Origin of the sequence: Aeromonas taiwanensis, from assembly GCF_000820165.1 — a bacterium.
Taxonomy (GTDB): domain Bacteria; phylum Pseudomonadota; class Gammaproteobacteria; order Enterobacterales; family Aeromonadaceae; genus Aeromonas; species Aeromonas taiwanensis.
The window spans coordinates 1-56,856 of record NZ_CDDD01000013.1; the positions used below are offsets into that span (position 1 = coordinate 1).

Below are 56,856 nucleotides of genomic sequence, written 5' to 3' on the forward strand. Positions count from 1 at the left end.
TCATCCGAGCGGGCTTTTTTATTGCCTGAAATTGACCAGGACGGCGAATTTCCACCTTCAGATATTCCCGCCGTTTTGTCATTAACCACCCTAGCTTCACCAATCCCTTTGATTCTCTGTTCGATATTTATCCATTGATAGCGTGTGTTGGATATAAAAAACACAGAATGTGATGCCTCTACCTTTCTTGTTATGCCCGCTCTGCTTTAATTCGTCAGCCCACGTTCGATGGGCCAAGGAATCACAATAATCTGAGGAATGGATACATGTTCAAAAGAACAGTAACGATGATGCTGGCGGCGGGAACCCTGGTATTAGGCGGTTGCGCATCCAATAGCGGTGCAGAGCAGGCGGCAGACAACAGCGACTTCGGCGGCAAGTCCATCTACCTGCGAGGGGAGATGAACGACTGGATGGCGACCGATGAGAGCAAGGTGGTCAAGGTCGCCGACAAGCTTTACATGGCCAAGGGCACGCTCAAGAAGGAGTGGGCTCCCTACAAATTCAAGTTCGCTGACTCCGGCTGGAGCTGCGGTACCAACTTCGGCTACAAGAGCCCGAGCGATGGCGTGGCCGTACTGGGCGGGGAGCCCGTACCGGTCAACCCTTGCTCCAAGTATGAGGACATGAAGTTCTCGCCGGATGCGGATGGCGTCTATGAGTTCTATCTGAATATGGCGGGTGAGACACCGAGCGTTTACGTCAAGAAACCCTGAGATCCCGCTTCGCATTAAATCTCTCGGGAATTGAACCGCTTAAATGCCCTGGCCCAGAAATCTGCTGGCCGGGGCATTTTTTTAGGATAGAATCTGCGCCCTCGTTATGACTGGTTTACTATATATAGTGTTGTCCACCTTAAATTTCACTATTAGTTGTGCTTTTAGTGTTGTCAGGGTGTAGATGCATTCACATGAGGTTGATTGAACATGGCTAAATCCACCCCGGTGCTGGAGAGCGACACCGTCGCCCGCCAGATCCCCCTGCAGGAGACGTCCCTCGAGATCTGGGACAGTAAATATCGTCTCAAGAGCAAGGATGGCGCCCCGATCGATGGTTCCATCGACGAGACCTACCAGCGGGTGGCCCGCGCGCTGGCTGCGCAGGAACGCGAACCCGAGGCCTGGTATGCGCCCTTCCTGTGGGCCCTGCGCAATGGTGCCATTCCGGCGGGCCGTATCACCTCCAACGCCGGGGCGTTCGAGCACAAACCCGCTACGTCCACCATCAACTGCACCGTCTCCGGCACCATCGAAGATTCGATGGACGATATCCTCGACAAGGTGCATGAGGCTGGGTTGACCCTGAAGGCCGGCTGCGGCATCGGCTATGACTTCTCGACCCTGCGCCCGCGCGGGGCCTTCGTCTCCGGTGCCGGCGCCTATACTTCGGGCCCGCTCTCCTTCATGGACATCTACGACAAGATGTGTTTCACCGTGTCTTCAGCTGGCGGCCGTCGTGGCGCCCAGATGGGCACCATGGACATCCGCCACCCCGACGTGATCGAGTTCATCCAGGCCAAGCGGGAAGATGGCCGCCTTCGCCAGTTCAACCTCTCCCTGCTCATCACCGAAGAGTTTGTGAAGGCGGTGAAGGTGGATGCCCCCTGGCAACTGATCTTCCCCTACACCGCCAAGGAGGTGGAACAGGATGGCATCGCGCTGGACGACCCGCTGCAGGTGATCTGGGCGGACTGGCCCAACAAGGAAGGGGTGGTGATAAACGAGCTGGGGCAGGTAGCCTGCAAGGTCTACAAGACCTTACCCGCCCGCAAGCTCTGGAACGTCATCATGACCTCCACTTACGACTATGCGGAGCCCGGTTTCATCCTGATCGACAAGGTCAACGAGATGAACAACAACTGGTTCTGCGAGGAGATCCGCGCCACCAACCCCTGCGGCGAGCAGCCCCTGCCGCCCTATGGCGCCTGTCTGCTGGGCTCGGTCAACCTAACCGCCTTCGTGCGCGACCCCTTCACCGAGCAGGCTGCATTCGACTGGTCCGCGTTTCGCAAGGTAGTGGCCATCTTCACCCGCATGCTCGACAACGTGGTGGAGATCAACCAGCTGCCCTTGGCCAGACAGCGCGAGGAGATTACCGCCAAGCGCCGCCACGGCATGGGCTTCCTCGGCCTGGGCTCGACCCTGACCATGCTGCGCATCAAGTACGGCTGTGCGGCGTCCGTCGCCTTTACCGAGCAGGTCTCCCAGGAGCTGGCGATGACCGGCTGGCAGGAGTCCCTGCGGTTGGCGAAGGAGAAGGGGCCGGCTCCCGTCATGGAGCAGGAGTTCGAGGTCACCGGCAAGATGCTGCGCCTGCGCCCCGAGATGGCGGCAGATGGCATCAAGATCGGCGACAAGGTGAAGGGCAAGGTGCTGCACGCCCGCTACAGCCGCTACATGCAACAGGTGGCCGAGGTGGATCCCGCCCTGGTGGCCGAGCTGGCCGAGGTGGGTGGCCGTTTCACCCACCACAGCAGCATTGCGCCGACCGGTACTATCTCCCTGTCGCTCGCCAACAACGCCAGCAACGGCATCGAGCCAAGCTTTGCCCACCACTACAGCCGCAACGTCATCAAGCCGGGCAAGAAGAGCAAGGAGAGCGTGGATGTCTACTCCTTCGAGTTGCTCGCCTACCGCGAGCTGGTGAACCCGGCTGCCATGCCCTATGGGGCAGATGAGGCCAGTCGCCTGCCGGATTATTTCATCACCGCAGACGACATCAGCCCGACCGGGCACGTGGACATCCAGGCGGCGGCCCAGCGCTGGATTGACTCCTCCATCTCCAAGACCGCCAACGTGCCGACCGATTTCCCGTTCGAGCAGTTCAAGGATATCTACCTCTACGCCTCGGATTCCGGGCTCAAGGGGTGCACCACCTTCCGCTTCAATCCGGAGGCCTTCCAGGGCGTGCTGGTGAAAGAGAAGGATCTGGAGAACACTCAGTACGAGTTCACTCTGGAGGATGGCTCCGTCATCACGGTGAAAGGGAACGAAGAGATCGAATACGATGGCGAGCTGCACACTGCCGCTAACCTCTACGACGCCTTGAAAGAAGGCTATTACGGCAAATTCTGAGAACGACACATGGTCAAGAAGATCGACAGAAAAATCGTCGCCTACAAGGTGAAAACCCGGGATGAACCGCAAGAGGCACCGGATCCCCAGGATGACGTGGTGCACATGCACGAGACGGTGCTGCGCCCGGAACGGCTGATGGGCACCACCTACAAGCTGAAGACGCCGGAGCACGTCTCCGAGCATTCGCTGTTCATCACCATCAACGACATCATTCTCAACGAGGGCACGGTCCACGAGACGCGCCGTCCGTTCGAGATCTTCATCAATTCCAAGAGCCTGGAACACTATCAGTGGATAGTGGCCCTGACCCGCATCATCTCGGCGGTATTCCGCAAGGGGGGGGATGTCACCTTCCTGGTGGAGGAGCTGCGCTCCGTGTTCGATCCCAAGGGCGGCTACTGGAACAAGGGCAAGTATGTGCCCTCGCTCATCGCCGAAATTGGCAACGTGATAGAGACCCATCTCACCGAGATCGGCATGCTTAAGGTGCCCGGGCTGGACGAGCACCAGCAGGCGTTTCTGGCCGAGAAGCAGGCGGAACTGCAGGCACAGCAACAGGCAGAAGAACCGCAGGCGGGCAGCGGTTTCCCCCCCAATGCGGCGCTCTGCTACAAGTGCCACACCAAGGCGCTGGTGCAGAAAGATGGCTGCATGACCTGCCTCAATTGCGGTGATTCCAAGTGCGGCTAACGGGGCCGCTTGGGGGATAATCACGCTTAAAAGACCGGCCAGAGGGCCGGTCTTTTTTATTGATTGCTTTATATACAGTCAGTTGGGGCGGGCAAGGGAAATGTTGCACGCCGGTAAATTCGGGCGTAGCGTTGGGGGTAATAAAACTGTCACGGTCGTGTGGTTTCAATGACATCTGAGATTCACACACGTGGCACCTTCAGTGCCAAGGAGGATGCTTATGGACAACACGGACCGAAAGCTGTTTATCCTGGATACCAACGTTCTGCTTCACGAACCCCTCGCCATCTACTCCTTCAAAGAGCACGACGTGCTCATCCCCATGACGGTGCTCGAAGAGCTCGACAACATCAAGGATCGCCAGAAAGACGTCAGCCGTGATGCCCGCATCGCCATTCGCGCACTGGAAGACGTATTCCGCGACGCGACCCCGGAACAGATAGTGCAAGGTGTGGCGCTCGCCGGCGAGGCGAGCGGTCGCATCTCCATCTTCAGCGATCACCATCTGCCTCAGGATGCCGAGGTGTTCACCGACAAGGAGGCAGACAACCGCATCATCAATGCCGCTCTCTATCTGCAAAAGCATGAGATGAAACGCCAGGTGGTGCTGGTGACCAAGGACATCAACATGCGCCTCAAGGCCAAGGGTGCTGGCCTTGCCCATGTCGAGGACTACCGCAGCGACCAGCTGATCGACGACATCCGTCTGCTGGCCAAAGGCTTCCAGGTGGTGCCCGGCAGCTTCTGGGAACGGGTCGGTGAGTGTGACAGCGAGACCCATGGCCGAGATACGGTGCACGTCATCGACTCGGCCCTGCTGGAGGGGGTGCACGTCAATCAGTACCTGCTGGACGAGGAGAACTTCTTTGCCGCTAGGGTACTCGCCCACGACGGCCAGAAGATCCGCCTCAAGGATCTGGGCCGCGAGCGGCTGATGTCGCGCAAGGCCTGGGGCGTGCATCCCAAGAACATCTATCAGGGCATGGCCCTCGACGCCCTGCTCGATCCCCATATCGACCTGGTGATCCTGACCGGACCTGCCGGTTGCGGCAAGACCCTGCTCGCCATGGCGGCGGCCCTGGAGCTGGTGATCGAGAAGGGGATCTACGAGAAGGTGATCGTCACCCGCAACACCCCGGAAATCGCCGAGAGCATCGGTTTCCTGCCCGGCACGGAAGAAGAGAAGATGATGCCCTGGCTGGCGGCGGTGACCGACACCCTGGAGGTGCTGCACAAGCAGGACGAGAACATGAGCGGGTCGCTGAGCTACATCATGGAGAAGGCCAACATCCAGTTCAAATCGGTCAACTTCATGCGCGGGCGCAGCATCCAGAACACCTTCGTGCTGCTGGACGAGTGCCAGAACCTGACGGCATCCCAGATCAAGACCATCATCACCCGTTGCGGCGAGGGGACCAAGATCGTCTGCTCCGGCAACCTGGCCCAGATCGACTCCAACTACCTGAGCCCGGTGACCTCGGGGTTGACCTACATCGTCGAGCGCTTCAAGGATTTCGACGGCAGTGCCAACATCTTCCTGAATGGAGTTGTGCGCAGTCGACTCGCCTCCTTCGCCGAGGAAAACCTCTGATCCCGGCCGACAAACCATGCATGAAAAAGGGAAGCCAGCTGGCTTCCCTTTTTTTATCCCGTCTACCTAGGCCCCCTGGGGACGACCGAGGTAGCGCAGCAACCCGGGGTGAGCGCTGCTTTGCAGGGGCTCTGGCTTGCCCTGCAAGGCGATGCATCCCTCGTCGATAAAGAGTACCTGGGCTGCGATGAGCTGGGCATCCTCCGGCATGATAGGGGGATACCATCAGCTTGTTAGCCATTCACTGTGGCGCCAGAGCGCGGCCAAGGTAGCGCAGCAACCCGGGATGATCGCTGCTTTGCAGGATCTCGGGCTTGCCCTGCAAGGCGATGCATCCCTCGTCGATGAAGAGTACCTGGTCGGCGATAAGCTGGGCGTCTTCCGGGTTATGGGACACCATCAGCACTGTAATGCCCTGTTCACAGGCGAGGCGGGCGACTTCTGCCAGCATTTCCCTGCGCAGGGCCGGATCCAGGGCCGAGAAGGGCTCGTCCAGCAACAACAGCGGCTTGCCCCGCACCAGGGCGCGGGCCAGGCCCACCCGCTGTTGCTGGCCACCGGAGAGCTGATCCGGCAGGCGCATCAGCATGGCACCGAGGCCCACCCGCTCGGCCGCCTCGTTGACCTGATTCCGCTGGGCGGCGTTGAGGCGCAGCCCGGGGTGCAGGCCGATGGCGATGTTGTCGAACACCGACAAGTGCAGGAAGAGGTTGTGATCCTGGAACAGGGTGGTGACCGGCCGCTCGGCCGGGCCCAGCGGCATCAGATCCTGACCGTCGAAGGTGAGGGTGCCGGACTCCACCGGCACGAAGCCGGCGATCATGCCGAGCAGGGTCGACTTGCCGGCGCCGCTCGGACCGATCAGGGCGGTGATCTCCCCCCTGGCCAGGGTGGCGGTGAAGTCGACACGCCAGTCGGGGTAGCTGGTGACCAGTCTGTCGATGTTCAACATCTTTTGTTCTCCGGGGAGCTGTGTGAGCGGCCAGCAGGGCTGTGTCGGGACCCTAGCAAGGTGCCGCGGATTTCAAGGTTCGGCATGCTTCCCTCCAAGCCCCCGCTCGACCAGCCAGAACAGGGAGAAACAGAGCGTGAGCAGCAGCAGGGCAGTGGCGGCCGCCTCGGTCAGGCGGTAGCTGCCGAGCTGCTGATAGAGCAGCCAGGGCAGGGTGGTGAGGGTCTGGCTGCCGAACATGGCGATGGCGCCGAGATCACCCAGCGACAGGATCATGGAGAGGGCCATCGCCAGGGCCAGCGGGCGGCGCAGCAGGGGCCACTCTACCAGCCGCAGGCGATGCAGGCCGCGTACCCCCAGACTGTCCGCCAGCCGATCATACTGACGCACCACCAGCTGCATGGGGGCGTTGAGGGTGCGCAGCACATAGGGCAGTGCCATCAGGGCGTTGACCAGTACCACCAGCCAGGGGCCCAGGGAGAAGACATCGGTGAAGGGCATGAACATGATGAAAAGCCCGGTGGAGAGCACCACCGCCGGTATCATCAGGATCATGGAGCCGCTGGCTTCCCACAGGGCGGCGGCGCGCCGCTTGCGATCCCGCACCCTGAGGTGGCGGCTGGTGAGCAGCAGGGCGGCGCCGAGCAGGGTGGCCAGGGAGCCAGCCGCCAGCGCAATGGCCAGCGACTGGCCTCCCGCCAGCCACAGCCGGTTCGACGTCAGTGCCGGCAGCAGGCCGGGGTTGAACCCTGCGACGACGATGGCCAGCAGCGGCGGCAGGAAGATGGCGAGCCCCAGGGCCAGGGCCAGCCCATCCACCAGGGCCGTGCCCCTCTGGTGACGATCAGGGCGCAGGCAGGGGCGACGGCTCTCGATCCGGCTTGCCGGCGTGGTCTGCAACTTGTGCTGCAACAGGAGCAGGGCCAGGGTCAGCAGCAGCTGGACCAGGGCGAGCCCGCCGGCGGTGGCGAGATCGAAGTCAAAGCGCAGCGCCTGATAGACCGCTACCTCCAGAGTGGTGGACTTGGGGCCACCGCCGAGCGCCAGCACTGTGGTGAAGCTGGTGAAGCAAAGCATGAAGATGAGGCTGGCGAGCCCCGGCAGCATGCCCCGGATGATGGGCCACTCCAGCAGCCGGAAGATGTGGGAGGATCGCATGCCGAGCTGGCTGGCGAGGCGCCAGGAGGACTCGGGAATGCTCTCTATGCTCTGCAGGATGAGGCGTGCGGCGAGCGGCATGTTGAAGAAGACGTGGGCCAGCAGGATGCCGAACAGGCCGTAGAGGTAGTTGCCGGGATCCACGCCCAGACCGCGCAGCAGTTGTGGCAGCCAGCCCTGACGGCCGTGCACTGCCACCATGCCGAAGATGGCGATGATGACGGGCAGCACCAGGGAGAGGCCGAACAGCTTGAGCAGCAGGCGGCGGCCGGTGAAACGGCGCCGAGCCAGGGCCCTGGCCACCGGAATGGCTAACCCTAAGCTCAGCAGGGTGGAGAGCAGGGCCTGCCAGAGGCTGAAGCCCAGCACGTGGCGCAGATAGGGATCGGCCATCAGGGTGCGGGGGGACAGGGTACCGGCCTGCCACAGCAGGGCCGCCAGCGGCCCCAGGGACAACAGCAGGATGATCAGGGTGGCTGCGCTGCCCGGCAGCCACCAGAGGGGTCGAGACTGTGGTTTCACGAAGTGATGGCTCACTGGGTGACGGCTTGCAGCCACTCCCGGATCCAGCCCTTGCGGTTGGCGGCCACCTCGTCAGAGGTGAAGCTGAGCGGCTTGGTGACGGTGATCATCTGCTCGAAGCCCTTGGGCAGCGGGGTGTCCGTCACCGGATACATCCAGTTGCCGGCGGGGATCTCCTGCTGGAAGGCGGGGCTCAGCATGAATTGCAGGAACTGGTCAGCCAGCTTGCCCTGCTTGGCGCTCTTGAGCTTGGCGGCCACCTCCACCTGGCGGTAGTGACCCTCCTCGAATGCGGCCGCCCGATACTGGGGCTTGTTCTCGGCGATCAGGTGATAGGCCGGGGAGGTGGTATAGGAGAGCACCATGTCCGCCTCGCCGTCGAGGAACATGCCGTAGGCTTCTGACCAGCCCTTGGTGACGGTGACCGTCTTCTTGGCAAGCTGTGCCCAGGCGGTGGGGGCCTGGTCACCGTAGACGGATTTCATCCACAGCATCAGCCCCTGTCCCGGGGTGGAGGTGCGGGGATCCTGATAGATCACCTTGAGATCGGTGCGTTCGACCAGCTCTTTCAGGCTCTTGGGGGGCTGCTTGAGCTTGCCGCTGTCGTAGACGAAGGCGAAGTAGCCGTAGTCATAGGGCACGAAGGTGTCATCCTGCCAGCCACCCGGCACCTTGAGGGCGTCGAGCCCGGTCTGATGGGGGGCGAACAGCCCGCTCTGCTTGGCCTCGCTGACCAGGGCGTCATCCAGCCCCAGCACCAGGTCAGCCTTGCTGTGCTGGCCTTCCAGCCGCAGCCGGTTGAGGATGGCCACGCCGTCTTCCAGCGCCACCAGATCCAGGGTGCAGCCGCACTCCTTCTCGAAGGCCTGCTTGATCTTGGGGCCCGGGCCCCATTCCGCGGCGAAGGAGCCGTAGGTGTAGACGGTGAGGGTATCGGCGGCAAATGCCTGGGCCGAGAGCAGGCCGGTGGCGAGCAGCAGCAGGGTCTTCATCAATGGCACTCCTGTGGGTCCTGAGGTGCCATGGGCAGCGGGCTGCTCATCAATGGCACGTCTCGTGTGGTGAGGGCCAGCGGATGAGGGCGCAAAAACGCGCGTCATGCCTCAAATTCCTCCGCCAGCATTATCTGGATCAGGTTCACGGGTATAATCTCAGCGGTAAACCGCACCCCGTTTGAGCAACGCATCGCATTGTATTGGCGTTCCCAGGGGGAGGCCAGCACTATGTTTCACGGGCCGCATCGTGCGAGCCACCACCGAGGAGGATGCCCCAAGTGATCACCAGCACCAAGGAAAGACGAGCCTTCCAGCGCATGGTCATCAATGCCCCCGTCACCCTGTTCCAGCATGATCTGGTGCTGGAGGGGATCTGTCGGGATCTCAGCGCCAACGGCATGGGCGTCGAGGTGAACGAACATGGTTTCGATCCGGATCAACCCGTCCGGGTGAGCCTGGCCACCAGCAGCAACCTCCTGCCTCCCTTCGAGGCCCAGGCTCGCATCGTGCGGGTGCTGGAGGAAGAGCACGGGCTTTTGCTTGCGCTGGAGTTCCAGTCTCTGGCCTGACGGGTACCCTCACCCCTTCTCACCCTCTTATCTTATCGGTCGGCCTAAGCTGGCCGCTCTGTTCGCCTGCCCGGTTCTTCACTGGTTGGCCAGTACCGGCTGCACGCTGAGCTGGCCGCTGTCGACCAGCACCCGGCTGGCGGGCGCGAGCTGCCCCAGGGGGAGCTGGGCAGGGCCGGTCGGTTCCATCAGGAGATAGGTTTCCCCATCCCGGCTCAGGGTCGCCGCCCCCGGTGTGGCCGGCAGGGCCACCCCCAGCAAGGCATGGCCAGGCACGAATACCATGGTCTGCCTGAGTTCGGGGAAGAGCTGGGCCAGCAGGGCGGCCATCAGGGTCACCTTGCTGTCGCAATCCCCCCCGTTCTGTTCCAGCACCTGGCGGGGGCTCAGAAAGCCCTTGCCCGAGCGTCCCGACTGGCTGTCTAGCAGCCGATAGGGGATGGCCTGGACGAAGTCGAGGATGTACTCCACCGTCTTCTGGCGCGCCTCGGTTTCTGTGGTGCCCTGTCGCTTGAGCTGATCGGCGAGCGGTGCCAGTTCGGTCCGGCTCTCCAGGGCGATGCGGACATGATCCTGCTTGATGGCGGAGGCGCCGTCGGGAGCGGTGAAGGGCTGGAAGTAGTGCTGCGTGAGCCACTCGGATTCCAGCTTGCCGCGCTCCCGGGTGAGCCAGCTCATGGCCTGGTTGACCTGCTCTGGCTGGCGGCTCTTGAGCTGGAGCTCCATCCCGGGGCGGGAGAGGGAGAACTGTACGCCGGGGAACTCGGCCCCCCCCCGTTGCAGCAGGCGCTGCAGCACCTCTTCCTGCATGCGGGACGACCGGTAGGCGATGAGCGGCGGCAGTTTGCCTGCCTCCAGCCGGTAGGTGAGCTGCTGCACCTCGCCCTCCCTGTCTTGCCAGCCGACGTTGAGCTGGCCGCCGCTGCTGTGGAAATAGGTCTGCCCGGCGCTGGCCGGGAGGGCGAGCAGCAGGATCAGCAGCAAGAGGGGGCGGGTACTTGTCATCATCCTTTCCTGTGGGTGAGCCCGTAGCGGGCGGGAAATAAAACAGGGAGCCTGGGCTCCCTGTGGATTCTACTCGCTTTATCGCGTCTGGGCCTTGCCATATACGGCTCGGCAGCCTGGTCTCGAAGGCGCCTGGGCGGCTCTTGTGCTTGTCAGATCCAGCTCGGCTGCTTTGCCTCGAAGGCGCTGATGGCGGGCTCGTGCTGCAGGGTCAGGCCGATGGCATCCAGCCCGTTGAGCAGGCAGTAGCGACGGAACTCATCGATCTCGAAACCGAAGCAAAGTTCACCGGCCCGCACCTGGTTGGCCTCCAGATCCACTTCGATCTCGATGCCCGGCTGGGCGGCAACCTGCTGGAACAGGGCATCGACCTCCTCCTCCTTCAGGCGCACCGGTACCATACCGTTGTTGATGGCGTTGCCGTAGAAGATGTCGGCGAAGCTCGGGGCGATCATGGTCTTGAAGCCATAATCCGCCAGCGCCCAGGGGGCGTGCTCGCGGCTCGAGCCGCAGCCGAAGTTTTCGCGGGCCAGGAGGATGCTGGCACCGGCGAACTGCGGCTGGTTCAGCACGAACTCGGGGTTGGGCTGCTGGCCTGCATCGTCCAGGAAACGCCAGTCGTGGAACAGGTGCTTGCCAAAGCCGGTGCGGTTCACCTTCTGCAAGAACTGCTTCGGAATGATGGCGTCGGTGTCGACGTTGGCGCTGTCGAGGGGAACGACGATCCCTTTATGTTGTTTGAATCCTGTCATCTCTCTTCCCTCTTACAGTGCGCGAATGTCGGCGAAGCGGCCGGTGACGGCGGCGGCGGCGGCCATGGCCGGGCTCACCAGATGGGTGCGGCCGGCACGGCCCTGGCGCCCTTCGAAGTTGCGGTTGCTGGTGGAGGCGCAGCGCTCCCCCGGTTGCAGCCGGTCGTTGTTCATGGCCAGGCACATGGAGCAGCCTGGCAGGCGCCACTCAAAGCCCGCTTCGATGAAGATCTTGTCCAGCCCCTCGGCCTCGGCCTGGGCCTTCACCTGTTCGGAGCCCGGCACCACCAGAGCCTGCACGCCGGCGGCGACCTTGCGGCCACGGGCGATGGCGGCGGCGGCGCGCAGATCCTCGATGCGGCTGTTGGTGCAGGAGCCGATGAACACCTTGTCGATGGCGACGTCGGAGAGCTTCTGGCCGGGTTGCAGATCCATGTAGGCGAGGGCCTTGCGGGCGGACTGTTGCTCCACCGGATCGGCGAAGGATTCCGGTGCCGGGATGGGCTCATTGACGGCAATGACCTGACCCGGGTTCGTGCCCCAGGTCACCTGGGGGGCGATGTCGGCGGCGTCGAGCACCACTTCGGCATCAAATCTGGCATCGGCATCGCTCTTGAGGCTCTGCCAGTAGGCGATGGCCTGCTCCAGGACCTCGCCCTTGGGGGCGAACTCCTTGCCACGGATGTAGTCGATGGTGGTCTGGTCGGGGGCAATCATGCCCGCCTTGGCGCCGAGCTCGATGGCCATGTTGCACACCGTCATGCGCCCTTCCATGGTGAGCCCCTCGATGGCCTCACCGGCGAACTCCACCACATAGCCGGTGCCGCCGGCATGGCCGACCTTGCCGATGATGGCGAGTACCACGTCCTTGGCGCTGATACCTTCGGCCAGTTTACCGTTGACCGAAATACGCATGGTCTTGGCGCGGCCCTGTTTCAGGGTCTGGGTCGCCATCACGTGTTCCACTTCCGAGGTGCCGATGCCGAACGCGAGCGAGCCGAAGGCGCCGTGGGTGGCTGTGTGGGAGTCACCGCAGACGATGGTGGTGCCGGGCAGGGTGATGCCAAGCTCCGGTCCCATCACGTGGACGATACCCTGGTATTTGTGGTTGAGATCGTAGAGACGAACACCGAACTCCTTGCAGTTGGCGGCCAGCGTCTCCATCTGGATGCGGGCCATCTCGCCGGAGGCGGCGATGTCCTTGGTGGTGGTGGAGACGTTGTGATCCATGGTGGCCCAGGTCAGATCCGGGCGACGCAGCTGGCGGTTCATGGCGCGCAGGCCGTCGAACGCCTGGGGGCTGGTCACTTCATGCACCAGGTGACGGTCGATGTAGATGAGGGGCGTTTCGCCTTCCACTTCCCGCACCACGTGGGCGTCGAACACTTTCTGATAGAGGGTCTTGGACATTGCTCTCTTCCTTGTTATTTGGTGGCGTCAGATGCGCGCGGCGATCTGGCTGCCCATGTCGGCGGTGCTTTGTACCGGGTGCTTGGCGTTGGCCTGATGCAGATCGGCGGTGAAGTAGCCTTCGGCCAGGGTCTGGGCCACGGCCTGCTCGATGGCCTGGGCGGCGGCTTCCTGACCGAGGCTGTAGCGCAGCATCAGGGCGGCGGAGAGGATCTGGGCGATGGGGTTCGCAATCCCCTTGCCGGCGATGTCGGGGGCCGAGCCGCCGGCCGGTTCGAACAGACCGAAACCGGATTCGTTCAGGCTGGCGGAGGGGAGCAGGCCCATGGAGCCGGTGATCATGGCGCACTCGTCGGAGAGGATGTCGCCGAACAGGTTGGAGCAGAGCAGCACGTCGAACTGGGACGGATCCTTGATGAGCTGCATGGTGGCGTTGTCGATATACATGTGGTTCAGCGCCACGTCCGGATAGGATTTGGCGACCTGGGTCACCACCTCGCGCCACAGGATGGAGGAGGCGAGCACGTTGGCCTTGTCGATGGAGGTGACCCTGGCCTTGCGCACCCGGGCCGATTCGAAGGCTATCTTGGCGATGCGCTCGATCTCGAAGCGGTGGTACACCTCGGTGTCGAACGCCTTCTCGGTGGCGCCTACACCCTCGCGTCCCTTGGGCTGGCCGAAGTAGATGCCGCCGGTCAGCTCGCGCACGCAGGCGATGTCGAAGCCGCGATCGGAGATGTCGGCACGCAGGGGCGAGAATTGCTCCAGGCCGGTGTAGATACGGGCCGGACGCAGGTTGCAGAACAGCTTGAAGTGGGCACGCAGGGGCAGCAGGGCGCCGCGCTCCGGCTGATCGTTCGGTGGCAGATGCTCCCACTTGGGGCCACCCACCGAGCCGAACAGCACCGCATCGGCCGCTTCACAGCCGGCAATGGTGCTCTGGGGCAGCGGGGTGCCGTGGTTGTCGATGGCGATGCCGCCCACGTCGTGGCGGTCATAGTCGAGGGAGAAGCCGAATTTGGTCTGCACCTTTTCCAGTACCTTGATGGCTTCTGCCATCACTTCCGGGCCAATGCCGTCACCCGGCAATACTGCGATCCGATAACTGCTCATACTCTCTCCGTCTTGATAGTGTTATTCCATTTCATCTGCGAGGCCCGGATGCTGCCCGGGCGGCTGTCGCCTTGATGTTGTGCTGTCATCTTGTCCGACGGGCTCAGACGGTTTCCGACTTGATGGTGTTGTTGCGTTCCATCTGCTCGGCAACCTGGTCTGCACGCCAGATGCTGTTGATCACGTGGACCAGGGCCTGGGCCGACGACTCGATGATGTCGGTGGCCAGCCCCATGCCGTGGAACTTGCGCCCTTTATATTCGGCGACGATGTCCACCTGGCCGAGGGCGTTTTTGCCCTCGCCCTTGCCCTTGAGTTCGTACTTGTCGATGCGGATCTCGTAGCCGGTGATGCGGTTGATGCACTGGTAGACCGCGTCCACCGGGCCGTTGCCGGTGGCCGCCTCGCACACCAGATCCTGGCCTACCTTCAGTTTCACCGAGGCGGTGGCGAGCACCGAGCTGCCGCTCTGCACGCCCAGGTACTCCAACTTGAAGTGCTCGGGCTCTTCGTGGATCTGGCTGAAGAAGGCGAGGGCCTCCAGGTCGTAGTCGAATACCTGCCCCTTTTTGTCCGCCAGGGTGAGGAACTTGCCGTAGAGATCGTCGAGGTCATAGCTGCTCTCGGCGTAGCCCATGGACTCCATCCGGTGTTTGATCACGTGGCGGCCGGAGCGGGAGGTCATGTTGAGGTTGTTCTGGGTGAGGCCGATGCTCTCGGGGGTGATGATTTCGTAGGTGTTCTTCGCCTTGAGCACGCCATCTTGGTGGATGCCGGAGCTATGGGAGAAGGCGTTGGCCCCGACGATGGCCTTGTTCGGCTGCACCGGCATGTTGCAAATTTGACTGACGAGCGTGCTGGTGCGGTGGATCTCGTTGTGGCGGATGTTGGTGTGCACCCCGAGCAGGTCGGCGCGGGTCTTCAGGATCATCGCCACCTCTTCCAGGGAGCAGTTGCCCGCCCGCTCGCCGATGCCATTGATGGTGCACTCGATCTGGCGGGCCCCCATCTGCACGGCACCGATGGAGTTCGCCACCGAGAGGCCCAGATCGTCGTGGCAGTGCACCGAGATGATGGCCTTGTCGATGTTGGGCACCCGGTTGAACAGGGTCTGGATGATGCCGGAGAATTCGGTCGGCACCGTGTAGCCGACGGTGTCCGGAATGTTGATGGTGCGGGCGCCGGCCTTGATGGCGGCCTCCACCATGCGGCACAAATTGTCTATCGGGGTGCGGCCCGCATCTTCACAGGAGAACTCCACGTCGTCGGTGTAGCGCAGGGCGTGCCTGATGGCGCCGACCCCCATCTCCAGCACGTCCTCGAAGCTCTTCTTGAGCTTGCTCTCGACGTGGATGGAGGAGGTGGAGATGAAGGTGTGAATGCGAAACGCCTCGGCGACTTTCAGCGCCTCACCGGCGGCATCGATGTCTTTTTGCAGGGCGCGGGCGAGGGCGCAGACCCGGCTGTTCTTGATATGGCGGGCGATGGTCTGCACCGATTGAAAATCGCCGGGGGAGGAGACGGGGAAACCCACTTCCATGATGTCGACCCCGAGCCGTTCCAGCGCCTGGGCGATCTGCAGCTTCTCCTTGACCGTCAAGCTGGCCGACAACGCCTGCTCGCCATCACGCAAGGTGGTATCGAATATGATGACCCGATCTGACATGTGACTTCCCTCTTCCTAAGTTCGCTTCGTGCATCCTGCGTGGCATAAAAAAACCCGTGCGGGGTGCACGGGTTTCTGTAAATTCCGGCTATGCCTTAGCCCGGCTACAAGGATCCCGCGCGAGGAGTCGCGATTAGGGAGATAAGTAGTAGCGGGGCGGCAATACGCATGATGACTCAATCCTTCCAGTCGATAACGCTACTACCAATATCGAGATTTTTATGCTGTGTCAACCTGAACGGACAGGTTCAATTCACTGGGTTATTTAATCGAATTGTAAAGGAGTGCAAATTCTCTTGTCCCATATTCGGTTCATGCCTGATTATCTGGTTATTCCTGCTGTACTCGATCACCCTCACAATCAGATCGACTTGTCAGCCCTTGCTGAATTATCTGAGGTATTCCATGGAAAAACGCAGACCTGGCCGTCCGGTCGGACGTTCCGACATCCGTGACAAGCTGCTTGCCGCGGCGCGCGAACGTTTTCTCAACACCCCCTACAGCAAGGTGACGACCCGGGAGATCGCCGAGCTGGCCGGCTCCAATCTGGCGATGATCCACTACTACTTCGGCAGTAAGGAGGGTCTCTACAAGGCCGTGCTGGGGGACGTGGCCGAGCCGCTGGATCAGGCCTGGCACGACGAGAGCAGCAACCGCAGCCTGACCGATCTGCTCAACACCTACTATCAGGTGATGGCGCCGAACAGCGAGCTGACCTCCGCCATCTCCAGCGCGTTATCTACCGAGAAGAGTCCGGGGCGAGATTTTGTGCTGAATCGTCTGCTGGAACGCCAGCTTCCCCAGTTCGATGCCCTGCTCGCCACCATGCGATCCAACGGCCAGCTGGCGGACAACCTGGATCCCGAGATGCTGAAGATCTCCTTCCTCAGCATGATGTGGCAGCCGTTCGTGATGAAGGATCTCTACGAGCAGGTGTTTGGCCTGACGGTGGACGAGAGCTTCATGAGCCGGCTGGCGGCCCACAACTGCCAGCTGATGGAGAACGGCCTGCGCGGTTCCCTGAACTGAGCGTTGCCGACAACCTGCTGAAAAGGGGCCTTAGGGCCCCTTTTTTCATCAATCTGTTATTTGTGCGTCAACGAAGTGTCACGACCGCGCCCTAGTCTGTAGCCAAGACTCAAGGGAAGGGGGCGTGATGAACAAGATCCAGCAATGGGACCTGCGGGTGTGTCGTGTCTGCCTGCTTCACCCCTACAACCGGCCACAGGCCAGGATCAGCCTGCTCGTCTCCCGCACCGGTGACGGCCCCCTCTATGCCGTGCTGGCTGGCCTGCTCTGGTGGCAGGGAGAGGCGGGGCGGGCCGTGGTGCAGGCGGCCTTGTGGGCGTTTGCCCTCGAGCTGCCGCTCTATCTGCTGCTCAAGAACGCCCTCAGACGCCAGCGCCCGGCGGGCCTGCCGGTCTTCATCACCCCGTCCGATCGTTACAGCCTGCCCTCCGGCCACACGGCCGCCGCTTTCCTGATGGCGACCGTGCTGGCCGCCGGCTTCCCCTCCTGGGCTCCCCTGTTGTTTGCCTGGGCGGCGCTGGTGGGGGCGTCCCGCCTGCTGCTCGGCGTGCATTACCTCAGCGATCTGGTGGCCGGTGCCCTGCTCGGCGGTGGCTGTGCCCTGTGGGCGCTCGGCTGGAGCCAGGGATGAGAATACTGTTTGGAGTGCAGGGGACCGGCAACGGTCACATCAGCCGTAGCCGGACCCTGGCGCGTGCCCTGAAGAGCAGGGGAATGGCGGTGGACTACCTGTTTAGCGGCCGCGCCGCCGACGGCTATTTCGAGATGGGGGAGTTCGGGGAGTATCGCACCTTTCCCGGCATCACCTTCGCCAGTCATCAGGGGCGCATCTCGGGCTGGCGCACCCTCAAGGGGCTCTCGCCCCTGCGTTTCTGGCAGGATCTGCGAGCCCTCGACTGCCGGGACTACGATCTCGTCATCAGCGACTTCGAGCCGCTCAGTGCTCATGCCGCCCGTCGCTGGGGCAAGCCCAGCCTCACCATCAGCCATCAGGCCAGCTTTGACTGGCCCATCCCGCGTTGGGGGGAGAGCGGCTTCAACCGCCAGCTGATGCGCCATTTTGCCCCGGTACGCCAGTCCCTCGGGCTGCATTGGTTCCATTTCGGTCAGCCTCTGCTGCCTCCCATCATAGATCCGCTGGCACCCACCCCCGATAACCAGCAGATCCTGGTCTATCTGCCGTTCGAGCAGACCGAGGCGATAGCGGCCCTGCTGTCCCGCTTCGGCCAGCAGCACTTCGTCTGCTTCCACCCCGAGGTGCGCAAGCGCAGCGAGTGGCGCAACATCCGCTTCGAGCCCCAGGCAAGGGACGGGTTCAAGCAGGTGCTGGCCGGTTGCCGGGGGGTCATCAGCAACGCGGGGTTCGAGCTGGCATCCGAGGCCCTGTCGCTCGGCAAGAAGCTGCTGGTCAAGCCCCTCGGCGGCCAGTTCGAGCAACTGACCAACGGCAGAACGCTGGAGCTGATGGGGCTGGCCCAGCTGATGGAGACCCTGGACACCAATGCGGTCCGCGCCTGGCTGGACACGCCGGCGCCGGGACGGGTGCGCTACCCCGATGTGGCGGGAGAGTTGGCCGACTGGCTGCTGGCGGGGGCGGAGGAAGAGCTTGGCTCCCTTTCCCGCCGCCTGTGGGGGCGCACCCTCTTCCCGGAGGAGGTGTGCGATCGCCTCAGCGAGCTGGCGGGTGGCACCACCCTGGAGCGCCCCTGGTTATCCCAACTCAGCGCCTTTGACTAAACTGAGTCGATCCCACCACGGAGAGGACGGACATCATGCGCTTTACCAATGAAAAAGGGGACACCATGACCCTGGCGGACAATCTGACACTCCACGAGCTGATCGACATGGGGGTCAGCATCTCCGTCTGCGAAGAGACGGATCCGGACCAGCAGATCTGGCTGGCGGAGCCCGAAGACGAGCAGTAGAACCGCCTCGTTTATGACGGCCCACCCCCTGGGGGTGGGCTGTTTATTTTGTCCTTTCCGCTACCTGGTAGCATGATCTGCTGGCATCCTCCCCCCAGGTCCCCCTTTGTTGCACGTCAGGTGACCAAGTCACTGAATGTTAATAGCTGTTTGAAATTTCTGACTGTTCTGGCCAGACAAAGCCGTGGACAAGCGTTCACGGGCGGGTTAAGTTGGTTTTTCACCCGCTTTTCGGGTGAATGATGGAAAACCCCTACTTTTCTACTATCGACGGCTCCGAACTCGCCTGATCTGCCTGCAGACAACAACAAGACTCGGATCGGCGCTGCCGGGAAGCAGCGGACTGTCGATAGCTTTCGCTTAACGGAGCAAAGCCTGGAGGGCTTTATCATGGAGATGTTATCAGGCGCCCAGATGGTGGTTAGAGCGCTGGAAGATCAGGGAGTTGAGCACGTTTTCGGCTACCCTGGTGGCTCAGTGCTCGACATCTATGACGCTCTCTTCGAAAACGGCAAGATGGAGCACGTCCTGGTGCGGCACGAGCAGGCCGCAGTGCACATGGCGGACGGTTACGCCCGCTCCACCGGCAAGGTGGGCACGGTGCTGGTGACCTCGGGTCCCGGCGCCACCAACTGCATCACCGGGATCGCCACCGCCTACATGGATTCCATTCCCCTGGTGATCCTGTCCGGCCAAGTGCCGACCAGCATGATCGGGGAGGATGCGTTCCAGGAGACCGACATGATCGGCATCTCCCGCCCGGTGGTGAAGCACAGCTTCCTGTGCAAGAAGGCGAGCGACATTCCCGAGGCCATCAAGAAGGCCTACTACATTGCCGCCAGTGGCCGCCCGGGGCCCGTGGTGGTGGATCTGCCCAAAGACGTGCAGAATCCGAAAGAGAAATTCCCCTACGAGTACCCCGAGACGGTCTATCTGCGCTCCTACAATCCGACCAAGGCCGGACACAAGGGCCAGATCAAGCGGGCCGCCAAGCTGCTGACCGAGGCGAGCCGCCCGGTCATGTACGTGGGTGGCGGTGCCATCAACGCCAATGCGGATCACCTGGTGACCAAGCTGGCGGAGTTGCTGAACCTGCCGGTGACCACCACCCTGATGGGGTTGGGGGCCTTCTCCGGTACTCACCCGCAGTTCATCGGCATGCTCGGCATGCACGGCACCTTCGAAGCGAACAAGACCATGCACAACGCGGATCTCATCTTCGCCGTGGGTGCCCGCTTCGATGACCGCGTCACCAACAACGTGGCCAAGTTCTGCCCCAATGCCACCGTGGTGCACATCGACATCGACCCCACCTCCATCTCCAAGACGGTGCAGGCCCATGTGCCCATCGTCGGCTCGGTGGAAACCGTGCTGGAACAGATGCTGGAAGTGATCCGCGAGTGCGGCTTCGACAACGACAAGCAGGTGCTGGAGGACTGGTGGGAGCAGATCAACCAGTGGCGCTCCCGCAACTGCCTGGCCTACGAGACCTCTCCCACCCTGATCAAGCCGCAGCAGGTGATCGAGACCCTCTACAAGGTGACCAAGGGGGAGGCCTTCGTCGCCTCCGACGTGGGTCAGCACCAGATGTTTGCCGCCCTCTACTACCCGTTTGCCAAGCCGCGCCAGTGGATCAACTCCGGTGGTCTCGGCACCATGGGCTTCGGCATTCCGGCCGCCATGGGGGCACAGTTCGCCAACCCGGAAGCCGTGGTCTGCTGCGTCACCGGCGATGGCTCGGTGCAGATGAACATCCAGGAGCTCTCCACCTGCATGCAGTACGGGGTGCCCATCAAGATCATCTCCATCAACAACCGTGCGCTGGGCATGGTCAAGCAGTGGCAGAAGATGTTCTACGGCGGCCGTCACAGCCACTCCTACATGGAATCCCTGCCTGACTTCGTCAAGCTGGCGGAAGCCTATGGCCACGTCGGTATCGCGGTGAGCGATCCGGCCGAGCTGGAGAGCGCCATGGAGAAGGCCTTCGCCATGAAGGACAGGCTGGTGTTCATGGACATCTCGGTCGATCCGGACGAGCACGTCTATCCGATGCAAATCAAATTTGGCGCCATGGACGAGATGTGGCTGAGCAAGACGGAGAGAACCTGATGAGACACATCATTTCAGTACTGCTGGAGAATGAATCCGGCGCCCTGAGCCGTGTGGTGGGCCTCTTCTCCCAGCGCGGCTACAACATCGAGACCCTGACGGTGGCCCCCACCGAGGATCCCACCCTGTCGCGCATGACCATCGTCACCATGGGTGACGAGCGGGTGCTGGAGCAGATCCAGAAGCAGCTGCACAAGCTGGTGGACGTGCTCAAGGTGTGCGATCTGAGCGAAGGGGAGCACATCGAGCGGGAGATCGCCCTGGTCAAGGCGCGCGCCGCCGGTGGGGCTCGTGACGAGCTGAAACGGCTGGCGGACATCTTCCGCGGCCAGATCGTGGACGTGACCCCCGAGCTCTACACGGTGCAGCTGGTGGGCACCAGCGATAAGCTGGACGCCTTTATCAAGACCGCGGCCCAGACCAACGAGATCGTCGAAGTGGTGCGCTCCGGCGTCTGCGGCATCTCCCGGGCGGACAAGTCACTGCGTCCCTGATCCGCTTCGGTTGTCACCTCTGTTCATCAAGGGCTCTTCGGAGCCCTTTTTCATGGTGGAAGGGAGGGAGAGGCGCTGCCCGAGACTGTCATTTTCTTTCAAATGATCGACAAACTATCCACAAAAGCTGTGGAAAACTCTGTAGATTAGCGGTGTGTCTGACTTTAGTGTCATGATCTTAAAGGGATATTTCCATGTGATCCTGGCTGGATCGCATTTGTGCAATCCCCTGGCACGGGTGTGAGCGTTTGCTTATCCCCCGGGCCTTGCCGAGGGGGGCTCGCGGATCGGCAAGCGGATCCGGCAGGGATCCGGTTTTGATCTCGCCGATCAACATACTGGCGAGCAGCCATAAAAAAACCCGCCTCTCGGCGGGTTTTTCACTGGGTCAGACGACAGGCCGATTACTCGGCCTGGGCTGCCTGGATACCGGTCAGGGCGATGGTGTAGACGATGTCGTCCACCAGGGCGCCGCGGGAGAGGTCGTTGACCGGCTTGCGCATGCCTTGCAGCATGGGGCCGATGGAGACCAGCTCGGCGGAGCGCTGTACCGCCTTGTAGGTGGTGTTGCCGGTGTTCAGATCCGGGAACACGAACACGGTGGCCTTGCCGGCAACCGGAGAGTTTGGTGCCTTGGACTTGGCCACGTTCTCCATGATGGCCGCGTCGTACTGCAGCGGACCGTCGATGATGAGGTCGGGGCGCTTGGCCTTGGCCAGCTCGGTCGCTTCACGCACTTTCTCTACGTCGGCGCCGGCGCCGGAGGTGCCGGTGGAGTAGGAGATCATGGCCACACGCGGCTCGATGCCGAAGGCGGCAGCGGAGTCGGCGGACTGGATGGCGATCTCGGCCAGCTGCTCGGCGGTGGGGTCCGGGTTGATCGCGCAGTCACCGTAGACCAGCACCTGATCCGGCAGCAGCATGAAGAAGATGGAGGAGATCAGGGAAGAACCCGGAGCGGTCTTGATGATCTGCATCGGCGGACGGATGGTGTTGGCGGTGGTGTGCACCGCGCCGGATACCAGACCGTCGACTTCGTTGCGCTCCAGCATCATGGTACCCAGTACCACGTTGTCTTCCAGCTGCTCGCGGGCCACCACTTCGGTCATGCCCTTGTTCTTGCGCAGCTCGACCAGACGGGCCACGTAGCGCTCGCGCACGGCCACCGGATCGATGATCTCGACGCGGTCGGTCAGGATCACGCCTTGCTGCTCTGCGACGCGGCGGATCTCGTCCGGGTTGCCCAGCAGCACCGGACGGGCGATGCCACGCTCGGCACAGATGGCGGCGGCCTTGATGGTGCGCGGCTCTTCCCCTTCCGGCAGCACGACGCGCTTGTTGGCCTGACGGGCCAGCTCGGTCAGCTGATAACGGAAGGCCGGCGGGCTCAGGCGACGGGAGCGGGTGGACTTGGCGGAGAGAGACTCGATCCAGTGCTTGTCGATGTGGCCAGCCACATAGTCCTGCACCAGCTCGATACGCTCGCGGTCATCTTCCGGGATGTCGACGTTGAAGTTCTGCAGGCTGACGGCGGTCTGCCAGGTGTTGGTGCCGGTGATCATGATCGGCAGGCCGGTGGCCATGGCCTGTTGGCACAGGGCCATCACCTGGGGTTCCGGGTGATAGTTGCCGGTCAGCAGCAGGGCACCCAGCTTGACGCCGTTCATGGCGGACAGGCAAGCGGAGACGATGACGTCGGAACGGTCGCCGGAGGTGACCAGCAGGCTGCCCGGACGGAAGTGCTCGATCATGTTGTGGATGGAGCGGGCGCAGAAGGTCACGGTCTGCAGGCGGCGGCTCTCCAGCTCACCCTTGTTGATGATCTTGGCGGCCAGGTGCTTGGCGAGATCCTTGGCGCGGGGGGCGATCAGCTGGGTGTTCCAGGGGATGCAGCCCAGGATGCGCAGCGGGCTCTTGCCGAAGACCTGCAGCACTTCCAGGTTGTGGCCGGTGTCGGCGCCGTGGTGGTGCGCTTCGAACATCTCGGTCAGGTCGGGACGGGTCACGCCGTGCTCGTCAACCGGAGCGCCCACCTTGTTGATGACGCAGCCCACGATGCGCGGGTTGCTGACGCCACCGAAGTTGGAGCAGGCCAGCTCGATGCGCTCCTTGAGCTTCTGGCTGGAGTCGTTGCCCGGATGGGTCACGAACACCATGTCGGCGTCCAGCGCCTTGGCGACGTCGTAGTTCAGCTTGTTGGCAAAGGGTTGCTTGTCGGTCGGCACCAGGCCCTCGATCACCACCACTTCGGCACCGCTGCTCTTCACGTGCTCTTCGAAGCGGGCCACGATCTCTTCCAGCAGGATGTCGGTGTTGCTAGAGGTGATCATGTTCTCGGCGTAGGAGAGGGCGAACGGCTCGGGCGGGTTGATGTTGGCGGCGGCGCGGATCACGGCGGTGGAGCGCTCGGTACCGGTTTCACCTGGACGCGGCTGAGCGACCGGTTTGAAGAAGCTGACATTGACACCGTGACGTTCCATGGCGCGAACGACGCCAAGACTCACGGACGTTACGCCGACACCAGTGCCGACCGGGATGAGCATAATAGTGCGTGCCACTTATTACCCCTTGTTCATTTTTTGGGATCAGGAAAAGGCCGCCCTGGGGCGGCCTTGCTCTACAGCTAATTTATGCGCCGACCAGTTCCAGCGCGTCGTGGGCGATGACCCACTCTTCGTTGGTCGGGATAACCAGGGCCTTGGTGGAGCCAGCCTTGGTGATCTCGCCGCCCTTGCCGAAGCGTGCCTTCAGGTTGGCGTCGTGGTCGACGTCAAAGCCCAGCAGGCCCAGCTTGTTCAGGGTGATCTCACGGATCGGGGCGGAGTTCTCGCCGATGCCACCGGTGAAGACCACGGCATCCAGACGACCGTCCATGGCGGCGGCGTAGGCACCGATGTACTTGGCCAGACGGTAGCAGTACACGTCCATGGCGCGCTTGGCTTCTTCCTTGCTGTCGTAGTTGTCTTCAACGAAACGGCAGTCGGAGGTGACTTCGGTCAGACCCTGCAGGCCGGATTCCTTGGTCAGCATGGTGTTGATCTCGGCAACACTCATGCCCAGTTTGTCGTGCAGGAAGAAGATGATGGCCGGATCGATGTCACCGGAACGGGTACCCATCACCAGACCTTCCAGCGGGGTCAGGCCCATGGAGGTGTCGACGGACTGGCCGTTCTTGATGGCGCAGACGGAGCCGCCGTTGCCCAGGTGGCAGTTGATGATGTTGAGCTCTTCCACCGGCTTGTTCAGCTGCTTGGCGGCTTCCAGGCTGATGTAGTAGTGGCTGGTGCCGTGGGCGCCGTAGCGACGGATGCCGTTCTCTTTGTAGAGCTTGTACGGCAGGGCGTACAGGAAGGCTTCTTCCGGCATGGTCTGGTGGAAGGCGGTGTCGAACACGGCGACGTTCTTCTCGGCCAGTTCCGGGAAGACCTTCAGGGCGGCACGGATACCGATCAGGTGAGCCGGGTTGTGCAGCGGCGCGTAGGGGATGGCGGCTTCGATGCCGGCGATCACGTCGTCACAGATGCGCACGGAGGAGGTGAAGCGCTCGCCGCCGTGTACCACGCGGTGGCCGATGGCGATCAGGTTCTTGGACAGTTCGGGGTTGAGCGGCAGGATCTTGTGAACGATGAAGTCCAGCGCTTCCTGGTGAGCGGCACCGGCACCCAGATCGGCGTTGCCTTTCTCGCCGTTCAGCTTCCACTTGATGCGGGCATCGTCGAGGTTGAAGCATTCGGCCAGGCCGGACAGCAGGTCATCACCGGTGGTTGCGTCAATGACAGCAAACTTCAGGGACGAGCTGCCACAGTTAAGAACAAGAACCAGCTTACTCATGAATAAATCCTATCGCAGATTGGGTTGGGTTGGAGGATGCGCCGGACGCGGTGCGTCCAAAAACAATCAACTTATCCTTATGAGGGTTGGCAATCTGTTGCTTGCCCCTTGTATAGTGATACAAGACCCGAAACTCAGACGTCCCTGACTGGCCAGCGACCGTGCGCCAGCGTAAAAATGGGCGTACAAAGGATAACCTGATTGTTGAAAAATAACAAAGTCATCCTCAACCTTTGTTATTGCCTCTCAAATATTGTCGAGGTTTTGCCGTTAATGCGTTCGAAAAGAGCTCGGAGGTAGCATGAGCATGAACATTTTTGGAACTAAATTACAGCAAGGCCGTCATTATATGACTCTTTGGCCGCGCCGTCCCGAGCTTAATTCCATGTTCCCGGAGAATCGGGTGATCAGAGCCACCGAGTTCGCTCTCAAGGTGATCCCGGCGCTGGCGGTGCTCAGCGTGATGTTGCAGTTCCAGTTTGGCGAACAGCACTACTGGCCTTCCGTCATGACCTCCGTACTCTTCCTGCTCAGCCTGCCGTTGCAGGGCTACTACTGGCTGGGGCAGCGCGCCGACACCCGGCTGCCGCCTTCGCTGGCCAACTGGTACCGGGAGATCAACGGCAAGATGAACGAGCAGGGCGGCCAGCGCCAGCTGGTGGCCCATCCCCGCTATGAGGAACTGGCTGACACCCTCAACGCCGCCTTCAAGCAGCTGGACAAATCCTTCCTCTACGAGTGAGGCCCGTGGGCCTGCCAACCGGACAAAGGCGCCTCGCGGCGCCTTTTTGATGCCTGTCGTATCAGGCGGCCAGTATCTTGCCGATCTCCTGGATGGAGAGTTTGTACTGGCGGGGGCACTGACGCCAGACCGCCAGCATGCGCTGGTATTTGTCCCGCATGGCGATATCGCTGGAGAGCTCGTCGCAGGGGCAGGGCAGTTCGGGGAAGCGCTTGTCCACCTCCAGCAGGAAGCAGACATAATCCGCCAGCTCCCGCTCCTGGCTGCGGCTGTAGCCGTTGAAGGCCAGGCGGCTCTCGTTGACCTCGGCCCGGGCACCTGCATCGAGATTGCCCCAGGAGATGGCCAGCGCGTGGTGCATCTCCATGGTGTCCAGCACCTCCCGGCAGGTGGCGAGATCCAGGTGGCCGAAGCTCTTCTCCAGCTCGAGGATCTGCAGGCAGTAGCCGCGCTCGACTATGGTGCTGGCCCGCTGGTAAAACGCCGCCTTCTCCGGATTGAGTTTGGCCAGGATCTCGTACTGATTGCTCAGGATCAGGCGTTCGGTGTGGCTCATGTTCATGGGCTGTCTCACTGGAAAATGAATCTGGGGTCACGTTAACCCATATCCAGGATGAATTTTTTGATCTGGCAGGGGAGGTTGGCGAGAAAAACGGGGAAGAGGGGCCGCGCTGGCCTGCAAGCTCTGGTTAATTAAATACCGCCGACACAGCTTGCATTTTGTGCCGGGTCGGCAAGAATGGAGGCGTCATTCGGCTCATGCCAGATGACCCACCACCAAGGCACCCAACAGGGTGCAAGCAATCCTGATAAGTATCTCGCCGCAGCCCTTGGCTCGCAGGCGGGGCAGGCAGCTGCTTGCCCACCTTCCTATAAGAGTGGCCTCAGGCCATCGAAGCGTGACAACAAAGAGGGCCTGCAACAGCAGGCCCTCTTTGTTGTCAGAAGTGGCAGGAATCAGGCGCCCGCAGACTGGTTTTTCACCAGTTCGAGCACCACCTGGTGGTGATCACTGGTCTTGAACTTGTCGAAGCGATGGCTGATCTTGCCCTCCGGGTCTATGAGGAAGCTCAGGCGGTGGATGCCGTCATACTCCTTGCCCATGAATTTCTTCGGGCCCCAGACGCCGAAGGCATCGGCCACGGCGTGATCCTCGTCGGCCAGCAGGCGGAAGTTGAGGTTGTCGCGTTCCTCGAATTTCTTCAGGCGCTTGGCGCTGTCCGGGCTGATGCCGAGCACCACTACACCGAGGGCCGCCAGCTCGCTGTTGACGTCGCGCAGGCCGCAGGCCTGGGTGGTGCAGCCCGGGGTCATCGCCTTGGGATAGAAATAGACGAGCACCTTCTTGCCGCGCAGATCGGCAAGCCGTACCAGGTTGCCATCCTGATCGGAGAGGGAGAAGTCGGGGGCCTGGGTACCAGCTTCTAGTGGTGACATGGGGTCTCCAAACGCCGTCAGGCGTACTTGTGGTTGATGATGAATTCGAATGACTCGGCGCCCAGTTCGCGGCAGAAACCGGCGAAGGCGGCCTTGGAGCCGCTCTCGTCTCCCTGCTTGGCCAGGTTCAACTGGAAGTTGGCCTTGAGCAGGTTGAACGGCTGTTGTTCGAGAGTCATGGTCTGCATGGCCTGGATGTCCCAGCCGTGATCGCTGAAGAACTGGGTACACTGGCTTACGATGCCGGGCTGATCCCGGATCAGCACCTCGGCGCTGGCGCTGATGTCGTATTGCAGCGACTGGTGGCGCTCGGTGCGCTTCATCATGGTGATGAGATCCCACTCCTGACTGCGCAGGGGGAGGCTGATTTCGAGCTGCATCAGACTGTTCCAGTCACCGGACAGCAGCATGATGAAGGTGAATTCGTTGCCGAAGATGCCAAGACGGCTGTCGACAATGTTGCAACCGCAGCCACTGACGTGGCGGGTCACCTCATTGACGATGCCAGGCCTGTCCGTGCCGATGGCCGTTACGACCAGGTAGTGAGTCATAAATCGTCTCTCGTCCATTTATTGCGAATGCGGAGACAGCGAGCGTTGCTGGCGGGCATGACACCCTGCTCCGGGCCCTGTCCTGCCCTCGTGCATCCATACGTTTTGTGGCGGATGGTAACACGGCTTGTCCCTTGCCTCCCTTGTTTTTCAAAAGGGGCAGCTTTACCATTACGCCCCTGAAAATCGGGAGAATTATCCATGTTACGCGGTAGTATTGTTGCGCTCGTTACCCCCATGCTGGCCTCGGGTGACATCGATTGGAGCAGTCTGGCTGCACTGGTTGAATATCATGTCGATGCCGGCACCAGTGCCATCGTTGCGGTGGGCACGACGGGAGAGTCGGTCACCCTGAGCGAACAGGAACACATCGCCGTCGTCGAAAAGACGGTGGAGTATGCCGCAGGACGCATTCCGGTTATCGCAGGATGCGGTTCCAACAACACGGCCCACGCCATCGCCCTCTCCAGGCGTTTCGCCAGCACCGGCGTGGTGGCGGGTCTCTCGGTCACCCCCTATTACAACAAACCCACCCAGGAAGGCCTCTATCGTCACTATTGTGCGATCGCCGAGGCTAGTGGTCTGCCCCAAATTCTCTATAATGTGCCCGGTCGCACCTGCTGTGACCTCAAACCTGAGACGGTGGCCCGTCTGGCCAGGGTGCCCGGCATCATCGGTTTGAAAGAGGCGACCGGCGATCTGAGTCGCACCCCGCTGCTGCGCGAGCTGTGCGGGCCGGATTTTGCGCTTTATAGTGGCGATGATGCCAGCGGATGTGATTTTATGCTGCAGGGGGGCGACGGAGTGATTTCGGTCACCACCAATATTGCGGCGCCCCAGATGGCCGACATGTGTCGTGCTGCCCTGGCCGGTGATGCCGGGCAGGCTCATGACATCAACAATCGATTGATGCCGTTGCATCAGACTCTGTTCTGCGAACCGAGTCCCATCCCGGTGAAATGGGCCTGTGCCCGGCTGGGATTGATGGCGACGGCGACCTTGCGCCTGCCCCTGACCGACCTCACCCCAGAGGGAGAAGAGGCGATGGCGCGAGCACTGACGACTGCGGAGTTGATGGCGAGTGTTTAAAGCAAATGGAAAGGGAAATGCAGCGCGCCTGGTGCTGAGTGTCGCGACGGTGGCCGTGCTGGCCGCCTGTAGCTCGCCTCAGGATCGCAAGATGGCCAACCGTGGCTTCGAGTATGAAGAGAGCCGCCTCGAAGGCCGCGCCTTCCTTGTGCCCGCCGGGTTGAGTACCCCCGCCTTTAACAGCAATTTCGACATTCCCGCCCTGCCGGAGAGCAGCCGCGAGGGGGCCCTCGGCGCCAAGGTGGACGTGCGTCCGCCTGCCCAGCTGCTGACCGTGGTACCGGGTAGCCAGGTGGTGGCCAATGCCAGCGAACCCACAGTGGCCTTCTATGCCCTGAGCACCAGCCAGAGCGTCGAGCGCGACACCTGGGCCTTCCTGATGAACTTCCTGGCCGAACACAAGGTCACCACCGAGAGGCTGGATCAGCAGGCTGGAGTCTTGCAGACCGGCTGGTTCGACAACTCCGCCGTGCTTGATGGCTGGGCGGAAGAGGACGATGACTTCCAGATCCGCCAGCGCTACCAGTTCACCCTGCGCAACGACGAGCAGCGCCACGCCACCATGATGTCGGTACGGGTGCTGGATCACGAAGAGACCATCGATGGCGAGACCAGCACCGAGCTGACGCCGGCCGATGCCCAGCGCTACGCGACCCGCGCCCTGAACCAGTTTTCCCTCTATTACGACAAGCAGCTCAAGGCCCGGGAACAGCACAAGTCCAGCGATGGCATGGGGCTGCAGCTGGGGCTGGACAACAACGAGCTGAGCGCCTGGATTGCCGAGGGGTCGTTTGACCAGGTCTGGCGCCGCCTCAACCAGGTGCTGCCGGCCTACGGCTTCACCATCAAGGATACCCAGCAGTCCCTGGGCTGGATCGACGTCGAGTATGACGATCCGGGCAGCGAATTCTGGCAGGCCAAGGGTGCCGAACCGTTCAAGCTGGAGGAAGACAAGTACCGCTTCCAGCTCGGGGAGATGGCGGGGGGCAAGACCTCCATCACCCTGTTCGACAAGGACAAGAAGCCTGTCTCGTCTGGCGTCATCTCCCAGATGTACATCAGCCTGTCCGAGGCCTTTGCCAAGGGCTTGGCCGATCAGGGAACAAAATAAGCATGAAAACAGGGGCCTCGCGCCCCTGTTTTGTTATGCCCGACTCACCGCAGGGCCTGCATGTCGGGCCGACGGCAAGGAGCCTTCGGGCTTGATGATGAGAATCCCCCACAGACAGGGGCCTGTGCGCCTGTCTTACTAGTCCCACAACAGGAAGTGTTATTAGCCATGAGTCTTGCAGATCAAGTATTGGCGGTGAACGACGATTTGCCGATCCGTACCGATAAACCTGTCCATTCCGGCAAAGTGCGCAGCGTCTACTGGTTGACCCCCGCAGACAGTGCCCGACTCATCAAAGAGAAAGGCTATGATGTTCCGGCCGATACGCCGCTGGCCCTCATGGTGATCAGCGACCGTATCTCGGCCTTCGACTGCATCTGGCAAGGGGTGGACGGCCTGAACGGCGTCCCGGGCAAGGGCGCGGCGCTCAACGCCATCTCCAGCCACTGGTTCAAGCTGTTCAAGGAGAAGGGACTGGCGGACAGCCACATCCTGGACATCCCGCATCCCTTCGTCTGGATAGTGCAAAAGGCCCGTCCCGTGATGATCGAGGCCATCGCACGCCAGTACATCACCGGTTCCATGTGGCGTGCCTACAAGGATGGCGAGCGCGAGTTCTGCGGCATCACCCTGCCGGAAGGGCTCAAGAAGGATCAGAAGCTGCCCGAGATCCTCATCACCCCCTCCACCAAGGGGATCCTCAAGGGGCTGGACGGTGTGCCGGAAGCGGACGACGTCAACGTCTCCCGCAGCGACATCGCGCGTCACCACCAGGCGTTCGGCTTCCGCTCCCCGGCGGACATCGACCGCTACGAGGCGCTGCTCAAGGATGGTTTCAACGTCATCAGCGAGGCGCTGGCTGCGCTGGATCAGGTCTTCGTCGACACCAAGTTCGAGTTCGGTTACGTGACCGACGCCGCCGGCAACGAGAAGCTGATCTACATGGACGAAGTGGGCACCCCCGACAGTTCCCGCATCTGGGATGGCGCCGCCCTGCGTCATGGAGAGATCGTGGAGAAGTCCAAAGAGGGCTTCCGCCAGTGGCTGCTCAACCACTTCCCGGATCCGGACATCCTGCTCAACAAGAACCGCATGCCGGAGCGCTTCGCCCTGGCCCGGGACAACAAGCTGCCCACCGAGGTGATGATGGACATCTCCAACACCTATGTGGGGATCGCCGAGAAGATCATCGGTCAGCCGCTGGTACGCAGTGCCAATCCGAAGCAGGAGATCATCGAGGTGCTGCGCGAGCAGTACGGTCTGATCGACTGAGGCTGAGCCCTTTTTTTGCCGCCGGCGAACAAACGTTTGCCGGCGGCGGGCGAGGTGTTCTCAAAACGGATAAGGAAACGGGCCCCATGACGGGGCCCGTTTTCATTGGTGTGTCCGGTGAGTTCAGCCATTGACCCGGAAGATCTGGCCGGTCTGAACTCCCAGCACCGACTTCTTGTAGGCCTGGGCCACCCGGGCGGCGGGCACAGGAACGAAGCCCGGGAAGAAATCGCCGTATTTGCCCATGGACTCTTCCAGCACGGTGGGGCTCACCACGTTGATGCGCAGGCCCCGGGGCAGTTCGCAGGCGGCCGCCTTCACGAAGTGCTCGATGGCACCGTTGATGGTGGTGGCGCTCACCCCCCAGTTGATGGGGTCCTCGCTCAGGATGCCGCTGATGAGGGTGATGGAGCCCCGATCGCTCAAGTGGGGGATGGCGGCCCGGGTCAGGTTGATCTGACCCATCAGCTTGCTCTGGAGGCCCAGCTGCCACTGTTCGTCGCTCATCTCCGTCAGGGCATTGAAGGCGACGCTGCCGCTGGCGACCACCAGGGCGTCGAAGGTCCCGATCTGGTCGAACAGCGCCTGGATGGAGGCCTGGTCCCGCATGTCGACGGTCGCATCGCCCCGGCTGTGGCCGACCCGGATCACCTGGTGATCCTTGGCCAGCAGCTCGCTCACGGCGGAGCCTATGGTGCCGGAAGCACCCACAATCACAATTTTCATCTGCGTCACTCCTGGTTGGGATAGGTTGATGATAGCTGGATGAAAAGAGAGAAAAAGCGCTTATGATGAACCCATTGTTTCCATATTGGAGCTAATGGATGGACATCGCCCATCTGAGCAGTTTTTACGAGGTGGTGCGACGGGGCAGCTTCTCCGCCGCCGCCGATACCCTGGGGGTGAGCAAGGGGATGCTGAGCCGCCACGTCAGCGCCCTGGAGTCCTCCCTCAATGCCCAGTTGCTGCAGCGCACGACGCGCCGGCTGAGCCTGACCGAGGCGGGCAAGACCCTCTATCAGCAGGCGGGGGAGATCTTCGCGCTGGCCCGCCAGGCGGAGCAGGACATCCAGGCCCTGACCGAGGAGGACGGCGGCAGGCTGAGGTTCACCTGCCCGGTCAGCACGGGGGACAGCATGGTGAGCGATCTGCTTGCCCGCTTCGCCGAGCTCTGCCCCGGCGTCCAGGTGGAGCTCAACTTCACCAACGCCATGATCGACATGAGCCAGGGGGAGCATGACATCGCCCTGCGCGCCATGAGCCCCATCCCCGACAACCTGGTGGCGCTCTCCCTCGGGCAGTTGAAGGACGTGGTGGTGGCCAGCCCCGCCCTGCTGGCCCGGGAGGGGGTCCCCGCCACTCCCTATGAGCTGGGGGGGCGCCCCTGCCTGCTGCAGGGGCACAACCCGGACTGGGAGCAGTGGCACTTTCGCAAGGGGGAGGAGGAGGCGCGCATCCTGGTGCAAGGCAAGGTGCGGGCCAACCACTACAGCACCGTGCTGCAGCTGGCCCGGGCGGGCATGGGGTTTGCCAAGTGTCCCCTGATGGTGGTGGAGGCCAGCCTGGCGAGGGGGGAGCTGGTACCGGTGCTGGAGAGCTGGCAGACCGGGCTGCACCCGATCCATGTGCTGCACGCCCAGCAGCGGCGGGTGCCGCGCAAGATCCGGCTGTTCAAGCAGGTGCTGGCCCAGTGGTTCGCCGAGCGCCCCCACTACCTGCTGCGATGAGGTGAGCCAGGGGGCCGTTATTTTTCTGTCATATGGGGCTGCTACCCTGCGCCATCATCGCGAAAGGAGAGAGACAGGGAATGAAGCGTCATCAGGGTTGGGCTGGCGTTGCGCTGCTGTGCTGCGCCGGTGTGCAGGCCGAGGTCAGGGTAGCGGTGCCCAGGGATTTCCAGATCCTGGCGGTGAGTGCGGGCAAGGTGCAGGACGAGCAGCACGCGGTGCTGGCCGACGGTGTGCAGCAGTTGTTGGTGCGCTATGAGGGGGTGATCCCGAGCCGCAACAGCAGCGACAACGATCGCCAGATCCGCTCCGAGCCCCAGGTGCTTCGCTACGAGGCCAGCGGGCAGTCGGTGCGTCTGCAGGCCACCGTGCCCAGCGACGAGAAGGGGATGGAGCGCTACGCCAGTGCGCCGCCCCTGGCCCTGGTGGCCGGTGGGCAGCCCCTTGGCGTGCAGCAGGATGTGCTGGTGGTGCAGGGGATGCAGATAGGCATGGACTGGCATGCCAGGCTGATGGAGTACAACCGTGGCACGGGCGCTGCGGTGCTGGCCAGCGTGGCGCCCGTCACCCAGACTACCCCGATGCCCCAGGCAGCCACTGTCCCGGCCAGCGCCCTGGAAGGGCAGTTGCAGCAGCTCTTCCTGCAGGCGGACCCCGAGCTTCGCAAGCGCTTCATCGGCTGGGCTGTGCCCCGCCTTTAAGTTTGCCTCCCGTTGCAGTAACGTGGGCACTCTCATCCCCTGACGTGCCCATGTTGACCAGCGAGGCCCCCATGTTCGAATTGCATCCCCGCCTGCAGGCGGATACCCGTGTCCTCGGGGATCTGCCCCTCTGCCGCGTCCTGCTGGCCAGGGACAGCCAGTATCCCTGGCTTATCCTGGTGCCCAGGGTCGCCAACCTGCGGGAGATCCACCACCTGCCCCCTGCGCAGCAGCAGCAGCTGATGCAGGAGTCCTGCGCCGTTGCCACCCTGATGGAACAGGCGCTGAACCCGGACAAGATCAACGTGGCGGCCCTCGGCAATATGGTGCCCCAGCTGCACCTGCACCACGTCGCCCGCTTCGCTTCGGATGCCGCCTGGCCAGGTCCCATCTGGGGGGCTCACCCCGCCGTGCCCTATGAGACGCAAGCATTGCAAACCGCGGCCGATAACTGGCGAACCCGGTTGCTTCCCCTCGCTGGATTCCAGCCCTGGCCGGACGATAATTGCATCAAGTGAGAGGTGGCTCCCGCTTTGCGCATCGGGAGCATGCAATCTGTTAGCGTCTCGCGTCCGTGCGTGATGACATGGGCGGCCAGCGAGACAAGCCTATTTTTTCGATCAGCAGGAAGGTTCCATGATAGTGACAAGATCCGAGGATGATGCCGTATTGACCACAGAGGATGTGCTGCTGAGTCTGTGCAATTCGGTGACGAGCGTATTGAGTGCGGCGACCCAGACCCAGGTGCGCTTCTCCGGCATGGTGCAACGGATCAGCAAGACCTGCCTCAAGCCTGACATCGGCTGCTTCGTGCTGTTTGACGGCGGCTTCTCCGGCCTGGTGGTGATCAACTTCTCCGCCGCCGCGGCCATGGAGCTCTACGAGAGCTACATGCTGAGCATGGGGCTCTCCAAGGAGGATCTCGCCATCTCCCACACCTCGGACGAGGTGAGCAACGTCATGGGCGAGCTGATGAACCAGATCGTCGGCAGCTTCACCACCAAGGTGGGGCGCGAGTTGCAGACCCACATCACCCAGAATCAGCCCAAGATGCTGGCTCTGAACAAGCAGGTGATGCTGAGCGTGGACACCAACCTGGACAACCCCGAGACCCGCCGGGTCACTTTCTTCACCGCCAGCAACAACATCTTCTATCTGGAGCTGGCCATGGACAAGACGGAGTTCATCCGGATTCACGATGGCGGCGTGCAGGAGGAAGTCGATCCGGACGAGCTGATCGCCCAGGCCAAGCTGGCGGCCAAGCCGGCCCCGGCCGCCGCCCCGGCGAGCAACGAGCACGACGATCTGCTGGATTCCCTCGGCATCTGACCGCGCCGGCACAAGACATGAAAAAGGCCACCCAGAGGGTGGCCTTTCTCGTTGGCAAAGGGCCTAGAAGTTGTAGAGCAGGCCGGTGCTGACGCGGGTGGCCTGGCTGTCGTAGAAGTCGATGTCGGAGTCGGCGCTGGAGTAGGCCAGGGTGAAGGTGGAGGAGAGGGACTTCACCCCGAACAGGTTGTGCCAGAAGAAGGTGCCATTGAGGGCGAACTCGCTGGCATCCGCGCGCTGGCCGAACAGGGGGTTCGCCTCGTCATACTTGCGCTTGCCGCCATAGACGTTGCTCACGATGGACCACTGGGGGCCGCGTTTGGCATAGGTCAGCTGCAGGCCGGTGTTCTGGTAGCTCTCTGCGCTGCCGTCGAGATCTGCCTCCTTGTAGAGGATCGCGGGCTCCAGCAGCTGGTTGCCGGCGAGGTGCCACTGGTAGGAGAGCTCAATGGCGTGGATCTTGCCGTTGCGATCCAGCATGGGGGCGTAGTGGGTGCCGTGGGTCAGGTCGTACTGCTGGCCGCTGCGCTCCTCGTCGAGCTCCACTTCCCGGCTGGTCAGGGTGCCGTAGAAGTTGCTGCCCCAGATCCTGTCCCAGGCGAAACGCACCCCCTTCGACTCGAGATCGGTCTCGCTGCGATCCACCCCGGTGGCGAAGGGATCGCTCCACAGCTTCACCGGCATGAGGTTGAACACCAGAGAGGTCGCGACTACGCCCTTGTCGCCCATCTCCTGGCGCAGGCCGAACTGCTGGGTGAAGTCGAAGCGCACCGCGTCCTGGATCAGGTTGCCGAGGAAGATCTGGGTGCGGGTATCGGCGAAGGTGTAGCGGATGTCGGCGTTGATAAGGGGGCTCAGGCCGCTCTCGCTGTCGGGGGAGCCGAGATCCTGGATGCGGCTGTTGCTGTCATCGCCGGCATAGAAGTTGGACTCGTAGCTGGTGGCGTTGACCCCGCCCAGCAGGAAGCCTGACCAGCCCGACACCCGGGGGATCTCCCCCAGATCGGCGTGGGCGGCGTTGGCGACCAGCAGGCCAAGACTCAACAGAACATGATTGCGCATCGGGAGTGCTCCTGACATTACGGATGACAAGGGAGTCAGCAAGATCCGGCCTGGCAGGCTGAACCGGCGCTGACTGACGCATGGCGGGCATGCTACTCCAGTCGGAGTGTGACGTTAATCAATAATTTATGGTGCGGCGGGCAAGAGTTCAGGGCGCCGTACTGGTATCCTGTTTGCGCAATAAAAGGGGAGAAAACACCGCGATGAAGCAGATCAAATCCTGGGCGCAATATTACGTCGACCTGATGACCAAGCTGGGGCTGGTGCGATTCAGCATGCTCCTGGCGACCGGCATCATAGTGCTGGCGGTCTCCATCCAGATGGGCGTGACCCTGTTTCTGCGCGGCACCGTGGACATCGTCGACCTGGTGCGCTCGGTCTTCTTCGGCCTGCTGGTCACCCCCTGGGCCGTCTATTTTCTCTCCATCGTGGTGGATCAGCTGGAGGATTCCCGCCAGCGGCTGACCCGCATGGTGCGCAAGCTGCAGGACATGCGCGAGCGGGATCTCGAGCTCAACAGCCAGCTGCAGGAGAACATCAGCCGCCTCAACGCCCAGATCGCCGAGACCAACCGGGCCGAGACCCTGCGCCAGCAAGCCATCGAGGATCTGGAGAACGAGGTGTTCCAGCGGGAGAAGGCCCAGCTGCACCTGGGGGAGCGCACCGCCCTGCTGCGCTCCTTCATCGACTGCTCCCCCGATTTGGTCTACTACCGCAACGAAGACGAGCAGTTCTCCGGTTGCAACCGCGCCATGGAGGAGCTGACCGGCAAGGTGGAGGCGGAACTCATCGGGCTGACTCCGTTCGACGTCTACAAGCACGACATCGCCAGCAAGGTGGTGGAGACCGACAAGCAGGTCTTCGCCAGCAACGAGCCCCTCACCTACGAGCAGTGGCTGGAGTACCCGGACGGTCGCAAGGCCTACTTCGAGCTGCGCAAGGTGCCTTTCTTCGATCGCTTCGGCAAGCGCCTCGGTCTGCTCGGCTTTGGCCGCGACATCACCGAGCGCAAGCAGTACCAGGACAAGCTGGAGAAGGCGAGTCGGGACAAGACCACCTTCATCTCCACCATCAGTCACGAACTGCGCACCCCGCTCAATGGCATCGTCGGCCTGAGCCGGATGCTGATGGACACGCCGCTGGATGCGAAACAGCAGCAGCAGCTCAAGACCATCCACCTGAGCGCGGTGACGCTCGGCAACATCTTCAACGACATCATCGATCTGGACAAACTGGACCGTCGCCGGCTGGAGATTGCGCCGGCTCCGCTGGATCTGCCCGCCTTCCTCGACGAGCTGGAGACGCTGTCGCGCATCCAGGCGGAGCAGAAGGGGCTCTATCTGCATTTCGACCGAGATGGCGACATGCCGCAGTTCGTGATGGCGGACGGAACCCGGCTGCGCCAGGTGCTGTGGAACCTGGTGGGCAACGCGGTCAAGTTCACCGACGAGGGTGGCGTCACGGTGCGCTGCCTCGCCCACGCCGCCGAGGAGCCTGGCAAGCTGGCACTGCACTTCGAGGTGGAGGACACCGGGGTAGGCATTCCCCGTGCCCAGCAAGAGAAGATCTTCGCCATGTACTACCAGGTGCAGGGCAAGAAGCACGCCACCGGCACCGGCATCGGTCTTGCGGTCTCCCGCCAGCTGGTGCAGGCCATGGGGGGCCAGCTCTATGTGGACAGCGATCCGGGTGAGGGTTCCTGCTTCACCGCCGAGCTGGAGGTGGCGTGCGTCGAGCCCCAGGCCGCGGCCCCGGAGCCCGAGATGCCCTCCCTCGACATCCTGCTGGTGGAGGATGTGGAGCTCAACGTGACCGTGGCCTGCGCCCTGCTGAACAAGCTCGGCCACCAGGTCAAGGTGGCGCGGGATGGCGCACAGGCGCTGGCCATGGCCAATCCGGACGATTTTGATCTGATCCTGCTCGACATCCAGCTGCCGGACATGACCGGCTTCGATGTGGCGGAGCAGCTGCTGGCACGCTATGGCGACAGCCTGCCCCCCATGGTGGCACTCACCGCCAACGCCACCGGGGATCGCCAGTACTACCGGGATCACGGCATGCAGGACGTGATCAACAAGCCGCTCGGCTCCAGGGCGGTGCGGGAAGTGATTGGTCACCTGTTTGCGGATCTCGCCGACGATGAGGCGGACGAGCAGGACGATGCCCACCACCAGGATGCGCTGCTGGATCTGCCCTTCCTCACCGATTACGCCAGCACGGTCGGCAAGCCGGTGCTGCTCTCCAGCGTCGAGCTGTTCGAGAAGATGATGCCGGACTACATGGCGGTGCTCGACTCCAACATGATCGCCCGGGATCAGGCTGGCGTGGTGGAGGAGGCACACAAGATAAAAGGGGCGGCGGGGTCCATCGGCCTGCGCCGGCTGCAGCAGACGGCCCAGCTTATCCAGAGCCCGGATCACCCCGCCTGGTGGGAGAACGTGGAAGACTGGATTGAGACGCTGCGCCGGGAATACCCGGGCGATATCGCTCGCCTGCGGCGCTGGTTGCTGTCGTGACGCCACCGGGAGCCGCTGGCAAGGAGCCACACCATGTATGACCGTTTGATAACCCCCGAGCGCATCCACCCCTGGGGCGACGGCAGCCTGCTGGAGGCGACCGAACAGGATCGCGCCCGCATCGTGCAGGCGGCGCCGGTGCGCCGCTTGCAGCAGAAGACCCAGGTCTTCCCCCTGGACGTGAAGGCCTCGGTACGCAGCCGCCTCACCCACTCCCTGGAGGTGCAGGAGACCGGCCGCCAGATCAGCCGACGCATCCTGTCCCTGCTGCCTGCCAACACGGTGTGCGAGGGGGCCTTTATCAATCTGGTGGAGATGTCCTGCCTGCTGCACGACGTGGGCAACCCGCCGTTCGGCCACTTCGGCGAGCAGGTGATGAGCCAGTGGCTGGCTCAGGAGCTGGACGACCTCTTCGCCCGCGCCCACGATCGGCTGCCGAGCGCCCAGTGGGCCGAGCTTCGCCAGGATCTGCTGGTGTTCGACGGCAATGCCCAGAGCCTGCGGCTGGTGCACAGCCTGCACGAATTGAACCTCACCCTGGGCCAGCTGGCGGCCCTGTGCAAATACCCGCAGCAGCCCCAGCCGGGGCTGCACAGTCCCCAGGGTTATGGCCAGCATCATGGCTGGACCAGCAAGCGCGGCATCTTCTTCAGCGAGCAACTCCTCTACAGCGCCCTCGGCCAGAGCCTGGGGCTGGCGCCCGGGTGCCGCCATCCGCTGGTCTACATCATGGAGGCGGCGGACGACATCTCCTACTGCATTGCGGATCTGGAGGATGCGGTGGACAGGCATATCCTCACCCAGGGGGAGCTGCTGACGGCGCTGCGCACGGCCGATCAGGGAGACTACATGGCCGCCCTGCTCGACGAGGCGCTGGCCTCGGGCCGGGGCTTCTTCCCCCATTTCCGCCAGCAGCTGACCCGGGATCTGGTGGCGCTGGCGGCCCACACCTATGTGAGCGAGCACGAGAGCATACTGAGCGGCGCCTACCCCAGGGCGCTGCTGCACGGCCAGGCCCCGGCGGCCCGGGTGCTGGATGTGCTCAAACAAGTCGCGAAGGCGCAGGTGTTCATGCGCCCCGAGGTGGAGGCCCTGGAGCTGGAGGGCTACGCCGCCCTGCGCGGCGTGCTCTCCACCTATGCCTGTCTGCTGGCCCTGCCTGCCAGCCAGTTCGAGCGGCTGCTGGCCGGTGACGGGGGCAGCGAGCTCTTCTTTGCGAGGCGGCTGTTCCATCGCCTGTCGGCCCGCCACCTCAAGGCGTATCGACTGGCGGTGGCGAGCCGGGATCCGCGCTTTCACGAGGGGGCCGAGCAGGAGTGGTACTACCGGGTGCGGCTGCTGCTCGACTATGTGAGCGGCATGACGGATACCTATGCGCTGGAGGAGTTCCGGCTGCTGTCCGGGATATGAGGGGGCCTCGCCCGAACGGCCTCCCACCCATATGGGTGGGGGAGAGATTGCGTAAAATTCGGTGTTTTTTTACACTGTGGCAACTTGTTCAACTTTCACACGGTAAGGAGACGAATATGCAACATTCCATGTTCAACGTTGCGTTCGATCGCTGCTCTGGCAGCGCGAAGACTCGTGCTCTTTATTCGCCGCGTGGAGGGAACAGGTAACACCTGCTTTTCCATCACCCGCGGTTGTCCCGCAGGGTGATCACCTCTCTCCGGGGGAACCGCACGTTCAACTGGAGAATATCATGTCTATCGAACTCACCCTGCTGCGCCACGTCGAGACCCTGGTTCAAAAACGGATCACCCGGCTGGAGCGTCGCGTCAGCTATCTGCATCTCTCCCCGGCCCTGCTCAAAGACATCGGGCTGGAGGGGCAAAACGTGCAGATCGCCCACATCCGTGAGCGGGAGTTTCAAACCGGTTTCCGGCTCGGGAATCGAATAACCTGAGGGGAGGGGGCCCGGCCCCCGACCTCGCGGATGGCAGGCCTGGGCCTGCCATTATTCTTTGCCCCCGGGCACGACGGCAATTTATATGTTTTAAAGGGATCAAACCCCCTATGATCCCCCCAGTCTGTCAGGGAGTTGATTATGTTCCGCCGCTGTTGCCACCTCATCCTGTTCTGCTGGTTGACCTGCTGTAGCCTGGTGGCGACGGCGCATTCGTCTTACATGGACAGAAGCGTCTTCACACCAGCCGAGCAGCATTGGCTCGCGACCCACGACGAGCTGGTGATCGGCATGCCGACGACGGCCTGGCCGCCCTATGTCTATACCGATGGCCGGGGCAACTTCACCGGCCCCCTGAACGAGTTCGCCTTGCAGATAGCGCAGCGGTTGGGGCTCGGGGTGCACTACCGGACCTATGCCAGCAACGCGGCGCTGCAGCAGGCCTTGCTGGATGGCGAGATAGACATGCTGTTCGGCGCGTCGCCGAGCCCGACCCGCACCTTGCGGATGCTGTTCACCACCGAGCTGATGGCGCTGCCCCGCGCCGTCCTGCTGATCGGGGGACGGGAGAGCCTCTCCCTGGAGGAGGCTTACGGAATGCGCTGGGTCTGCGTCTTCGGCGTCGGCGCCTGCGACGCGCTGCTGCACCTTGGCATCTCGAACCTGGTCACGGTCGACAGCCGGGACGAGGCTATCTTCATGCTCAAGGAGGGGAGGGCGGACGCCTACCTGGCAGATCTCCCCATGTTGAGTCGCCTGCAAGCCATGGCGGGCATGACCCTGACCACGGTGGACTGGATGAGGGACTCCTCGCTCACCATGGCGGTCGCCCCGGATCAGGGGCCCCTGCAGGGGCTGCTGGAGCGTGCCCTCGACGACATATCCCCTCTGGAGCGCCGCCGTATTCTGGAGGCGGGGGGCATTCTCGACTACGACCTGGTGCAGGAGAGCAGGGCGATTGCCTTCACGGCGCAGGAGCAGGCGTGGCTGCAAACGCACCCGGTGATCCGCTACGGGGTCGCTCCGCAGTGGACCGGCATGAGCGAGCTCGACGATCAGGGGAGGCTCAAGGGGTTCGTCGCCGACCTGCTGGCGATGATGAGCCAGCGTGCCGGGCTCCAGTTTACCCTGGTGCCGACCAGGAGCTGGGCCCAGACCGTCGAGCTCTTCCAGGGACACAAGCTGGATCTGATCCCGGCCATGACCCCAACCGCGGAGCGGCAGCAGTTCGCCCGCTTCACCCCCCACTTCGCCTCCCTCAACCGGGTGGTCGTGGCCAGGCAAGGCACGGCCGAGCTGGCCAGCCTCAAGGAGTTGAAGGGACGCAGGGTGGGCATGGTGGGAGGCTCGGTGGAGCAGTCCCTGCTGAGGGAAATGGGGGCCGAGTCCGTTGCCGTCGGGAGTGACGCCGAACTGTTGCCGCTGCTGGATGCGCAGAAGGTCGACTATGTGCTGATGGGGGTGACCTTGCTTGGGCAGTCGCTGCAGAAGGGATTCAGCGATCGCTACCAGGTGGTCTTCTCCGGCAGCGATCTGCGGGTTCCCATCGCCATGGCCACGCACCTGCAGGATCCCATGCTGCAGCAGATCATGACCAAGGTGCTGCTCTCCCTGCCGCCGGAGGAGCTGACCGCCCTGGAGAAGAAGTGGCTCTCCCTGACCATACAGACGGGGCTGGATCCCCACAAGGTGCTGCTCTGGTCCTCCCTCGGAGTCGGCCTCTTCCTGTTAAGCCTGCTGCTGTTCCTGGGCTGGAACCGGACGTTGCGCCGCCAGATGAGTCAGCGACGGGAGGCGGAGCGGCGGCTCGAGGAGCAGCTGGCGTTCGTCCAGATGATGCTCGATGTCCTGCCGAACCTGGTGGTACTGACCAACGAGCACTACGAGGTCGCGATGACGAACCAGGCGTACCGACAGGTTTTCTTCGGGGGAGAGAACCTGAAGGGCTCCTACGAGCGGCTGCTCCAGCATCAGCTGCCGGAGGCGATCCGGATCAAGGTCATGAAAGAGGATGCCCGGGTGTGGGAGAGCGGGGAGGAGCTGCGTGGCCGTGGCGAGCACCAGAATGAAGACGGCAGCCAGCACCAGATGATCTACACCAAGCGCCTGTTCGTGGGGCCCGACGGCAAGCGACTCGGGATCCTGACCGTGCTGACCGACGTGACCGAGCTGGAGCAGGCGAGGTTTGCGGCCCAGGAGGCCCAGACCCGGCTGACCCAGATCACCGACAGCATGCCGGGTGTCGTCTATCAGTATCAGTGGCTGGGGCCGGGCGAGGGGCGCTTCCTCTACACCTCCCAGGGGCTTAAGGAGATGATGGGTCATGACACGGATCCGGTGACCGAGATGACCCGGGGATCCACTATCCTGGGGCTGAAAGGACAGGCTCAAGAGGAGTTCGTGGCCACGGTCGCACGCCATGCCAGGGCCATGGAGCCGCTGGATCTGGAAGTGGAGATCCAGCGTCAGGGACAGCCCGGCTACCTGCAGATCCGGGGTCACTTCGTACATCAGGAGGGAATGGACGGGGTCATCCTGAACGGGGTGGTGCAGGACATCACCAAGCTCAAGCGCCAGGAGCTGGAACTGCGCGAGGCCAGGCGGGTCGCGGAGGAGGCCACCCAGGCCCGCAGTCGCTTCCTCGCCACCATGAGCCATGAGCTGCGCACCCCCATTTCCGGCATGCACGGCATGCTGGAGCTGCTGCAGATGAGCGCGCTGGACGACGATCAGCGCTACATGTTGCGCAATATTGCGACCTCCACCAACCACCTGCTCTATCTGGTCAACGACATCCTGGACTTCTCCAAGATGGAGGCGGGGCAACTGCAGCTGCATCCTCATCATTGCCGGCTGACCTCGGTCATCTGCGACATCATCCGCGGCCATGCTGCCCTGGCCTATGGCAAGGGGCTCAACGTGACGCTGGCATGGGGGCTGGCGGTGCCGGATCAGGCCAGCATAGACGCGGTGCGGGTGGGTCAGGTGATCTCCAACCTGTTGAACAACGCGGTGAAATTCACCGAGGCGGGGGAGATTGCCATCCTGGTGGACTACCACGACAACCGGCTTGCCCTGCGGGTGCGGGACTCCGGGATCGGCATCGCAACGGAGCAGCAGGAGAACCTCTTCATCCCGTTCAAGCAGGTGGAGTCGGACATCAACCGGCGCTTCGGCGGCACCGGGCTCGGGCTCGCCATCTGCCATCAGCTGACCGAGAAGATGGGGGGCAGCCTGACGCTGGAGAGCAAACCCGGAATAGGCACGACGGTGACCTTCGCGATCCCCCTGGCCGACAGCCAGTGGGATGCGCCGCCCCTGGCCGGTCAGACATGGTGGTGGTACGGCGAGGATGAGGCCTTGCAGTCGGTGATGGCGCGCTTCGGCGCCACCTTGCAGCGGCTGGATGCTCGCCAGTGGCAGCAACCTCCCTCGGGGTATCTGCTGGCGCAGGAGGGCCATCTGGAGCAGACCCTCGGCAGCGACTGGCTGGCCCATTTGCAGCACTCCGCGCTCAAGGGCATAGTACTTTCCCCCCATGAGGCCCTGCGTGGCCGCCTGGACAGCGATGCCTGGTGGCGGCTCGGCCAGTCCCCCCTCTATCCCGATCTGCTGCTGGAGACTTGCGAGCAGCTCTTGAGCCAGGGGCCGAGCCCGGCGTTGCAAGTGCCCGGGGAGAAGCTCGGCGGCCGCGTGCTGGTGGCGGACGATCACCCCGTCAACCGAGCGCTGCTGGCTCGCCAGCTTGCTATTCTGGGGTTGGAGTCCGAAGTGGTGGATGACGGGGAGAAGGCGCTGCGCGCCTGGCAGAGCCAGGATTTTGCCCTGCTGTTGACGGATTGCCACATGCCGGTGAAGGATGGCTATGCCCTGGCACGGGCCTTGCGTACTGCGGGAGATGAGGCCCCCATTATCGGGGTCACGGCCGATACCTCGGAGGAGGCGATCGAGCAGATGCGGGAGGCCGGCATGAACGACATGCTGCTCAAGCCCTACAGCCTGGAGGCTCTGCGCCAGATCCTGGTGCGCTGGTTACCCTTGCCCGGGGCACAAGAGGAGGCAATCTCTCCCCGGCAAGCCCGGGCCCAGGCGCCCGGCATAAGCTGGTTGACCCTGTTCGGCGATGAGGGGGTGGCGCGCAGCATGGCCATCGAATATCTGGAAGCCAATGAACAGGATGGCGAGGACATGAAACAGGCCCTGGCGAGGCAGGATACCCAGGCGCTGGTGGAGACCGCCCACCGCATCAAGGGTGCCGCCCGCATGGTGGGTCAGATGGCTCTGGCAGAGGAGGCTGCCAGGCTGGAAGCGGCCGCCCGATTGAAGCAGGTGGACAGGCTCGACGAACTGGGTCGGACGGTACAGGGATTGATGGACACTATCAGAAATGAAACGGGGTTATGGCTCGATGAATAATGCACGGCATGACTTGATGATCATGGTGGTGGAGGATCACAGCTTCCAGCGCAAGGCCCTGATGCACCAGATCCGCGGCCTTGGCTACGGCCGGTTGCTGGAGGCGCAGGACGGTGAGGAGGCGCTGGCACAGTGCCAGCACCATCAGGTGGACATCCTGTTCTGCGATCTGCGCATGCCAGGTATGGATGGCATGGCCCTGCTGCGACGCCTCTCCCTTGGCGGGTTTCGCGGTGGCATTGTGCTGTCCAGCGCCCTGGAGGACGACGTGGTCGATGCCGTGCTGCGCATGAGCCGGGCTTATGGTCTGCAGGTGCTGGGACGCATCGACAAGCCCGCCTCGGCCCAGCAGATCGCCCAGCTGATCGCGGCCTGGCGTCCCGAGATGGCGCGCAGTCAGGAGGAGGACGGTTATCACCTCACCCTGGACGAGCTGTGTCGGGCCCTGGAGCAGGACCAGCTGCTGCCCTGGTATCAGCCCAAGGTGAGTTTCGACACCGGGGACTGGGTCGGCATGGAGGCGCTGGCCCGCTGGCAGCACCCGGAGTTCGGCCTCATCTCGCCGGCTCGTTTCATCCCGCTGGCGGAGCACAACGGCCTTATCGATCAGTTGACCGAGGTGATCATCGGCAAGGCGCTGCGCGACGGTCACCTCTGGGCGCAGACCGGGCTCTCGCTCAACCTGTCGATGAACCTCTCCACCACCTCGCTCATCGAGGGGGATCTGTGCAACACCCTGATCAACCAGTGTCAACGCTGGAGCATCAACCCCGAGCTCATCACCCTGGAGGTGACCGAGAGCGCCTTCGTCAAGGATCTCGGCAAGTCGCTGGAGGTGCTGACCCGGCTGCGGATGCACGGTTTCGGCCTCTCCATCGACGATTTCGGCACCGGCTACTCCTCCATGCAGCAGCTGGCCCTGCTCCCCTTCACCGAGCTCAAGCTCGACAGATCCTTCGTCGATCGCTGCTATGAGGATCCCTCCCGGCTCGCCATCATCGAATCCAGCATCGAACTGGCCCGCAAGCTGGGGTTGAAATCGGTGGCCGAAGGGGTCGAGGATGAGGCTACCTGGCAGCTGCTGGCGAAGCTGGGGTGCGATCAGTGCCAGGGGTTCTTCTCCGCCCGTCCCATGCCCAGCGAGGAGCTGAGCGTGTGGCACGAGGCCTGGCTGGCTCGGCTGCCCGCGTTGATCGGACACTAAATCAGGGCAGGATGCCCGTCGCGATACAAGGATGTACATGAAACTATCAAGCAAGTTGCTGTTGAGCTTCTGTTTTATCAATCTGCTGATCATTCTCTCCTCCGCCCTCGTCTACCATCAGCTCGGCCGGATCGAGGGCTCCCGGGAGGCCCTGCTGGGGCAGACCCTGCCCGCCCTGCAGCGGGACGAGGCGAGCCAGAAGGCCCTGATCGCTACCGTCTCCTCCCTGCGGGCCTACCTCATCCTCGGCAAGGACCCGGTGCAAGGTGCGCGCATCCAGCAGGAGTGGGAGGGGGCCTGGCACCTCATCGAGCGCCAGCGCTTCGCCCCCGCCCTGACCCGCGACCTCAAGGCGTTCAAGGGGGCCCAGGAGAAGGTCTGGGCCCTGGCCCATACCGAGGAGAACCTGCCGGCCCATACCCTGATGCTGCTGGAGGCGGGCCCCCTGGCGGAGGCCGCCCTGGATCAGCTGCAATCCATCGCCAATGAAGAGGTGGCGACGCCCGAGGCGGCGCTGCCGGGGGATCGCCGTCTGCTGCTCAAGCAGGTGGGGGACGCCTACAACGGTCTGGCGAACGCCCTCTCCGCCCTGCGGGACTTCCTCATCTCCGGGGAGAAGGATTACCGAGACAAATACCAGGACTACTACCAGTACCACCAGCAGCGGGTGGCGGAGCTGAAACAGCAGCAGGAGCACTTCACCGAGGCGCAGAAGGGGCTGTGGACGCTGTTCGAGGAGATGTCGGCCCCCTTCGCCGAGCTGGTCGGCCAGGTGATCGAGAAACGCCAGTCACCGGACTGGAACCGGGCCAATCATCTGATGGCCACCGACATCGAACCCGCCCTGACCCGGCTCGCCGATCGGCTGGCGACCCAGGTGAGCCATACCCGGGGGGAGGTGGACAAGATGGCCGGGGAGATGACCGCCGCCGGCCAGACCATTCACCGCACCCTGCTGCTGGCGACCACCAGCGTCATCCTGCTCGGTACCCTGGTGGCCCTGCTGTTCAGCCGGCGTCTGACCCGGGACATCGCTAGCCTGGTGAAACGGGCCGGTCTGGTGGCCGATGGCCGGCTACCGCTCGACCCCCTGCCGGTGCGTAGGCAGGATGAGCTGGGGGGCCTGACGGGCTCTATCAACCGGATGTCGGCCCAGTTGCGCGAGCTGGTGGGGGAGATCCAGGGGGCGGTCGCGCAGGTGGAGGGGGCCGGCCGGGAAGTCGGCCATACCACCAATGCCATTGCGGACGATCTGGCGAGCCAGAGCCTGCGGCTGGATTCGGTGGCGGCGGCCATCGAGCAGGTGTCGGTCAGCACCCGGGATGTGGCGGGCAACATCGCGGGGGCGGCCGGGGCGGCCCGCGAGACGGAGCAGCAGGCCAGGCAGGGGGAGCAGGCACTCGGGCGCATGGGGGCCACCATGGCGCAGATTGCCGCCATGATAGCCCAGGCGAACCAGGCGATGGCGCAGCTCAGCAGCCAGAGCGAGCAGGTGGGGCGCGTCACCGAGGTGATCGCCACCATCGCCGAGCAGACCAACCTGCTGGCCCTCAACGCCGCCATCGAGGCGGCCCGCGCCGGCGAACAGGGCCGCGGCTTTGCCGTGGTGGCCGACGAGGTGAGGCAGCTGGCGAGCCGCACCAGCGCGTCGACCATGGAGATCAACCAGACCATCGCCAGCATCCAGCAGCAGACCCGGGAGACGGCCGACACCGTGGGCAGTGGCACCCTGCTGGTGGAGCAGGGACGGGGGGCCATGGCCTCGGTGACCGAGACCCTGAACGCCATGACGTTGCTGGTGCAGGATCTGAGCGGCCAGCTTGCCGCCATCGCCGCAGCGACCGAGCAGCAGTCCAGAGTGGCCCAGGAGGTAGCGGGTACGGTGGAGGAGATCGCCGGGCTCAGCCACCAGTCCAGCGAGCACAGCCAGCAGGGGGAGGAGATCGCCGCCCGGCTGACGCGGGAGACGGGCAGGTTGACCTCGACCATCAGCCGGTTCGATCTGAATGCCTGAGGAGCGTACGGGAGAGCGCAAGGGGCAGGCCGGGAGGTCTGCCCCGTTTTTATTGGGCCCAAAGGTGGGAACTGGGAGATGTCACTCCAGATGGTCTGGTTTCCGACGAGCCGGTTCACCAGCAGGAGAGGAGGGCTTCTCGATGTGGATAGCCCCCTGCGCCGTCATTCCAGACGGCGGAAGGACTGATTCTCGAAGCTGCTGCAGGTCTCCTGATTGAGCAGATTGACCAGCAGAATGGCCCTTTTCTCGCCATCGGGCTCCAGATAGATGGCCTCGAACCCGGCGAGGGGACCCGATTCGATGAGGACCTTGTCCCCCTGGGACGGCAGGCGGGCATAGCTGGCGCGCGCCTCGTCGCTGTCATCCCGGCTCATCAGCCGGTAGATCAGCTGGCTGCTGACGGGGGTCCACTCCTTGCCGAAATGAATGATGCGGCTGATGCCCCGGGTGGATTTCAGGGTCACCGGGGTCACCTCTTCCAGATCCACATAGATGAACAGGTAGTTGGGGAACATGGGTTCACGCTGGGGAACCCGCTTGCCCCGCCGCAGCTTCTCGATTTCGACCATGGGGTAATAGGATTCGACGCCCTGGGCAGCCAGATGAGCGCGGGCGCGGGCCTCTTCTTTTGGCTTGCAGTAGGCCAGATACCATTTTTTCATGTGATCAATACGTTCGTGTTGCCGAGCTCGCGGATATGATAGCGGCGCCCAATAAAAAGGCCACGCAAAGCGTGGCCTTTTTTACTGAATGAACAATTACCAGCCTTTCACCAGGCCGCCCTTGAACAGCTCGGTACCCTTTTTGTAGACCTCGTCGGTCTGGAAGGACTGGACGAATTCCTTGACCTTCTCGTCGTCCTTGTTGTTTTCGCGGGCAACGATCAGGTTGACGTAGGGTGACTCCTTGTCTTCGACAAACAGGCCGTTCTCGGTCGGGGTCAGGCCAATCTGACCGGCGAAGGTGTTGTTGATGATGGCCAGATCCACGTCTTCCAGGGAGCGGGGCAGCTGTGCGGCTTCCAGCTCGACGATCTTGAAGTTACGCGGGTTGTCGACGATGTCCAGCACGGTCGCTTCCAGACCGGCACCCTCTTTAAGCTTCAGCAGGCCCTGCTTCTCCAGCAGGATCAGGGAGCGACCCAGGTTGGTCGGATCGTTCGGCACTGCGATCTGGGCACCGTCCTGGATCTCGGAGAGCGCTTTGATCTTCTTGGAGTAACCGGCGATCGGGTAGACGAAGGTGTTGCCAACCGGTACCAGCTTGAAGCCGCGATCACGGATCTGGGCGTCCAGATAGGGTTTGTGCTGGAAGGCGTTGACGTCGACGCTGCCGTCGTTCAGGGCCACGTTAGGGGTGACGTAGTCGGAGAAGGTAACCACTTCGACGGTCAGACCGTATTTCTCCTTGGCCACCTTGGCCGCGGTCTCCACCAGCTCGGTCTCGGGACCGGCGATGGCGCCCACTTTCAGGGTCTTGTTCTCTTCTTTCTGGCCGCAGCCGACCAGTACCAGGGTAGCCAGCAGGGCTGCTGCCGCAGATTTGATGCCCAATTTCATAAAAACCTCCTGTCAGAAATCGACGATTAACGATGATCACATTGTTTGACCAGGCGCTCACCCGCGCTCTGGATGAGTTGAACCAGCACCACCAGGATGACCACGGTGACCAGCATGACGGTCGGATCGAAACGCTGGTAGCCGTAGCGAATGCCCACATCGCCGAGACCACCGCCCCCGATGGCACCGGCCATGGCGGAGTAGTTAACGAGCGTGACGAGCGTGATGATGATGCTGTTGAGGATCCCCGGCAGGGCCTCGGGCAGCAGCACCTTGGCGATGATTTGCAGGGGCTTGGCCCCCATGGCCTTGGCCGCTTCCAGCAGGCCGTCAGGCACTTCCATCAGGGCCCCTTCCACCAGGCGGGCGATGAAGGGGATGCAGCCGACGGTCAGCGGCACGATGGCGGCGATGGTGCCGATGCTGGTGCCGACGATGAAGCGGGTCAGCGGGATGATGGCCACCAGCAGGATGATGAAGGGCACGGAGCGACCGACGTTGACGATGACGCCCAGGGTCCTGTTGAGCACAGGGTTGGCCAGGATCTGGCCGGCCTTGGTCACGTGCAGCGCCACGCCGAGCGGCAGGCCGAGCAGGCAGCCGAACAGGGCGGAGGCAAACACCATGATCAGGGTGTCGCCGAGGGCCGAGATCAGCAGATTAATCATTGCTTCGGACATAACCCATTACCTCCAGCTGAATGTGGTTGTCGATGAAGAACTGCTGGGTGGCCTCGCATTGAGCCTCGTCCCCGAACAGTTCCGCCAGCAGGAAGCCGAACTTGACGCCACCGGCGTACTCGATGTCTGCGCTCAGGATGCTGATGTCGATGTTGAAACGGCGGCTCACCTCGGAAATCAGCGGTGAATCGACGGTGGTGCCGGTGAAGCCGAGCTTCACCAGGGGATAGCTGCCGGGCACCCGATCGCGGCTCATCCTGTCCTGGTACTCCTGGGGCACTTCCAGGTGGATGGTGGAGTGGATGAAGTCACGGGCCAGCTGGGTCTTGGCATTGCTGAAGAACCAGGCGACCTCGCCCTGCTCGATCAGGCGGCCGTCGCTGATGATGGCCACTTCGTCGCAGATCCCCTTTACCACGTCCATCTCGTGGGTGATGAGCAGTATGGTGAGCCCCAGCTTGACGTTGATCTCCTTGAGCAGGCTCAGGATGGAACGGGTGGTCTGGGGATCCAGGGCCGAGGTGGCCTCGTCGCACAGCAGCACCTTGGGGGCCGGCGCCAGGGCGCGGGCGATGGCGACACGTTGCTTCTGACCGCCGGAGAGTTCGGACGGATAGGCGTGGGCGCGAGCTTCCAACCCGACCAGGGCCAGCAGCTCATCGACCCTGGCCTGGATCTGCGCCTTGCTCCAGCCCGCCAGTTCCAGCGGGAAGGCGATGTTGGCGGAGACGGTACGGGAGGAGAGCAGGTTGAAGTGCTGGAAAATCATGCCGATCTGACGGCGAGCCTGGGTCAGATCCCGCTCGCTCAGGGCGACCAGATCCTGGCCGTCGACGATGACCTGGCCCTCGGTGGGGCGCTCCAGCAGGTTGACGCAACGAATGAGGGTGCTCTTGCCGGCACCGGAGGCGCCGATCACCCCGAAGATCTTGCCTTGCGGCACATGCAGGCTGACATCACGCAGGGCGTGCACGGCATCACTGCCTTTACCGTAGACTTTGTTGAGACCGATCAACTTAATCATGGATTCTTCCGTGCTAACAGCCTTAAAGCACAGGGCGCTACAGGCGGGTGAATTGGGCAGAGGTTTCACTGGGTGACACTGCCATCATGGAGGATGATGCTAAGATGTCCGGATGGCCGTGTCAACGTATGTTTCTACGTCTAGACGTCTAAAAAATGGATAAGAATTGCCGCTCATTGACTATGGCACAACGGGACATGGGAGAGTCCCAATATTAGATTCTGACATGATGATTCATGGCCGAATATAACCTGGATAATCACCCATAAACTGACGATCTGATGTTTCCTCCCGGGGGCGTGGTGGAAAAATCACCGGTTGTCGTCCCGGCACCGCTGTCCGCCATGCGCGCACTTCTTTTCTTTTATTTCTTCTCCATCTCCTTGATGCAGAACAATAAGTGACCTGTTATCGGCCGGGGCGAGGCGCCGCCTCCTTATACTGGCAGAAGGTGGATGCCAGGAGGGAGGAGAGATGCGATTTCAACAGATCAAGGACCTGATGCTGTATCTCGAACAGCTTCATCACCAGCAGGGGCTCGGTTATGGGCGCCAGATCTCCCGGGTGGACGGGGAACGCAGCCGGATGCTGCTGGCCTATCTGCAGGGGCGGGAGGACGCGGCGGCGGCCCATCTGCACGATTACCGCGAGCAGATGGGGAAGGCGATCAGGGAGACCTGGCTGGATCAGGGATTCGACGAGGATCTGCTGGCGGAGTGCCAACGCCTGGCGCTGGAGGCCGGGACTCGGCCGGAAGAGATAGTGGCGCTGGCGTCGCGGCAGGAGGAAAAGCTCATCGGCGAGTTGTCACGCCTGGCCCGGGAGTGCCCCACGCCGGGTACGGTGGCACTGCTGAAGGCCCTGGCCTCGATGGCACAATCCCGCCTGACCCGGCTGGTGCACGGGGTCCATCGACTCGACGACATCTGACCCGATGGCTGGGGCTCGGCAAGGGACGAGCCCCTGAGTTCAGAGCGGGGAAGGACTACTCCCCCTCGCGGGACGCACCGTAGAGGGCGGCCCCTATGATGCCGGCCTGGTTGAGGCTGGCCGCCGCGACCAGGGGGGCGCGGGTCTCTATCCTGTCGATGAACTTGTCGAGCTTGGCAGCGCTGCCGCCCCCCAGGATGAAGAGGTCGGGGGAGAAGAGGAACTCCAGCCTGGCGAGGTACTTGTTGAAGCGCTTGCCCCAGCGGCTCCAGGAGAGATCCTCGCGCTTGCGCACCGCGTCGGAGCAGTAGTGCTCGGCGACCATGCCCTCCAGGATCAGGTGCCCCAGCTCGGTGTTGGGCAGCAACTGGCCATTGACGAAGACGGCGGTGCCTATGCCGGTCCCCACCGTGATGAGGATGATGATCCCCTTGCGATCCCGCCCGGTGCCAAAGCGCATCTCGGCGAGGCCGGCCGCGTCGGCGTCGTTCAGCACGTGGCAGGGCAGGCCGGTCACGTCGGCAAATAGATGGGCGACATCGGTCTCAATCCAGCTCTTGTCGATGTTGGAGGCGTTCTTGGCGATGCCGTTGTGGATGGTGGCGGGGAAGCCGCAGCCCACCGGGCCCTTCCACTGGAAGTGCTCGACCAGCGCCTTGAGGGTGTGTGCCACGGCGGCCGGGGTGGCCGGTTGCGGCGTAGGGATGCGGTGGCGCTCGCCAATCAGTTCCCCGGTCTCGGTGTCGACCAGGCACCCCTTGATCCCGGACCCACCAATATCTACTCCCAACATCTGCATCAAAATCTTCCTTTTTATAGTGCCGATGACCAATGGTCGACAGAGCATGAAAAAATGGCTGCGATCCGACAAGGGTCAGATCGTCTATGCGTGATCCGGCAGACCTTTTTCGATGCAGCGGATCAGCAAACGAGTCTTTTTGTTCTCATCTTGCTGGCGCCTGGCCAGGGTGGCCAGGGCCCAGTCGATATGCTCGGCCACCATGGGCTCGGCCCCGGGTCTTGCCTGTTGCAGGGCGGCCATCACCTCCGGGGTCGCCGGCCCGTTGCCGAGGGCGACCGCTAGGTTGCGGCGCCAGCGCTGGTAGCCGATGCGGCGAATGGGGCTGCCCTCGGTGTGCTTCAGAAACTCGTTCTCGCTCCAGCCCCACAGGTCAATCAGGGGAGGGCGGTGCAGGTTGGGCCTGGGGCTGAAGTCGGGTTCGGGGCTCGCGTCCGCGTAGCGGTTCCAGGGGCAGATGAGCTGGCAGTCGTCGCAGCCATAGATGCGGTTGCCCATGAGCGGCCTGAACTCTTCCGGGATGGGGCCGTCGTTCTCTATGGTGAGGTAGGAGATGCAGCGACGGCCGTCCACTACATAGGGGGCGACGATGGCGCCGGTCGGGCAGATGTTGATGCAGGCCACGCACTTGCCGCACTGCTCCTTCTCCACCGGGGCATCCAGGGGCAGCGGCAGGCTGACAAGCAGCTCCCCCAGGAAGAAGAAGGAGCCGGCGGATTCGTTGAGCAGCAGTGAGTGCTTGCCCACCCAGCCAAGCCCCGCCTTGGCTGCCAGCGGGCGTTCCAGAATGGGGGCCGAGTCGACGAAGGGGCGCCACTCGCCCATGGGGTCAGTGGTGGTGTGAAACAGCTCGGCGCAGCGTCGCTCGATGCGCTCTCCCAGCTGCTTGAGCCGGTTGCGCAGCACCTTGTGGTAGTCGCGGCCGAGGGCGTAGCGGCTGATGTAGCCCAGGGTGGGATCCCGCAGGGTGGCGGCGAAGCCGGCCTCGAAGGGGAGGTAATTCATCCGCACCGACAGCACCCGCAGGGTGCCTGGCAGCAGATCAAAGGGGCGGGCCCGCATCATGCCGTGGCGCGCCATGTAGTCCATGGTGCCGTGATGGCCTGCATCCAGCCAGGCCTGCAGCCTGGGCTCTTCGAGGGCGAGATCCGTGTCTGTGATACCGACCTGGTCAAATCCTAGCTCCCGTGCCCAGAGCTTGATATCTTGGGCCAGCTGTGCGAGTTCGGCGGCCATCATGCGGCGGCGCCTGCCGGCCGGCCGGTGCGCCGTCTGTGCCGGGTCATGGGATGAGGAAGGTTGGAGGCCGTCATGGTACAGGTGTTCGGGGACGCTATCCGCAAAAATGAGTGGGAGAGTCTAGCACAACCCCTGTGGCGGGCCGAGCAGATCCGCTGCATGGAGGAGCGCTGGGCCGCGCGCGAGGGGCTGCCCCTCTATGTGCTGATGGAGCGCGCCGGCGCCGCCTTGTGCAACTATGCCTGCCACCACTGGCCCGAGAGCCGCAACTGGTGGATCTTCGTCGGCCCTGGCAACAACGGGGGGGATGGCTATGTCCTGGCCCGCCTCGCCAGGCGCCTCGGCCTCGAGCCCCTGGTGATCGCCAGCCGGGCGCCCGACCTGCTTCGCGGCGACGCCAGACGGGCGGCCGAGGAGTGGCTGGCGGCGGGGGGCGGCGTGATGATGGCGGACGAACTGGCGCAGGCGCCGCTGCCATCGCCGGATCTGGTGATAGACGCACTGCTTGGCACCGGTGTCCAGCTCCCTCTCTCCCTCTCAATGACAAAGATCGTCGCAACAATCAACGACTTGAACGCCCCCGTGCTGGCGGTGGATCTGCCCTCCGGGCTCAATGCCGACACCGGCCGCGCCATGGGCGCCCTGGTACGCGCCACCCGGACTCTCACCTTTATCGGCATCAAGCAGGGCATGCTCACTGCCGACGGAGTGGACGGCGTGGGCCACCTCGACTGGGACCCCCTCGGGGTCACGGTGGAGGAGGGCGTCACCCCCGCCGCCTGGCGCATCGACTACCCCCGTCTCAAGGCACTGTTGCCCCCTCGAGCCCGCTCCGCCCACAAGGGGCGCCACGGCCGGGTGCAGCTGGTAGGGGGCAACCTGGGGATGCAGGGTGCCATCCTGCTGGCGGGACAGGCCTGTCTGCGAGCAGGGGCAGGCCTGGTACGCCTGTGCCAGCACCCGGACGCCCCCCCGGCCAGCCTGGTGCAACCCGAGCTGATGGGGTGCCCGGACGGCATGGACGAGGCGTGGGCCTCGGTGCGGGTGCTCGGACCCGGACTCGGCCAGGATGAGTGGGCCAGGGCGCAGTTCGATCGCCTGATCGCGACCCCGGATCCGCTGGTATTGGACGCCGATGGATTGAATTGGCTGGCGCAGGCCCCCCGTCATCAGGATAATTGGGTGCTTACCCCCCACCCGGGGGAGGCGGCCCGTTTGCTGGGTTGTACCATCGCCGAGGTCGAAGGGGACAGGTTCGCCGCCGTTTCGCGGCTGCAGCGGCGCTACGGTGGCGTGGTGCTGCTCAAGGGGGCCGGGTCGCTCATCAGCGATGGCCGGCACATCAGCCTCTGCGACGAAGGCAACCCCGGTATGGCCAGCGGCGGCATGGGTGACCTCTTGTCTGGTATAATCGCCGCCCTCCTGGCCCAGGGCTGGCCCGCCGGGACAGCCGCCCGACTGGGGGCCGTCATCCACGGGGAGGCTGCCGATCTGGCCGCCGCCGAGGGGGAGAGGGGCATGCTGGCATCGGATCTGCTGCCCTGGATCCGTCGTCTGGTCAATCCGACACAGTAACTAGTAACAAGAAGAACATGGCAAAAACGTTGATGATGACACTGCCGGACGAGGCAGCAACCGTGGCTCTGGGTGGCCGTCTGGCGCAGGCGTGCCAGCAGGCGACCACTGTCTTTCTGCACGGTGCCCTCGGGGCCGGCAAAACCACCCTGACCCGCGGTTGGGTGCAAGGGCTCGGCCATCAAGGCAAGGTTAAGAGTCCGACCTATACCCTGGTCGAGCCTTATGAACTGGCACAGTGGCAGGTCTATCACTTCGATCTCTATCGACTGGCTGACCCGGAAGAGCTGGAGTTCATGGGTATCCGCGACTATTTCGGCGCCGATACCCTCTGCCTGGTGGAGTGGCCGGAGAAAGGGGAAGGCTGGTTGCCCGCCCCGGATCTCGAGATCACCCTGACATATGTAAACGAGCAGCGCGAGGCCCTGATCGCGGCCCGCACTGCTATCGGCGAAGCCATTCTGGAACGGTTGTCATCTCAGTGCGCGTGATCCTTGTCTTTCTTCTCTCCCTGATGGCCCTGCCTGCCTGGGCGAATCAGCTCAAGAGTGTGCGGGTGTGGCCATCCCCGGACAACACCCGGGTGGTGCTCGACATGAGCAGCGCCCCCAATTTCAATTACTTCACCCTGACCGGCCCGAATCGCCTGGTAATCGATCTCAAGGGTGCCAGCAATGCCGCCAACCTGGCGCGCATCGAGAACAAGAGCGAGCTGGTGCGCAAGATCCGCGAGAGCACGCCGCTGGAGAAGGGCAGCCTGCGCCTGGTGCTGGATCTCGACTCCGCCATCAAGCCTGTGGTCTTCCCGCTGGCGCCGGCGGGCCCCTACGGTCACCGGTTGGTGATCGATCTGCCCTATGAAGAGAAGGGGAGCGCCTCGGCCCAGCCCGCGCCCGTCGGGGGACAGGGCAAGGCCGTTGTCATCGCCATCGATCCGGGCCACGGGGGAGAAGACCCCGGTTCCATCGGCCCACGCCGTACCTACGAGAAGCGGGTGACCCTGTCGGTGTCGCAGAAGTTGGCGGCCCTGATCGACCGCGAGCCCGGCATGCGTGCCGTGCTGACCCGTCGTGGCGACTACT

The 56,856-nt window shown here is 63.0% G+C and carries 50 protein-coding genes, 1 pseudogene and 1 riboswitch (1 of these 52 only partly in view); of the genes and pseudogenes, 29 read left to right on the forward strand and 22 right to left on the reverse strand.

The genetic code is table 11. The features are described from left to right. Positions 1–266: 266 nt before the first annotated feature. The 4 genes from BN1136_RS02190 (at position 267) to BN1136_RS02205 (ending at position 5,358) form a co-directional block, all read left to right on the forward strand. Positions 267–716, forward strand: a complete 450-nt coding sequence (locus BN1136_RS02190) for an early set domain-containing protein (RefSeq protein ID WP_043758124.1) — start codon at positions 267–269, stop codon at positions 714–716. A gap of 210 nt (positions 717–926) precedes the next feature. Continuing rightward, positions 927–3,074, forward strand: coding sequence for an adenosylcobalamin-dependent ribonucleoside-diphosphate reductase (locus BN1136_RS02195; RefSeq protein ID WP_043758128.1), 2,148 nt, complete (start codon positions 927–929; stop codon positions 3,072–3,074). A gap of 9 nt (positions 3,075–3,083) precedes the next feature. Then, positions 3,084–3,767, forward strand: a complete 684-nt coding sequence (locus BN1136_RS02200) for a TSCPD domain-containing protein (RefSeq protein WP_043808005.1) — start codon at positions 3,084–3,086, stop codon at positions 3,765–3,767. Positions 3,768–3,987: 220 nt separating this feature from the next. Then, the gene (locus BN1136_RS02205) at positions 3,988–5,358 is read left to right on the forward strand and encodes a PhoH family protein (RefSeq protein ID WP_043758138.1); all 1,371 of its coding nucleotides are present in this window, start codon (positions 3,988–3,990) and stop codon (positions 5,356–5,358) included. Between the two features lie 66 nt (positions 5,359–5,424). Here the strand turns inward: BN1136_RS02205 and BN1136_RS20120 are convergent. From BN1136_RS20120 to thiB, 4 genes and pseudogenes are all read right to left on the reverse strand, one after another. Further along, a pseudogene (locus BN1136_RS20120) lies at positions 5,425–5,565 on the reverse strand (thiamine ABC transporter ATP-binding protein); the annotation flags it as partial. Between the two features lie 34 nt (positions 5,566–5,599). Further along, on the reverse strand, positions 5,600–6,310 hold the full coding sequence (gene thiQ / locus BN1136_RS02210) for a thiamine ABC transporter ATP-binding protein (RefSeq protein WP_043758140.1): 711 nt from the start codon (positions 6,308–6,310) through the stop codon (positions 5,600–5,602). Positions 6,311–6,382: 72 nt separating this feature from the next. Further along, positions 6,383–8,005, reverse strand: a complete 1,623-nt coding sequence (thiP, locus tag BN1136_RS02215; protein ID WP_043758142.1) for a thiamine/thiamine pyrophosphate ABC transporter permease — start codon at positions 8,003–8,005, stop codon at positions 6,383–6,385. Continuing rightward, positions 8,002–8,982, reverse strand: a complete 981-nt coding sequence (gene thiB / locus BN1136_RS02220) for a thiamine ABC transporter substrate binding subunit (protein WP_043758144.1) — start codon at positions 8,980–8,982, stop codon at positions 8,002–8,004. Before thiB ends, thiP begins: the two co-directional genes overlap by 4 nt. 99 nt (positions 8,983–9,081) lie before the next feature. Next, a riboswitch (TPP riboswitch) is annotated at positions 9,082–9,172 on the reverse strand. Positions 9,173–9,263: 91 nt separating this feature from the next. Here thiB and BN1136_RS02225 point away from each other — a divergent pair. Continuing rightward, positions 9,264–9,554 (forward strand): PilZ domain-containing protein, encoded by a 291-nt coding sequence (locus tag BN1136_RS02225; protein WP_043758147.1) that lies wholly within the window; start codon positions 9,264–9,266, stop codon positions 9,552–9,554. A gap of 78 nt (positions 9,555–9,632) precedes the next feature. Here the strand turns inward: BN1136_RS02225 and BN1136_RS02230 are convergent, their stop codons facing one another. From BN1136_RS02230 to leuA, 5 genes are all read right to left on the reverse strand, one after another. Beyond that, positions 9,633–10,562: a transglutaminase-like domain-containing protein gene (locus BN1136_RS02230; RefSeq protein WP_043808006.1), complete on the reverse strand. Its 930-nt coding sequence runs from the start codon at positions 10,560–10,562 to the stop codon at positions 9,633–9,635. A gap of 149 nt (positions 10,563–10,711) precedes the next feature. Continuing rightward, positions 10,712–11,311: a 3-isopropylmalate dehydratase small subunit gene (gene leuD / locus BN1136_RS02235; RefSeq protein WP_043758150.1), complete on the reverse strand. Its 600-nt coding sequence runs from the start codon at positions 11,309–11,311 to the stop codon at positions 10,712–10,714. A gap of 12 nt (positions 11,312–11,323) precedes the next feature. Further along, positions 11,324–12,721, reverse strand: a complete 1,398-nt coding sequence (gene leuC, locus BN1136_RS02240) for a 3-isopropylmalate dehydratase large subunit (RefSeq protein WP_043758151.1) — start codon at positions 12,719–12,721, stop codon at positions 11,324–11,326. A 27-nt stretch (positions 12,722–12,748) separates the two neighbouring features. Beyond that, positions 12,749–13,834 (reverse strand): 3-isopropylmalate dehydrogenase, encoded by a 1,086-nt coding sequence (leuB, locus tag BN1136_RS02245; protein ID WP_043758153.1) that lies wholly within the window; start codon positions 13,832–13,834, stop codon positions 12,749–12,751. 103 nt (positions 13,835–13,937) lie between these two features. After that, the gene (leuA, locus tag BN1136_RS02250) at positions 13,938–15,500 is read right to left on the reverse strand and encodes a 2-isopropylmalate synthase (RefSeq protein ID WP_043758155.1); all 1,563 of its coding nucleotides are present in this window, start codon (positions 15,498–15,500) and stop codon (positions 13,938–13,940) included. A 405-nt stretch (positions 15,501–15,905) separates the two neighbouring features. Between leuA and BN1136_RS02255 the strand changes: the two genes are divergently transcribed. The 6 genes from BN1136_RS02255 to ilvN all read left to right on the forward strand — a co-directional run bounded on the left by BN1136_RS02255 (position 15,906) and on the right by ilvN (position 21,057). After that, entirely contained in the window at positions 15,906–16,529 is a 624-nt protein-coding gene (locus BN1136_RS02255) for a TetR/AcrR family transcriptional regulator (protein ID WP_043758157.1), read from the forward strand. Positions 16,530–16,656: 127 nt separating this feature from the next. Then, on the forward strand, positions 16,657–17,160 hold the full coding sequence (locus BN1136_RS02260) for a phosphatase PAP2 family protein (RefSeq protein ID WP_043758158.1): 504 nt from the start codon (positions 16,657–16,659) through the stop codon (positions 17,158–17,160). Continuing rightward, positions 17,157–18,266, forward strand: coding sequence for an MJ1255/VC2487 family glycosyltransferase (locus tag BN1136_RS02265; RefSeq protein ID WP_043758160.1), 1,110 nt, complete (start codon positions 17,157–17,159; stop codon positions 18,264–18,266). The genes BN1136_RS02260 and BN1136_RS02265 overlap by 4 nt, the downstream gene beginning before the upstream one ends. Positions 18,267–18,301: 35 nt before the next feature. Beyond that, positions 18,302–18,454, forward strand: coding sequence for a hypothetical protein (locus BN1136_RS19595; protein ID WP_081843615.1), 153 nt, complete (start codon positions 18,302–18,304; stop codon positions 18,452–18,454). Positions 18,455–18,844: 390 nt separating this feature from the next. Beyond that, complete coding sequence (locus BN1136_RS02270; RefSeq protein ID WP_043758163.1) at positions 18,845–20,563, forward strand: acetolactate synthase 3 large subunit; 1,719 nt, start codon at positions 18,845–18,847, stop codon at positions 20,561–20,563. After that, positions 20,563–21,057, forward strand: coding sequence for an acetolactate synthase small subunit (gene ilvN, locus BN1136_RS02275; RefSeq protein WP_043758165.1), 495 nt, complete (start codon positions 20,563–20,565; stop codon positions 21,055–21,057). Before BN1136_RS02270 ends, ilvN begins: the two co-directional genes overlap by 1 nt. Positions 21,058–21,461: 404 nt before the next feature. On the opposite strand, the gene pta is transcribed toward ilvN, so the two are convergent. After that, a complete protein-coding gene (pta, locus tag BN1136_RS02280; RefSeq protein WP_043758167.1) occupies positions 21,462–23,615 on the reverse strand; it encodes a phosphate acetyltransferase in 2,154 nt (717 codons plus the stop codon). Between the two features lie 70 nt (positions 23,616–23,685). Continuing rightward, on the reverse strand, positions 23,686–24,888 hold the full coding sequence (locus tag BN1136_RS02285) for an acetate kinase (RefSeq protein ID WP_010673162.1): 1,203 nt from the start codon (positions 24,886–24,888) through the stop codon (positions 23,686–23,688). 301 nt (positions 24,889–25,189) lie between these two features. Here BN1136_RS02285 and yfbV point away from each other — a divergent pair, with 301 nt between their 5' ends. After that, entirely contained in the window at positions 25,190–25,630 is a 441-nt protein-coding gene (yfbV, locus tag BN1136_RS02290; protein ID WP_043758170.1) for a terminus macrodomain insulation protein YfbV, read from the forward strand. 61 nt (positions 25,631–25,691) lie between these two features. Here yfbV and BN1136_RS02295 read toward each other — a convergent pair whose 3' ends face one another. From BN1136_RS02295 to BN1136_RS02305, 3 genes are all read right to left on the reverse strand, one after another. Then, positions 25,692–26,192: a YfbU family protein gene (locus BN1136_RS02295; protein ID WP_043758173.1), complete on the reverse strand. Its 501-nt coding sequence runs from the start codon at positions 26,190–26,192 to the stop codon at positions 25,692–25,694. A gap of 395 nt (positions 26,193–26,587) precedes the next feature. Continuing rightward, a complete protein-coding gene (gene bcp / locus BN1136_RS02300; protein WP_043758177.1) occupies positions 26,588–27,067 on the reverse strand; it encodes a thioredoxin-dependent thiol peroxidase in 480 nt (159 codons plus the stop codon). A 17-nt stretch (positions 27,068–27,084) separates the two neighbouring features. Further along, positions 27,085–27,618: a glycine cleavage system transcriptional repressor gene (locus tag BN1136_RS02305; RefSeq protein WP_043758179.1), complete on the reverse strand. Its 534-nt coding sequence runs from the start codon at positions 27,616–27,618 to the stop codon at positions 27,085–27,087. 201 nt (positions 27,619–27,819) lie between these two features. Here BN1136_RS02305 and dapA point away from each other — a divergent pair, with 201 nt between their 5' ends. From dapA to BN1136_RS02320, 3 genes are all read left to right on the forward strand, one after another. Then, positions 27,820–28,707, forward strand: a complete 888-nt coding sequence (gene dapA, locus BN1136_RS02310; protein ID WP_043758181.1) for a 4-hydroxy-tetrahydrodipicolinate synthase — start codon at positions 27,820–27,822, stop codon at positions 28,705–28,707. Further along, complete coding sequence (gene bamC, locus BN1136_RS02315) at positions 28,700–29,818, forward strand: outer membrane protein assembly factor BamC (protein WP_043758184.1); 1,119 nt, start codon at positions 28,700–28,702, stop codon at positions 29,816–29,818. The genes dapA and bamC overlap by 8 nt, the downstream gene beginning before the upstream one ends. 168 nt (positions 29,819–29,986) lie before the next feature. Continuing rightward, positions 29,987–31,090 carry a phosphoribosylaminoimidazolesuccinocarboxamide synthase gene (locus tag BN1136_RS02320; RefSeq protein ID WP_043758187.1) on the forward strand — a complete coding sequence of 368 codons (1,104 nt, stop codon included), beginning with the start codon at positions 29,987–29,989 and terminating at the stop codon, positions 31,088–31,090. A 123-nt stretch (positions 31,091–31,213) separates the two neighbouring features. On the opposite strand, the gene BN1136_RS02325 is transcribed toward BN1136_RS02320, so the two are convergent. Beyond that, positions 31,214–31,816: a short chain dehydrogenase gene (locus tag BN1136_RS02325; RefSeq protein WP_043758190.1), complete on the reverse strand. Its 603-nt coding sequence runs from the start codon at positions 31,814–31,816 to the stop codon at positions 31,214–31,216. 98 nt (positions 31,817–31,914) lie between these two features. Here BN1136_RS02325 and BN1136_RS02330 point away from each other — a divergent pair, with 98 nt between their 5' ends. The 4 genes from BN1136_RS02330 (at position 31,915) to BN1136_RS02345 (ending at position 34,847) form a co-directional block, all read left to right on the forward strand. Then, positions 31,915–32,817 carry a LysR family transcriptional regulator gene (locus tag BN1136_RS02330; protein WP_043758192.1) on the forward strand — a complete coding sequence of 301 codons (903 nt, stop codon included), beginning with the start codon at positions 31,915–31,917 and terminating at the stop codon, positions 32,815–32,817. Positions 32,818–32,897: 80 nt separating this feature from the next. Continuing rightward, positions 32,898–33,518 carry a DUF2057 domain-containing protein gene (locus BN1136_RS02335; protein WP_043758196.1) on the forward strand — a complete coding sequence of 207 codons (621 nt, stop codon included), beginning with the start codon at positions 32,898–32,900 and terminating at the stop codon, positions 33,516–33,518. A 71-nt stretch (positions 33,519–33,589) separates the two neighbouring features. Next, positions 33,590–34,036, forward strand: a complete 447-nt coding sequence (locus tag BN1136_RS02340; RefSeq protein WP_043758265.1) for an HIT domain-containing protein — start codon at positions 33,590–33,592, stop codon at positions 34,034–34,036. A gap of 118 nt (positions 34,037–34,154) precedes the next feature. Then, positions 34,155–34,847, forward strand: coding sequence for a DUF3334 family protein (locus tag BN1136_RS02345; RefSeq protein WP_043758200.1), 693 nt, complete (start codon positions 34,155–34,157; stop codon positions 34,845–34,847). Positions 34,848–34,910: 63 nt separating this feature from the next. Here the strand turns inward: BN1136_RS02345 and BN1136_RS02350 are convergent, their stop codons facing one another. Beyond that, a complete protein-coding gene (locus BN1136_RS02350) occupies positions 34,911–35,909 on the reverse strand; it encodes a DUF2860 family protein (RefSeq protein ID WP_043758203.1) in 999 nt (332 codons plus the stop codon). Positions 35,910–36,112: 203 nt separating this feature from the next. Here BN1136_RS02350 and arcB point away from each other — a divergent pair, with 203 nt between their 5' ends. From arcB to BN1136_RS02380, 6 genes are all read left to right on the forward strand, one after another. Continuing rightward, positions 36,113–38,425 (forward strand): aerobic respiration two-component sensor histidine kinase ArcB, encoded by a 2,313-nt coding sequence (gene arcB / locus BN1136_RS02355; RefSeq protein WP_043758205.1) that lies wholly within the window; start codon positions 36,113–36,115, stop codon positions 38,423–38,425. A 33-nt stretch (positions 38,426–38,458) separates the two neighbouring features. Beyond that, entirely contained in the window at positions 38,459–39,835 is a 1,377-nt protein-coding gene (dgt, locus tag BN1136_RS02360; RefSeq protein WP_043758209.1) for a dGTPase, read from the forward strand. A 292-nt stretch (positions 39,836–40,127) separates the two neighbouring features. Beyond that, positions 40,128–40,331: a hypothetical protein gene (locus BN1136_RS02365; protein ID WP_042078308.1), complete on the forward strand. Its 204-nt coding sequence runs from the start codon at positions 40,128–40,130 to the stop codon at positions 40,329–40,331. Positions 40,332–40,472: 141 nt separating this feature from the next. Next, complete coding sequence (locus tag BN1136_RS02370) at positions 40,473–44,747, forward strand: ATP-binding protein (RefSeq protein ID WP_043758212.1); 4,275 nt, start codon at positions 40,473–40,475, stop codon at positions 44,745–44,747. Then, positions 44,740–45,951, forward strand: coding sequence for an EAL domain-containing response regulator (locus BN1136_RS02375; RefSeq protein ID WP_043758214.1), 1,212 nt, complete (start codon positions 44,740–44,742; stop codon positions 45,949–45,951). The genes BN1136_RS02370 and BN1136_RS02375 overlap by 8 nt, the downstream gene beginning before the upstream one ends. Before the next feature lie 37 nt (positions 45,952–45,988). Then, positions 45,989–47,965 (forward strand): methyl-accepting chemotaxis protein, encoded by a 1,977-nt coding sequence (locus BN1136_RS02380; protein ID WP_043758216.1) that lies wholly within the window; start codon positions 45,989–45,991, stop codon positions 47,963–47,965. Positions 47,966–48,129: 164 nt separating this feature from the next. Here the strand turns inward: BN1136_RS02380 and rfaH are convergent, their stop codons facing one another. The 4 genes from rfaH to metN form a co-directional block, all read right to left on the reverse strand. Continuing rightward, entirely contained in the window at positions 48,130–48,630 is a 501-nt protein-coding gene (gene rfaH / locus BN1136_RS02385; RefSeq protein ID WP_043758217.1) for a transcription/translation regulatory transformer protein RfaH, read from the reverse strand. Between the two features lie 96 nt (positions 48,631–48,726). Then, entirely contained in the window at positions 48,727–49,527 is an 801-nt protein-coding gene (gene metQ, locus BN1136_RS02390) for a methionine ABC transporter substrate-binding lipoprotein MetQ (RefSeq protein ID WP_043758219.1), read from the reverse strand. A gap of 26 nt (positions 49,528–49,553) precedes the next feature. Beyond that, positions 49,554–50,207, reverse strand: a complete 654-nt coding sequence (locus BN1136_RS02395; protein ID WP_043758222.1) for a methionine ABC transporter permease — start codon at positions 50,205–50,207, stop codon at positions 49,554–49,556. Further along, positions 50,188–51,231 (reverse strand): methionine ABC transporter ATP-binding protein MetN, encoded by a 1,044-nt coding sequence (gene metN / locus BN1136_RS02400; RefSeq protein WP_043758223.1) that lies wholly within the window; start codon positions 51,229–51,231, stop codon positions 50,188–50,190. Before metN ends, BN1136_RS02395 begins: the two co-directional genes overlap by 20 nt. A gap of 474 nt (positions 51,232–51,705) precedes the next feature. On the opposite strand from metN, the gene BN1136_RS02405 reads away from it, so the two are divergent. Further along, the gene (locus tag BN1136_RS02405; RefSeq protein WP_043758225.1) at positions 51,706–52,161 is read left to right on the forward strand and encodes a hypothetical protein; all 456 of its coding nucleotides are present in this window, start codon (positions 51,706–51,708) and stop codon (positions 52,159–52,161) included. Positions 52,162–52,216: 55 nt separating this feature from the next. On the opposite strand, the gene ppgK is transcribed toward BN1136_RS02405, so the two are convergent. Then, the gene (ppgK, locus tag BN1136_RS02410; protein ID WP_043758227.1) at positions 52,217–52,960 is read right to left on the reverse strand and encodes a polyphosphate--glucose phosphotransferase; all 744 of its coding nucleotides are present in this window, start codon (positions 52,958–52,960) and stop codon (positions 52,217–52,219) included. 84 nt (positions 52,961–53,044) lie between these two features. After that, entirely contained in the window at positions 53,045–54,199 is a 1,155-nt protein-coding gene (gene queG / locus BN1136_RS02415) for a tRNA epoxyqueuosine(34) reductase QueG (protein WP_043758229.1), read from the reverse strand. A 72-nt stretch (positions 54,200–54,271) separates the two neighbouring features. On the opposite strand from queG, the gene BN1136_RS02420 reads away from it, so the two are divergent. The 3 genes in view from BN1136_RS02420 to BN1136_RS02430 are tightly spaced (at most 17 nt apart) and all read left to right on the forward strand, a layout consistent with a single transcriptional unit that may run on beyond the window. Further along, the gene (locus tag BN1136_RS02420) at positions 54,272–55,774 is read left to right on the forward strand and encodes a bifunctional ADP-dependent NAD(P)H-hydrate dehydratase/NAD(P)H-hydrate epimerase (RefSeq protein WP_043808021.1); all 1,503 of its coding nucleotides are present in this window, start codon (positions 54,272–54,274) and stop codon (positions 55,772–55,774) included. Positions 55,775–55,791: 17 nt separating this feature from the next. Continuing rightward, a complete protein-coding gene (tsaE, locus tag BN1136_RS02425) occupies positions 55,792–56,265 on the forward strand; it encodes a tRNA (adenosine(37)-N6)-threonylcarbamoyltransferase complex ATPase subunit type 1 TsaE (protein WP_043758231.1) in 474 nt (157 codons plus the stop codon). Next, positions 56,256–56,856: the 5' end (the start) of an N-acetylmuramoyl-L-alanine amidase gene (locus BN1136_RS02430; RefSeq protein ID WP_043758234.1), read on the forward strand. 959 nt of this gene lie beyond the right edge of the window; only the first 601 of its 1,560 coding nucleotides appear in the window; its start codon is at positions 56,256–56,258; its stop codon lies off the right edge, out of view. The genes tsaE and BN1136_RS02430 overlap by 10 nt, the downstream gene beginning before the upstream one ends.

Excerpts from the sequence above, each read along its gene's own strand:
- BN1136_RS02190 (WP_043758124.1), top strand. The coding sequence starts at position 267 with ATGTTCAAAAGAACAGTAACGATGATGCTGGCGGCGGGAACCCTGGTA.
- BN1136_RS02195 (WP_043758128.1), top strand. The coding sequence starts at position 927 with ATGGCTAAATCCACCCCGGTGCTGGAGAGCGACACCGTCGCCCGCCAG.
- BN1136_RS02200 (WP_043808005.1), top strand. The coding sequence starts at position 3,084 with ATGGTCAAGAAGATCGACAGAAAAATCGTCGCCTACAAGGTGAAAACC.
- BN1136_RS02205 (WP_043758138.1), top strand. The coding sequence starts at position 3,988 with ATGGACAACACGGACCGAAAGCTGTTTATCCTGGATACCAACGTTCTG.
- thiQ (WP_043758140.1), bottom strand. The coding sequence starts at position 6,310 with ATGTTGAACATCGACAGACTGGTCACCAGCTACCCCGACTGGCGTGTC.
- thiB (WP_043758144.1), bottom strand. The coding sequence starts at position 8,982 with ATGAAGACCCTGCTGCTGCTCGCCACCGGCCTGCTCTCGGCCCAGGCA.
- BN1136_RS02230 (WP_043808006.1), bottom strand. The coding sequence starts at position 10,562 with ATGATGACAAGTACCCGCCCCCTCTTGCTGCTGATCCTGCTGCTCGCC.
- leuD (WP_043758150.1), bottom strand. The coding sequence starts at position 11,311 with ATGACAGGATTCAAACAACATAAAGGGATCGTCGTTCCCCTCGACAGC.
- leuC (WP_043758151.1), bottom strand. The coding sequence starts at position 12,721 with ATGTCCAAGACCCTCTATCAGAAAGTGTTCGACGCCCACGTGGTGCGG.
- leuB (WP_043758153.1), bottom strand. The coding sequence starts at position 13,834 with ATGAGCAGTTATCGGATCGCAGTATTGCCGGGTGACGGCATTGGCCCG.
- leuA (WP_043758155.1), bottom strand. The coding sequence starts at position 15,500 with ATGTCAGATCGGGTCATCATATTCGATACCACCTTGCGTGATGGCGAG.
- BN1136_RS02255 (WP_043758157.1), top strand. The coding sequence starts at position 15,906 with ATGGAAAAACGCAGACCTGGCCGTCCGGTCGGACGTTCCGACATCCGT.
- BN1136_RS02260 (WP_043758158.1), top strand. The coding sequence starts at position 16,657 with ATGAACAAGATCCAGCAATGGGACCTGCGGGTGTGTCGTGTCTGCCTG.
- BN1136_RS02265 (WP_043758160.1), top strand. The coding sequence starts at position 17,157 with ATGAGAATACTGTTTGGAGTGCAGGGGACCGGCAACGGTCACATCAGC.
- BN1136_RS19595 (WP_081843615.1), top strand. The coding sequence starts at position 18,302 with ATGCGCTTTACCAATGAAAAAGGGGACACCATGACCCTGGCGGACAAT.
- BN1136_RS02270 (WP_043758163.1), top strand. The coding sequence starts at position 18,845 with ATGGAGATGTTATCAGGCGCCCAGATGGTGGTTAGAGCGCTGGAAGAT.
- ilvN (WP_043758165.1), top strand. The coding sequence starts at position 20,563 with ATGAGACACATCATTTCAGTACTGCTGGAGAATGAATCCGGCGCCCTG.
- BN1136_RS02285 (WP_010673162.1), bottom strand. The coding sequence starts at position 24,888 with ATGAGTAAGCTGGTTCTTGTTCTTAACTGTGGCAGCTCGTCCCTGAAG.
- yfbV (WP_043758170.1), top strand. The coding sequence starts at position 25,190 with ATGAGCATGAACATTTTTGGAACTAAATTACAGCAAGGCCGTCATTAT.
- BN1136_RS02295 (WP_043758173.1), bottom strand. The coding sequence starts at position 26,192 with ATGAACATGAGCCACACCGAACGCCTGATCCTGAGCAATCAGTACGAG.
- bcp (WP_043758177.1), bottom strand. The coding sequence starts at position 27,067 with ATGTCACCACTAGAAGCTGGTACCCAGGCCCCCGACTTCTCCCTCTCC.
- BN1136_RS02305 (WP_043758179.1), bottom strand. The coding sequence starts at position 27,618 with ATGACTCACTACCTGGTCGTAACGGCCATCGGCACGGACAGGCCTGGC.
- dapA (WP_043758181.1), top strand. The coding sequence starts at position 27,820 with ATGTTACGCGGTAGTATTGTTGCGCTCGTTACCCCCATGCTGGCCTCG.
- BN1136_RS02320 (WP_043758187.1), top strand. The coding sequence starts at position 29,987 with ATGAGTCTTGCAGATCAAGTATTGGCGGTGAACGACGATTTGCCGATC.
- BN1136_RS02325 (WP_043758190.1), bottom strand. The coding sequence starts at position 31,816 with ATGAAAATTGTGATTGTGGGTGCTTCCGGCACCATAGGCTCCGCCGTG.
- BN1136_RS02330 (WP_043758192.1), top strand. The coding sequence starts at position 31,915 with ATGGACATCGCCCATCTGAGCAGTTTTTACGAGGTGGTGCGACGGGGC.
- BN1136_RS02335 (WP_043758196.1), top strand. The coding sequence starts at position 32,898 with ATGAAGCGTCATCAGGGTTGGGCTGGCGTTGCGCTGCTGTGCTGCGCC.
- BN1136_RS02340 (WP_043758265.1), top strand. The coding sequence starts at position 33,590 with ATGTTCGAATTGCATCCCCGCCTGCAGGCGGATACCCGTGTCCTCGGG.
- BN1136_RS02345 (WP_043758200.1), top strand. The coding sequence starts at position 34,155 with ATGATAGTGACAAGATCCGAGGATGATGCCGTATTGACCACAGAGGAT.
- BN1136_RS02350 (WP_043758203.1), bottom strand. The coding sequence starts at position 35,909 with ATGCGCAATCATGTTCTGTTGAGTCTTGGCCTGCTGGTCGCCAACGCC.
- arcB (WP_043758205.1), top strand. The coding sequence starts at position 36,113 with ATGAAGCAGATCAAATCCTGGGCGCAATATTACGTCGACCTGATGACC.
- dgt (WP_043758209.1), top strand. The coding sequence starts at position 38,459 with ATGTATGACCGTTTGATAACCCCCGAGCGCATCCACCCCTGGGGCGAC.
- BN1136_RS02365 (WP_042078308.1), top strand. The coding sequence starts at position 40,128 with ATGTCTATCGAACTCACCCTGCTGCGCCACGTCGAGACCCTGGTTCAA.
- BN1136_RS02370 (WP_043758212.1), top strand. The coding sequence starts at position 40,473 with ATGTTCCGCCGCTGTTGCCACCTCATCCTGTTCTGCTGGTTGACCTGC.
- BN1136_RS02375 (WP_043758214.1), top strand. The coding sequence starts at position 44,740 with ATGAATAATGCACGGCATGACTTGATGATCATGGTGGTGGAGGATCAC.
- BN1136_RS02380 (WP_043758216.1), top strand. The coding sequence starts at position 45,989 with ATGAAACTATCAAGCAAGTTGCTGTTGAGCTTCTGTTTTATCAATCTG.
- rfaH (WP_043758217.1), bottom strand. The coding sequence starts at position 48,630 with ATGAAAAAATGGTATCTGGCCTACTGCAAGCCAAAAGAAGAGGCCCGC.
- metQ (WP_043758219.1), bottom strand. The coding sequence starts at position 49,527 with ATGAAATTGGGCATCAAATCTGCGGCAGCAGCCCTGCTGGCTACCCTG.
- BN1136_RS02395 (WP_043758222.1), bottom strand. The coding sequence starts at position 50,207 with ATGTCCGAAGCAATGATTAATCTGCTGATCTCGGCCCTCGGCGACACC.
- metN (WP_043758223.1), bottom strand. The coding sequence starts at position 51,231 with ATGATTAAGTTGATCGGTCTCAACAAAGTCTACGGTAAAGGCAGTGAT.
- BN1136_RS02405 (WP_043758225.1), top strand. The coding sequence starts at position 51,706 with ATGCGATTTCAACAGATCAAGGACCTGATGCTGTATCTCGAACAGCTT.
- ppgK (WP_043758227.1), bottom strand. The coding sequence starts at position 52,960 with ATGCAGATGTTGGGAGTAGATATTGGTGGGTCCGGGATCAAGGGGTGC.
- queG (WP_043758229.1), bottom strand. The coding sequence starts at position 54,199 with ATGATGGCCGCCGAACTCGCACAGCTGGCCCAAGATATCAAGCTCTGG.
- BN1136_RS02420 (WP_043808021.1), top strand. The coding sequence starts at position 54,272 with ATGGTACAGGTGTTCGGGGACGCTATCCGCAAAAATGAGTGGGAGAGT.
- tsaE (WP_043758231.1), top strand. The coding sequence starts at position 55,792 with ATGGCAAAAACGTTGATGATGACACTGCCGGACGAGGCAGCAACCGTG.